Annotated in this window: 56 protein-coding genes and 1 tRNA gene (1 of these 57 running past the window's edge); 32 read left to right on the top strand and 25 right to left on the bottom strand. The window is 71.2% G+C overall.

Going from position 1 to position 55,928, the window contains the following annotated elements; genetic code table 11:
* The 12 genes from QRO03_RS02395 to QRO03_RS02340 all read left to right on the top strand — a co-directional run.
* On the top strand, nt 1–510 hold the 3' portion of the coding sequence (locus QRO03_RS02395) for an enoyl-CoA hydratase/isomerase family protein (RefSeq protein ID WP_285135930.1). It extends 273 nt beyond the left edge of the window; only the last 510 of its 783 coding nucleotides appear in the window; the start codon falls outside the window, past its left edge; it ends in the stop codon at nt 508–510.
* Nucleotides 507–1,406: a 3-hydroxyacyl-CoA dehydrogenase family protein gene (locus QRO03_RS02390; RefSeq protein WP_285135929.1), complete on the top strand. Its 900-nt coding sequence runs from the start codon at nt 507–509 to the stop codon at nt 1,404–1,406. The genes QRO03_RS02395 and QRO03_RS02390 overlap by 4 nt, the downstream gene beginning before the upstream one ends.
* Complete coding sequence (gene paaZ, locus QRO03_RS02385; RefSeq protein WP_285135928.1) at nt 1,403–3,448, top strand: phenylacetic acid degradation bifunctional protein PaaZ; 2,046 nt, start codon at nt 1,403–1,405, stop codon at nt 3,446–3,448. The genes QRO03_RS02390 and paaZ overlap by 4 nt, the downstream gene beginning before the upstream one ends.
* Nucleotides 3,449–3,459: 11 nt before the next feature.
* Nucleotides 3,460–3,999: a hydroxyphenylacetyl-CoA thioesterase PaaI gene (gene paaI / locus QRO03_RS02380; RefSeq protein WP_350224114.1), complete on the top strand. Its 540-nt coding sequence runs from the start codon at nt 3,460–3,462 to the stop codon at nt 3,997–3,999.
* Entirely contained in the window at nt 3,996–5,306 is a 1,311-nt protein-coding gene (locus tag QRO03_RS02375) for an AMP-binding protein (RefSeq protein ID WP_285135927.1), read from the top strand. Before paaI ends, QRO03_RS02375 begins: the two co-directional genes overlap by 4 nt.
* A gap of 288 nt (nt 5,307–5,594) precedes the next feature.
* Complete coding sequence (gene paaA / locus QRO03_RS02370; RefSeq protein ID WP_285135926.1) at nt 5,595–6,563, top strand: 1,2-phenylacetyl-CoA epoxidase subunit PaaA; 969 nt, start codon at nt 5,595–5,597, stop codon at nt 6,561–6,563.
* A complete protein-coding gene (paaB, locus tag QRO03_RS02365; RefSeq protein ID WP_285135925.1) occupies nt 6,563–6,868 on the top strand; it encodes a 1,2-phenylacetyl-CoA epoxidase subunit PaaB in 306 nt (101 codons plus the stop codon). The genes paaA and paaB overlap by 1 nt, the downstream gene beginning before the upstream one ends.
* Entirely contained in the window at nt 6,865–7,764 is a 900-nt protein-coding gene (paaC, locus tag QRO03_RS02360; RefSeq protein WP_285135924.1) for a 1,2-phenylacetyl-CoA epoxidase subunit PaaC, read from the top strand. The genes paaB and paaC overlap by 4 nt, the downstream gene beginning before the upstream one ends.
* Nucleotides 7,761–8,243, top strand: a complete 483-nt coding sequence (gene paaD, locus QRO03_RS02355; protein WP_502882996.1) for a 1,2-phenylacetyl-CoA epoxidase subunit PaaD — start codon at nt 7,761–7,763, stop codon at nt 8,241–8,243. The genes paaC and paaD overlap by 4 nt, the downstream gene beginning before the upstream one ends.
* Nucleotides 8,244–8,251: 8 nt before the next feature.
* Nucleotides 8,252–9,397, top strand: a complete 1,146-nt coding sequence (gene paaE, locus QRO03_RS02350; protein ID WP_285136436.1) for a 1,2-phenylacetyl-CoA epoxidase subunit PaaE — start codon at nt 8,252–8,254, stop codon at nt 9,395–9,397.
* Between the two features lie 10 nt (nt 9,398–9,407).
* Nucleotides 9,408–10,178: an enoyl-CoA hydratase/isomerase family protein gene (locus tag QRO03_RS02345; protein WP_285135923.1), complete on the top strand. Its 771-nt coding sequence runs from the start codon at nt 9,408–9,410 to the stop codon at nt 10,176–10,178.
* A 223-nt stretch (nt 10,179–10,401) separates the two neighbouring features.
* On the top strand, nt 10,402–11,127 hold the full coding sequence (locus tag QRO03_RS02340; RefSeq protein WP_285135922.1) for a hypothetical protein: 726 nt from the start codon (nt 10,402–10,404) through the stop codon (nt 11,125–11,127).
* A gap of 213 nt (nt 11,128–11,340) precedes the next feature.
* Here the strand turns inward: QRO03_RS02340 and QRO03_RS02335 are convergent, their stop codons facing one another.
* Together QRO03_RS02335 and QRO03_RS02330 are read right to left on the bottom strand one after the other, a co-directional pair.
* Nucleotides 11,341–11,625, bottom strand: a complete 285-nt coding sequence (locus QRO03_RS02335; RefSeq protein WP_285135921.1) for a Fe-S cluster assembly protein HesB — start codon at nt 11,623–11,625, stop codon at nt 11,341–11,343.
* A gap of 113 nt (nt 11,626–11,738) precedes the next feature.
* Nucleotides 11,739–12,590: a helix-turn-helix transcriptional regulator gene (locus QRO03_RS02330; protein WP_285135920.1), complete on the bottom strand. Its 852-nt coding sequence runs from the start codon at nt 12,588–12,590 to the stop codon at nt 11,739–11,741.
* Between the two features lie 139 nt (nt 12,591–12,729).
* Between QRO03_RS02330 and QRO03_RS02325 the strand changes: the two genes are divergently transcribed.
* Both QRO03_RS02325 and QRO03_RS02320 read left to right on the top strand, forming a co-directional pair.
* Nucleotides 12,730–13,083, top strand: coding sequence for a DUF485 domain-containing protein (locus QRO03_RS02325; protein ID WP_285135919.1), 354 nt, complete (start codon nt 12,730–12,732; stop codon nt 13,081–13,083).
* Nucleotides 13,080–14,696, top strand: coding sequence for a monocarboxylic acid transporter (locus tag QRO03_RS02320; protein WP_285135918.1), 1,617 nt, complete (start codon nt 13,080–13,082; stop codon nt 14,694–14,696). The genes QRO03_RS02325 and QRO03_RS02320 overlap by 4 nt, the downstream gene beginning before the upstream one ends.
* A 49-nt stretch (nt 14,697–14,745) precedes the next feature.
* Here the strand turns inward: QRO03_RS02320 and QRO03_RS02315 are convergent, their stop codons facing one another.
* Complete coding sequence (locus QRO03_RS02315) at nt 14,746–15,279, bottom strand: methylated-DNA--[protein]-cysteine S-methyltransferase (protein ID WP_285135917.1); 534 nt, start codon at nt 15,277–15,279, stop codon at nt 14,746–14,748.
* Between the two features lie 200 nt (nt 15,280–15,479).
* Here QRO03_RS02315 and QRO03_RS02310 point away from each other — a divergent pair, with 200 nt between their 5' ends.
* Nucleotides 15,480–19,184 (top strand): AAA family ATPase, encoded by a 3,705-nt coding sequence (locus tag QRO03_RS02310; protein ID WP_285135916.1) that lies wholly within the window; start codon nt 15,480–15,482, stop codon nt 19,182–19,184.
* Between the two features lie 184 nt (nt 19,185–19,368).
* Entirely contained in the window at nt 19,369–19,533 is a 165-nt protein-coding gene (locus QRO03_RS02305) for a hypothetical protein (protein WP_285135915.1), read from the top strand.
* 60 nt (nt 19,534–19,593) lie between these two features.
* On the opposite strand, the gene mscL is transcribed toward QRO03_RS02305, so the two are convergent.
* Genes mscL through QRO03_RS02290 form a run of 3 tightly spaced genes read right to left on the bottom strand, consistent with a single transcriptional unit; the run spans nt 19,594 to nt 20,943 of the window.
* The gene (mscL, locus tag QRO03_RS02300; RefSeq protein ID WP_285135914.1) at nt 19,594–20,013 is read right to left on the bottom strand and encodes a large conductance mechanosensitive channel protein MscL; all 420 of its coding nucleotides are present in this window, start codon (nt 20,011–20,013) and stop codon (nt 19,594–19,596) included.
* Between the two features lie 34 nt (nt 20,014–20,047).
* The gene (locus QRO03_RS02295; RefSeq protein ID WP_285135913.1) at nt 20,048–20,329 is read right to left on the bottom strand and encodes an FmdB family zinc ribbon protein; all 282 of its coding nucleotides are present in this window, start codon (nt 20,327–20,329) and stop codon (nt 20,048–20,050) included.
* A 17-nt stretch (nt 20,330–20,346) separates the two neighbouring features.
* Nucleotides 20,347–20,943: a 5-formyltetrahydrofolate cyclo-ligase gene (locus tag QRO03_RS02290; RefSeq protein WP_285135912.1), complete on the bottom strand. Its 597-nt coding sequence runs from the start codon at nt 20,941–20,943 to the stop codon at nt 20,347–20,349.
* Between the two features lie 62 nt (nt 20,944–21,005).
* Here QRO03_RS02290 and galU point away from each other — a divergent pair, with 62 nt between their 5' ends.
* The 7 genes from galU (at nt 21,006) to QRO03_RS02255 (ending at nt 25,988) form a co-directional block, all read left to right on the top strand.
* The gene (galU, locus tag QRO03_RS02285) at nt 21,006–21,896 is read left to right on the top strand and encodes a UTP--glucose-1-phosphate uridylyltransferase GalU (RefSeq protein WP_285135911.1); all 891 of its coding nucleotides are present in this window, start codon (nt 21,006–21,008) and stop codon (nt 21,894–21,896) included.
* 14 nt (nt 21,897–21,910) lie between these two features.
* The gene (locus tag QRO03_RS02280; RefSeq protein ID WP_285135910.1) at nt 21,911–22,534 is read left to right on the top strand and encodes a GNAT family N-acetyltransferase; all 624 of its coding nucleotides are present in this window, start codon (nt 21,911–21,913) and stop codon (nt 22,532–22,534) included.
* Between the two features lie 87 nt (nt 22,535–22,621).
* A complete protein-coding gene (locus QRO03_RS02275) occupies nt 22,622–23,707 on the top strand; it encodes a large exoprotein (protein ID WP_285135909.1) in 1,086 nt (361 codons plus the stop codon).
* A gap of 191 nt (nt 23,708–23,898) precedes the next feature.
* A tRNA-Ala gene (locus QRO03_RS02270) sits at nt 23,899–23,974 on the top strand.
* A gap of 199 nt (nt 23,975–24,173) precedes the next feature.
* Nucleotides 24,174–24,614 (top strand): VOC family protein, encoded by a 441-nt coding sequence (locus QRO03_RS02265; RefSeq protein WP_285135908.1) that lies wholly within the window; start codon nt 24,174–24,176, stop codon nt 24,612–24,614.
* A complete protein-coding gene (locus QRO03_RS02260; RefSeq protein ID WP_285135907.1) occupies nt 24,614–25,336 on the top strand; it encodes a winged helix-turn-helix transcriptional regulator in 723 nt (240 codons plus the stop codon). Before QRO03_RS02265 ends, QRO03_RS02260 begins: the two co-directional genes overlap by 1 nt.
* A gap of 16 nt (nt 25,337–25,352) precedes the next feature.
* Nucleotides 25,353–25,988 (top strand): dihydrofolate reductase family protein, encoded by a 636-nt coding sequence (locus QRO03_RS02255; RefSeq protein ID WP_285135906.1) that lies wholly within the window; start codon nt 25,353–25,355, stop codon nt 25,986–25,988.
* A gap of 43 nt (nt 25,989–26,031) precedes the next feature.
* Here the strand turns inward: QRO03_RS02255 and QRO03_RS02250 are convergent, their stop codons facing one another.
* From QRO03_RS02250 to QRO03_RS02230, 5 genes are all read right to left on the bottom strand, one after another.
* Entirely contained in the window at nt 26,032–26,460 is a 429-nt protein-coding gene (locus QRO03_RS02250) for a VOC family protein (protein ID WP_285135905.1), read from the bottom strand.
* A gap of 67 nt (nt 26,461–26,527) precedes the next feature.
* The gene (locus tag QRO03_RS02245) at nt 26,528–27,823 is read right to left on the bottom strand and encodes an ABC transporter permease (RefSeq protein ID WP_285135904.1); all 1,296 of its coding nucleotides are present in this window, start codon (nt 27,821–27,823) and stop codon (nt 26,528–26,530) included.
* Nucleotides 27,823–28,713 carry an ABC transporter ATP-binding protein gene (locus QRO03_RS02240; RefSeq protein ID WP_285135903.1) on the bottom strand — a complete coding sequence of 297 codons (891 nt, stop codon included), beginning with the start codon at nt 28,711–28,713 and terminating at the stop codon, nt 27,823–27,825. Before QRO03_RS02240 ends, QRO03_RS02245 begins: the two co-directional genes overlap by 1 nt.
* The gene (locus QRO03_RS02235) at nt 28,710–29,804 is read right to left on the bottom strand and encodes a permuted SH3 domain-containing protein (RefSeq protein WP_285135902.1); all 1,095 of its coding nucleotides are present in this window, start codon (nt 29,802–29,804) and stop codon (nt 28,710–28,712) included. Before QRO03_RS02235 ends, QRO03_RS02240 begins: the two co-directional genes overlap by 4 nt.
* 144 nt (nt 29,805–29,948) lie before the next feature.
* Nucleotides 29,949–31,439, bottom strand: coding sequence for an amino acid permease (locus QRO03_RS02230; protein WP_285135901.1), 1,491 nt, complete (start codon nt 31,437–31,439; stop codon nt 29,949–29,951).
* Between the two features lie 172 nt (nt 31,440–31,611).
* Here QRO03_RS02230 and QRO03_RS02225 point away from each other — a divergent pair, with 172 nt between their 5' ends.
* The 3 genes from QRO03_RS02225 to QRO03_RS02215 all read left to right on the top strand — a co-directional run bounded on the left by QRO03_RS02225 (nt 31,612) and on the right by QRO03_RS02215 (nt 33,156).
* Complete coding sequence (locus tag QRO03_RS02225; RefSeq protein WP_350224113.1) at nt 31,612–31,953, top strand: histone-like nucleoid-structuring protein Lsr2; 342 nt, start codon at nt 31,612–31,614, stop codon at nt 31,951–31,953.
* Nucleotides 31,954–31,981: 28 nt separating this feature from the next.
* Nucleotides 31,982–32,722: an acetolactate decarboxylase gene (locus QRO03_RS02220; protein ID WP_285135899.1), complete on the top strand. Its 741-nt coding sequence runs from the start codon at nt 31,982–31,984 to the stop codon at nt 32,720–32,722.
* 95 nt (nt 32,723–32,817) lie between these two features.
* A complete protein-coding gene (locus tag QRO03_RS02215) occupies nt 32,818–33,156 on the top strand; it encodes a histone-like nucleoid-structuring protein Lsr2 (protein ID WP_285135898.1) in 339 nt (112 codons plus the stop codon).
* 114 nt (nt 33,157–33,270) lie between these two features.
* Here QRO03_RS02215 and QRO03_RS02210 read toward each other — a convergent pair whose 3' ends face one another.
* Complete coding sequence (locus QRO03_RS02210; RefSeq protein ID WP_285135897.1) at nt 33,271–34,344, bottom strand: Glu/Leu/Phe/Val dehydrogenase family protein; 1,074 nt, start codon at nt 34,342–34,344, stop codon at nt 33,271–33,273.
* Nucleotides 34,345–34,572: 228 nt separating this feature from the next.
* On the opposite strand from QRO03_RS02210, the gene QRO03_RS02205 reads away from it, so the two are divergent.
* Nucleotides 34,573–35,049 carry a YbaK/EbsC family protein gene (locus QRO03_RS02205; protein ID WP_285135896.1) on the top strand — a complete coding sequence of 159 codons (477 nt, stop codon included), beginning with the start codon at nt 34,573–34,575 and terminating at the stop codon, nt 35,047–35,049.
* A 277-nt stretch (nt 35,050–35,326) separates the two neighbouring features.
* On the opposite strand, the gene QRO03_RS02200 is transcribed toward QRO03_RS02205, so the two are convergent.
* From QRO03_RS02200 to QRO03_RS02185, 4 genes are all read right to left on the bottom strand, one after another.
* The gene (locus QRO03_RS02200; protein WP_285135895.1) at nt 35,327–37,282 is read right to left on the bottom strand and encodes a glycogen debranching N-terminal domain-containing protein; all 1,956 of its coding nucleotides are present in this window, start codon (nt 37,280–37,282) and stop codon (nt 35,327–35,329) included.
* The gene (locus QRO03_RS02195) at nt 37,279–38,112 is read right to left on the bottom strand and encodes a carbohydrate ABC transporter permease (protein WP_502883004.1); all 834 of its coding nucleotides are present in this window, start codon (nt 38,110–38,112) and stop codon (nt 37,279–37,281) included. Before QRO03_RS02195 ends, QRO03_RS02200 begins: the two co-directional genes overlap by 4 nt.
* A gap of 80 nt (nt 38,113–38,192) precedes the next feature.
* Nucleotides 38,193–39,308 (bottom strand): carbohydrate ABC transporter permease, encoded by a 1,116-nt coding sequence (locus tag QRO03_RS02190; RefSeq protein ID WP_285135893.1) that lies wholly within the window; start codon nt 39,306–39,308, stop codon nt 38,193–38,195.
* 2 nt (nt 39,309–39,310) lie between these two features.
* On the bottom strand, nt 39,311–40,561 hold the full coding sequence (locus tag QRO03_RS02185) for a sugar ABC transporter substrate-binding protein (protein ID WP_285135892.1): 1,251 nt from the start codon (nt 40,559–40,561) through the stop codon (nt 39,311–39,313).
* Nucleotides 40,562–40,791: 230 nt separating this feature from the next.
* Here QRO03_RS02185 and QRO03_RS02180 point away from each other — a divergent pair, with 230 nt between their 5' ends.
* Nucleotides 40,792–41,787 carry a LacI family DNA-binding transcriptional regulator gene (locus QRO03_RS02180; protein ID WP_285135891.1) on the top strand — a complete coding sequence of 332 codons (996 nt, stop codon included), beginning with the start codon at nt 40,792–40,794 and terminating at the stop codon, nt 41,785–41,787.
* A gap of 783 nt (nt 41,788–42,570) precedes the next feature.
* Here QRO03_RS02180 and QRO03_RS02175 read toward each other — a convergent pair.
* Nucleotides 42,571–43,344, bottom strand: coding sequence for an IclR family transcriptional regulator (locus QRO03_RS02175; protein WP_285135890.1), 774 nt, complete (start codon nt 43,342–43,344; stop codon nt 42,571–42,573).
* 61 nt (nt 43,345–43,405) lie between these two features.
* Here QRO03_RS02175 and hutH point away from each other — a divergent pair, with 61 nt between their 5' ends.
* From hutH to hutI, 3 genes are all read left to right on the top strand, one after another.
* The gene (gene hutH / locus QRO03_RS02170) at nt 43,406–44,959 is read left to right on the top strand and encodes a histidine ammonia-lyase (protein ID WP_285135889.1); all 1,554 of its coding nucleotides are present in this window, start codon (nt 43,406–43,408) and stop codon (nt 44,957–44,959) included.
* A gap of 86 nt (nt 44,960–45,045) precedes the next feature.
* Nucleotides 45,046–46,755 carry a urocanate hydratase gene (hutU, locus tag QRO03_RS02165; protein WP_502882995.1) on the top strand — a complete coding sequence of 570 codons (1,710 nt, stop codon included), beginning with the start codon at nt 45,046–45,048 and terminating at the stop codon, nt 46,753–46,755.
* A 29-nt stretch (nt 46,756–46,784) separates the two neighbouring features.
* Nucleotides 46,785–48,011, top strand: coding sequence for an imidazolonepropionase (hutI, locus tag QRO03_RS02160; protein ID WP_285135888.1), 1,227 nt, complete (start codon nt 46,785–46,787; stop codon nt 48,009–48,011).
* Here hutI and QRO03_RS02155 read toward each other — a convergent pair.
* The 8 genes from QRO03_RS02155 to QRO03_RS02120 form a co-directional block, all read right to left on the bottom strand.
* Nucleotides 48,008–48,574, bottom strand: coding sequence for a YdcF family protein (locus QRO03_RS02155; protein ID WP_285135887.1), 567 nt, complete (start codon nt 48,572–48,574; stop codon nt 48,008–48,010). The two genes, hutI and QRO03_RS02155, sit on opposite strands and share 4 nt — an antisense overlap.
* Nucleotides 48,564–49,616 (bottom strand): acyltransferase family protein, encoded by a 1,053-nt coding sequence (locus tag QRO03_RS02150; protein WP_285135886.1) that lies wholly within the window; start codon nt 49,614–49,616, stop codon nt 48,564–48,566. The genes QRO03_RS02155 and QRO03_RS02150 overlap by 11 nt, the downstream gene beginning before the upstream one ends.
* A 254-nt stretch (nt 49,617–49,870) precedes the next feature.
* Nucleotides 49,871–50,335, bottom strand: a complete 465-nt coding sequence (locus QRO03_RS02145; protein WP_285135885.1) for a SixA phosphatase family protein — start codon at nt 50,333–50,335, stop codon at nt 49,871–49,873.
* The gene (locus QRO03_RS02140; protein WP_285135884.1) at nt 50,332–51,369 is read right to left on the bottom strand and encodes an arginase family protein; all 1,038 of its coding nucleotides are present in this window, start codon (nt 51,367–51,369) and stop codon (nt 50,332–50,334) included. The genes QRO03_RS02145 and QRO03_RS02140 overlap by 4 nt, the downstream gene beginning before the upstream one ends.
* Nucleotides 51,366–51,719, bottom strand: coding sequence for a gamma-glutamylcyclotransferase family protein (locus QRO03_RS02135; RefSeq protein WP_285135883.1), 354 nt, complete (start codon nt 51,717–51,719; stop codon nt 51,366–51,368). Before QRO03_RS02135 ends, QRO03_RS02140 begins: the two co-directional genes overlap by 4 nt.
* A 77-nt stretch (nt 51,720–51,796) precedes the next feature.
* A complete protein-coding gene (locus QRO03_RS02130; protein ID WP_285136433.1) occupies nt 51,797–53,071 on the bottom strand; it encodes a DUF445 domain-containing protein in 1,275 nt (424 codons plus the stop codon).
* A complete protein-coding gene (locus QRO03_RS02125) occupies nt 53,071–54,231 on the bottom strand; it encodes an acyl-CoA dehydrogenase family protein (RefSeq protein ID WP_285135882.1) in 1,161 nt (386 codons plus the stop codon). Before QRO03_RS02125 ends, QRO03_RS02130 begins: the two co-directional genes overlap by 1 nt.
* Before the next feature lie 254 nt (nt 54,232–54,485).
* Nucleotides 54,486–55,238 carry an alpha/beta fold hydrolase gene (locus QRO03_RS02120; protein ID WP_285135881.1) on the bottom strand — a complete coding sequence of 251 codons (753 nt, stop codon included), beginning with the start codon at nt 55,236–55,238 and terminating at the stop codon, nt 54,486–54,488.
* A 71-nt stretch (nt 55,239–55,309) separates the two neighbouring features.
* Here QRO03_RS02120 and QRO03_RS02115 point away from each other — a divergent pair, with 71 nt between their 5' ends.
* A complete protein-coding gene (locus QRO03_RS02115; protein ID WP_285135880.1) occupies nt 55,310–55,714 on the top strand; it encodes a pilus assembly protein CpaE in 405 nt (134 codons plus the stop codon).
* Nucleotides 55,715–55,928: the final 214 nt, after the last annotated feature.

The raw sequence follows: 55,928 nt of genomic DNA, 5'->3' as shown, positions 1-55,928 counted from the left end.
CGCCGCGGCATCAACGCCACCGTCTTCGACCGCGTCCGCCACCTGCCGATGCCCGTCATCGCCGCGGTCGACGGCTTCGCACTCGGCGGCGGCGCCGAGCTCGCGTACGCGGCCGACATCCGCATCGCGACCTCGCGCGCGCGCTTCGGCAACCCCGAGCCGGGGCTCGGCATCATCGCCGCGGCGGGAGCATCGTGGCGCCTGCCCGAGATCGTGGGGCACGCGCGAGCGAGTGAGTTGCTGCTCACCGGCCGCACGATCGACGCCGACGAGGCCCTCGCCTGGGGTCTGGTGTCGAGTGTGCACGAGCCCGACGGCCTGCTCGACGGCGCGCACGCGATCGCCGACCGGATCGCGGCGAACTCCGCCCGCGCCACGGTGCTCACCAAGCGTGCTCTCCTGGCGCCACGCGCCGCGCACCCCGCGATCGACGGCGAGTTGCAGGCCGAATTGTTCGACGGTGACGACAAGCACCGGCGCATGACCGCGTTCCTGGAGAGGAAGAAGTGACCGTCCACTCCGCCGCCCCGAGCGTCGGCGCGTCGGCGGCTGATCGCCCCCCGGCATCCCTTCCCCTCACCGTCGGCGTCCTCGGCGGAGGTCGGATGGGAGCGGGTATCGCGCACGCTTTCCTGCTCGCCGGCTGCCGGGTGCACATCGTCGAACGCGACGCCGACGCCGCCCGCCAGGCCCGCGCCCGGGTCGAGGCCGACCTGGAGCGCTCCGCCGCGCGGGGGAGGACGGTCCCGGATGCCGACGCCCTCACCGCCGGCACCGACCCCGCCGCCTTCGCCGGCGCGGGGCTCGTCGTCGAGGCCGTCCCGGAAGACCGCGCACTCAAGCTCGACGCCCTCTCGCGGATCGAGGGGGTGATCGACGACGCCGCGGTGGTGGCATCCAACACCTCCTCGATCTCGATCGACGCGCTCGCCGCATCTCTGCGCCGGCCCGCGCGCTTCCTCGGCCTGCACTTCTTCAACCCGGTGCCCGCCTCCGCCCTCGTCGAGGTGGTCGCCGGGGCACATACCGCACCGGGGGTGATCGAGTGGGCCACGCAGTGGGTCGACGCCATCGGAAAGACCGCCGTCGTCGTGCGCGATGCGCCGGGCTTCGCATCGAGCCGCCTCGGGGTGGCCCTGGGACTCGAGGCCATCCGCATGCTCGAAGACGGGGTCGCCTCGGCCCACGACATCGACACGGCGATGGAGCTGGGGTACCGGCATCCGATGGGTCCCCTCCGCACGACCGACATCGTCGGACTCGACGTGCGCCTCGGGATCGCCGAGGAACTCGAGCGCGCGTACGGCGCTCGCTTCGCCCCGCCCGCGCTGCTCCGGCGGCTCGTGGCCGAGGGGCATCTGGGCCGCAAGACCGGCCGCGGTTTCTACGAATGGAGCGATCGATGACGTTTCTGCCGAGCTATGCAAAGGGCGCCTGGTGGACGCCCGAGGGCGATCCGGATGCCGCGATCGTGCGCGACGCGTCGACCGGCGAAGAGATCGTGCGGGTCAGCACCCGCGGCCTCGACCTCGCCGGCGCCGTCGCCCACGCGCGCACCGCGGGGCAGAAGAGCCTCGGCGCGCTCACGTTCCCCCAGCGCGCGATGGTGCTGAAGAACCTCGCGATCGCCCTGAACGACCGCCGCGAAGAGCTCTACGCCCTGTCGGAGCGCTCCGGCTCGACCCGCCGTGACTCGCTCAGCGACATCGACGGCGGCATCGGCGTGCTGTTCACCTTCTCTTCCAAGGCGCGTCGCGAACTGCCCGCGGGCAGGGTCGTGCTCGACGGTCCGATCGAGCCCCTGTCGAAGGACGGTTCGTTCCTCGGCCGGCACGTCTACACGCGCCTCCCCGGTGTCGCGGTGCAGATCAACGCCTTCAACTTCCCGATGTGGGGCGCGCTCGAGAAGTTCGCGCCGGCCTTCCTCGCCGGCCTCCCCACGATCGTCAAGCCCGCGACGCCCACGGCGTACATCGCCGAGGCGTGGGTGCGGATCGCGGTGGAGTCGGGGCTGCTTCCCGAGGGCTCGCTGCAGCTGGTCAGCGGGAGCGTTCCGGGTCTGTTCGACCTGCTCGATCTCGGCGACACCGTCGGTTTCACCGGTAGCGCCACCACCGCCGAACGGCTGCGTTCCCAGGCGAGACCGGGCGTCCGGTTCACGAGCGAGACCGACTCGATCAACGCCTCGATCCTCGGCCCCGACGCCGCACCCGGCACCCCCGAGTTCGACGCGTACGTCAAGCAGCTGCTCGCCGAGCTCACCACCAAGGCGGGTCAGAAGTGCACCGCGATCCGCCGCGCGATCGTGCCGACGGGGATGACGGATGCCGTGGCCGAGGCGCTGCGGCAGAAGATCACGGAGCGCGTCGTCATCGGCGACCCGCGCGACGAGGGCGTGACGATGGGGCCGGTCGTCTCCCTCGCGCAGCGCGACGAGGTGCTGCGGCAGGTGCGGGTGCTCACCGACGCCGGCGGACGCTTCGTCGTCGGGTCGGCCGAGCCGCCTCAGGGGATGTCCGCCGATGGTGCTTTCCTGCAGCCGATGCTGCTGGCCTTCGCGGACGCCGCGACCCCGGCCGTCAACGACATCGAGGCTTTCGGTCCCGTCGCCAGCATCGTCGAATACACCGACGTCGCCGATGCCGCGACCATCGTCAGCCGGGGCGGCGGCTCGCTCGTCACGAGCGTCGCCACCCACGATCCCGACGTCGCGACCGAGCTGCTCACGCGCACGGGCGCCATGAACGGGCGCGTGCTGTTCCTCGACCGGGACGACGCCCGCACCTCCACGGGCCACGGGGCGCCCGTTCCGCACCTCGTGCACGGCGGCCCCGGCCGCGCCGGCGGGGGCGAGGAACTCGGCGGCATCCGCTCGGTGCTCCACTACATGCAGCGGACGGCCGTCCAGGGCTCGCCCCGCATGCTGACCGCGCTCACCGGGGTGTGGCATCCGGGCGCCGACACCGACACCGGCGGCATCCACCCCTTCCGCAAACCCCTCTCGGAGTTGAGGATCGGGGATGCCGTGGAGTCGGCCGAACGCGAGGTCACCCTCGACGACATCGAGGTCTTCGCGAGATTCACGGGCGACACCTTCTACGCCCACATGGACGAGGAGTCGGCCGCGGCGAACCCCTTCTTCCCGGGGCGCGTCGCGCACGGGTACCTGCTCGTGTCGTGGGCGGCGGGGCTGTTCGTCGACCCGGCACCGGGTCCGGTGCTGGCGAACTCGGGCCTGGAGAACCTCCGCTTCGTCACCCCGGTCTCGCCCGGTGACCGCATCCGCGTCGCCCTCACCGCCAAGCAGATCACCCCGCGCGAGACGGACGAGTACGGCGAGGTGCGGTGGGATGCCGTCATCCGCAACCAGGATGCCGAGATCGTCGCGCAGTACGACGTGTTGACGCTCGTGGCGAAGACGTGGCGGCCCGCGCCGGTGCCGGCATGAGCCTTCGGCCGATGATGCAGCGCGATCGCGCGTCGCAGATGCTCGGCATGGTCGTCGAGCGCGACGCGCCGGGGGAGGCCCGCGTGTCGATGATCGTGCGCGACGACATGCTCAACGGCTTCGCCATCACCCACGGCGGCCTCGTGTTCGCCCTCGCCGACACCGCGTTCGCGATCGCGTGCAACGAGGACGAACGGGTGACCGTCGCCGGCGGCGCCGACGTCACCTTCCTGAAGTCCACGACCGCGGGGCAGACGCTCACTGCGACCGCGATTCGCCGCGCGCGCAGCGGCCGCACGGGCCTGTACGACATCCGGGTGACGGATGAGACGGGCGACCTCGTCGCCGAGGTGCGCGGCCGCAGCATCACGACCGACCGGCGTCCGACGGCAGTGCCCCTGGTCCCTTCGACAGGCTCAGGGACCTCGGTTTTGCCGGCGGCTGAGGTCGAGCCGGTGGCTGAGCCTGTCGAAGCCTCCGGCCCCCGCCCACCCCACGACCCCGCCCCCGAGCGCGAGGGAGCGCTCACGTCCACGGAGGTGTCCCGATGACTCTGACCACCGCGTCGCGCCCGGACTTCCTGGCATCCGTCGATCCCGCCGGCATCCCGCTCGAGCGTCTGCGGGCGCTGCAGCTCGAGCGCCTGCGGTGGACCGTGCGGCACGCGTACGAGCACGTCGCCCTCTACCGGCAGAAGTTCGATCGGGCCGGCGTCCACCCCGACGACGTCCGGAGCCTCGACGACATCCGGCGGCTGCCCTTCACGACCAAAGCCGACCTGCGCGAGACCTACCCCTTCGGCATGTTCGCCGTGCCGATGGGGGACGTGCGTCGTATCCACGCGTCGTCCGGGACGACCGGGCGCCCGACGGTCGTCGGTTACACCGCCGGCGACCTCGACCGCTGGGCCGACCTCGTGGCGCGCTCGCTGAGCGCGGCGGGCATCCGCGCGGGGGACCGCGTGCACAACGCCTACGGCTACGGGCTGTTCACGGGCGGCCTCGGCGCACACGCCGGCATCGAGCGACTCGGTGCGACCGTCATCCCGATGTCGGGCGGGCAGACCGCACGGCAGGCGCAGCTCATCCAGGACTTCGCGCCCGACGCCATCCTCTGCACGCCCAGCTACCTGCTCACCATCGCCGACGCGCTCGAGGCGGCCGGCGTCGATCCCCGCTCGACATCGCTCAGGGTCGCGGTGCTCGGCGCCGAACCGTGGACGAACGAGATGCGCCGCGAGATCGAGCGTCGCCTCGACGTCGTCGCCGTCGACATCTACGGCCTGAGCGAGGTGATGGGCCCGGGCGTGGCATCCGAGAGCGCCCTCGCCAAAGACGGTCCGCACGTGTGGGAGGACCACTTCCTCCCCGAGGTGGTCGACGGCGTCAGCGGCGATCCCGTGGCCGACGGCGAGCTCGGCGAACTGGTCTTCACCTCCCTCACCAAGGAGGCCTTCCCCGTCATCCGCTACCGAACCCGCGATCTCACCCGGCTGCAGCCGGGTACGGCCTTTCCGGCGATGCGACGGATCGAGAAGATCACCGGCCGCAACGACGACATGATCATCCTGCGGGGCGTGAACCTCTTCCCGACGCAGATCGAGGAGATCGTCCTCGGCATCGAGACGCTCACCCCGCACTTCGTCCTCGAGCTGCGCCGCGAGGGACGAATGGATGCCATGACCGTGCGCATCGAACGCCACCCCGCCCTCGCGCGGGACGTGTGCGAGGCGGCCGGCGTCGTGCTGCGGCAGCGCATCAAGGTGCTCGTCGGCACCACCGTCGACGTGCGCGTCGAGGAGCCCGGCGTTCTGCCCCGCAGCGAGGGCAAGTACAAGCGCGTGTACGACCTGCGCTGACGCGTCGCCACGACCGGCGGGCGCCCGGGCGGGTGGCGTCGGGGCCGACCGGCGGGCGCCCGGGCCGGGTGGCGTCGGGGCCGCCCGGCGTCGCCGAGACCGCACGGCGTCGCCGAAACCGCACGGGGTCGTCGAAACCGCACGGCGTCGCCGAAACCGCACGCGTTCGGCGCCGATCGGATGCGGTCTCGGCAACGGGGTGCGGTCTCGCCGTGGGGTGTCCCGTTGCGGGTCGTCACCGCCGCGGATACACTTTACTGAACGATCGGTCTGTAAAAGGAGTCGACGATGACGATGACCGCACCCGCCCCCGAGGTCCACGACGGCGAGGCCTTGTTCGACGCCCTCATCGAGGCCGACGGCCGCATCGAACCGCGCGACTGGATGCCGGAGGGGTACCGCCGCACCCTGATCCGGCAGATCTCCCAGCACGCGCACTCCGAGATCATCGGCATGCAGCCCGAGGGGGCGTGGATCACCCGTGCCCCGAGCCTCAAGCGCAAGTCGATCCTGCTCGCCAAGGTGCAGGACGAAGCCGGGCACGGCCTGTACCTCTACTCCGCCGCGCAGACCCTCGGGATCACACGCGACGAGATGACGCAGCAGCTCGTCGACGGGAAGGCACGCTACTCGTCGATCTTCAACTACCCCGCCCCCACCTGGGCCGACATGGGTGCGATCGGGTGGCTCGTCGACGGCGCCGCGATCTGCAACCAGGTGCCGCTGTGCCGGGCGTCGTACGGACCCTACGGCCGCGCGATGGTGCGCATCTGCAAGGAGGAGTCGTTCCACCAGCGGCAGGGGTTCGAGATCCTGCTCACCCTGATGCGGGGCACCGAGGCGCAGCGCGAGATGGCTCAGGATGCCGTGGACCGCTGGTACTGGCCGAGCCTCATGATGTTCGGGCCCCCCGACGACGACTCGCCCAACTCGGCGCAGTCGATGGCGTGGAACATCAAACGCTTCGGCAACGACGAACTGCGCCAGCGCTTCGTGTCGATGCTCGTTCCGCAGGCAGCCGTGCTCGGTGTCACCCTCCCCGACCCGGAGCTGCGCTTCGACGAGGAGACCGGGCGGTACGAGATGGGCGAGATCGACTGGGCCGAGTTCCACGAGGTGCTCGCCGGGCGCGGACCGCTCAACACCTCGCGCCGTCGCCACCGCCGCGACGCCCACGAAGAGGGTGCGTGGGTGCGCGAGGCGGCCGCGGCGTACGCCGCGAAGAAGCAGCGCCGCACCGAGGAAGAGGTCGCCTGATGGCCACGCCCGGCGGCAGCCCCGCCGAGACCTGGCCCCTGTGGGAGGTGTTCGTGCGCGCGAGCCGCGGCCTCAGCCACGTCCACGTCGGCTCGCTCCACGCGCCCGACGCCGAGCTCGCCGTGCGCAACGCCCGCGACCTGTACACGCGCCGCGGAGAGGGAGTGTCGGTGTGGGTCGTGCCCTCGGATGCCGTGACCACCAGCGATCCGGGAGCGAAGGGCGCGTTCTTCGAGTCGCCGGCCGGGAAGAATTACCGCCACGCGGTGTACTACACCGCGTCCGAGGGGGTGCCGCACCTGTGAGCTCCGCGATCGATCCCGGGCACCGGTCCCGTCGACAGGCTCAGGGACCAGGGCCGAGGGGAGCCCCCGACCCGCACGGTGACGATCCGCACGGCGACGTCTCGCTCGACGCGCGAGAGCTCTCCGCCGAGTTCGCCGGGGGAGAGGAACGCGCCGTCGATCCCGACGTCGCCGCCTACGCGATGCGCCTCGGCGACGACGCGCTCATCCTGGCGCAGAACCTCTGCGGATGGGTCGCCCGCGCGCCCGAACTCGAAGAGGACGTGGCCCTCGGCAACATCGCCCTCGATCTGCTCGGCCACGCCCGTTCCCTCTTGCGCTACGCCGGCAGCCACGACGGCCGCGGGGAGGACGACCTCGCGTACTGGCGCGACGAACGCGAATTCCGCAGCGCCTGGCTGTTCGAACTCCCGAACGGCGACTTCGCGCACACCATCGCGCGTCAGCTCCTCGCCTCGGCCTTCCTTCTCGAGCTGTACCGCGAGCTCACGGCATCCACCGATCCCGTCCTCGCGGCCGTCGCGGCCAAGGCGGAGAAAGAGGTCGACTACCACCGAGACCACGCCGTGCAATGGACCCTGCGGCTGGCCGGCGGGACCGACGAATCGCGCCGACGCCTGCTCATCGCGCTCGACGACACCTGGCCGTTCCTCGACGAGCTCTTCCGCGACGAGCCGCTGCACGACCGTCTGGGCGATGCGGCGGTGCGCCCCTCGTCGCTGCGCGGGCGTGTCGACGACGTACTGGCCGCGGTCCTCGCGGAAGAGGATGTGCCGGTCCCCGCGATCCCGGGATCGTCCGCCGGTGGACGCCGCGGCATCCACCATCCCGCCTTCGGGCCGCTCCTCGCCGAGATGCAGGTGCTCGCCCGCCGCCACCCCGGGGCGACCTGGTGACCGCCGTGCTCGAGCGCGCGCGCGACCTCGCTGCGGCGGTCGTCGACCCCGAGGTTCCGGTGCTCACGATCGCCGATCTCGGGGTGCTCCGCGACGTGCGCCTCGACGGCGACACCGTCACGGTCACGATCACCCCGACGTACTCGGGGTGCCCCGCGGTCGACGCCATCCGCGACGACATCGTTCTCGCGCTCACCTCGGCCGGCTTCGAGCGCGTCGTCGTGAAGACCACCCTCGCCCCCGCGTGGACGACCGACTGGATGAGCGAGGCCGGCAAGCGCAAGCTCACGGCCTACGGCATCGCCCCGCCCACCGGCCGCGCGCCGGCGGGTCCCATCCGCGTGAAGCTCAGCGTCGCCTGCCCGCGCTGCGGTTCCCTCGACACGCGCGAGGTCTCCCGGTTCGGCTCCACCTCGTGCAAGTCGCACTGGGAGTGCCGTGCGTGCCTCGAGCCCTTCGACCACTTCAAGGCGCTCTGATGACGACGATGGATGCCACGCCCCCGAGCCCCACGGGAGTCGCCGCCGAGCGCGCCGACACCCCGCGCGCCCGCGCCCGCTTCCACACCCTGCGGGTCGCCGACGTGCGCCCGCTCACGCCGACGGCGATGGAGGTGACCTTCGCCGTCCCCGACGATCTCGCCGACGCGTTCGACTACGCCCCCGGCCAGTACGTCGCACTGCGTGCCCGCGTCGACGGGGAGGAACTGCGCCGTTCGTACTCGCTGTGCCGCCCGCCCGCGCGCGGCTCGCTCAGCGTCGGCATCAAACGCGACCCCGAGGGCCGCTTCTCGTCGTGGGCGCACGAGGGCCTGCGTCCCGGCGACGAGATCGACGTCATGAGCCCGCAGGGCACCTTCGTCTCGAGGGCCTCGACGGCCACCGGCCACGTGGTCGCGATCGCCGCGGGGTCGGGGATCACGCCGATCATGGCGCTCGCCGCGGGCGTGCTCGAGCGATCCGCCGAGACGCGCATGACGATCGTGTACGCCAATCGCTCGTCGACCGACGTGATGTTCGTCGACGAACTCGCCGACCTGAAGGACCGCTACCCGGCTCGACTGACGCTTCACCACGTCCTGTCGCGCGAGCAGCGCACCGCACCGGTGTTCTCCGGTCGCATCGACGAGGAACGTCTGCGCCTCATCCTGTCGCGGCTCATCGACGCGGCATCCGTCGACGAGTGGTTCCTCTGCGGACCGTACGCGCTGGTCGAGCTGTGCCGCGCGGTGCTCGACGAGGTGGGCGTGCCGCGAGAGCGTGTCCGCTTCGAGCTGTTCACCGCCGGCGACGGCGACGCCCCCGCGCAGACCGGCGGTGCGCGCCCCCTGCGCGTCCGCGCCGACGAGGCGGTGCGCCGCATCGCGTTCACCCTCGACGGGCAGTCCGCCGCGGTGGAGAGCCCGGTCGCCGCGAACGAGACGATCCTGGCCGCCGCCCTCCGCGTGCGCCCCGACGTGCCGTTCGCCTGCGCGGGAGGGGTGTGCGGCACCTGCCGCGCCCGCGTCATCGAGGGCGCCGTGTCGATGACCGAGAACTACGCGCTCGAGCCCGACGAGATCGAGCGCGGCTACGTCCTCACCTGCCAGTCGCACCCGCGTACCGACGTCGTCCGCGTCGACTACGACGGATGAGAGGGATGCCGTGATCGACTACGCCTTCGCCGACGGTCTCGCCGAGATCACCCTGAACGCGCCGTCGCGCCGCAACGCGCTCGGAGTCGATGACCTGCGCGCACTCGCCGAGGCCTTCGACCGCGCCGAAGCCGACGCTGCGCGCGCCGTGCTGCTCCACGGTGAGGGACCCTCGTTCTGCGCCGGGCGCGACATCTCGGGCGTCGACCCGGCCACGGATGACGTCGCGGGATACCTCGACGACACGCTCGCGCCCCTGCTCCGCCGCATGTCGGCGTTCCCCGCGCCGACCTTCGCCGCCGCCCACGGCGCGTGCCTCGGCGTGGGCCTCGGCCTGCTCGTCGCCACCGACGTGGTCTTCGTCGCCGACGACGCCAGGATCGGCTCGCCGTTCGCCGCCTTGGGGGCGGCGCTCGACTCCGGCGGCCACGCCCTGTTCGTCGAGCGCCTCGGCACCCACGCCACGCTCGATCTCATCTACACCGGCCGCATGCTCACCGGCGAGGAGGCCGTCCGCGCCGGGCTCTTCTCGCGGGTGGTCCCGGCATCCGAGATCCAGGATGCCACCGCGCTCGCCGCCCGTCGCGCGGCGGCCGGTCCCACCGAGGCGTTCCGCGCGAGCAAGCGCATCGTGACGGCCATCCGGGATGAGCGGCTGGGCCTGTGGGAGGCGATGGCGCTCGAGAACCGCGCACAGGCGGCCCTCGCCCGCAGCGACGACTACCGCGAGGGCTTCGCGGCGTTCCAGGAGAAGCGCGCGCCGGAGTTCGCGGGTCGCTGAGGGCGGCGGCACGCGTGTCCCGCTTGGTGCACGTCTGAGGGGTCGGGGCTGCACGACGTGGGACACGACGGGGATGCGGCAGGCGCCTCCGTCGGAGCGTGCCCCGATCGGTGCGGAAGAACCGGATCGGGGCTGCACGACGTGGGACACGATCGCCGGTCGATCCGGGCGCGGATCGGTCTGACGCGAGACATAGGGCCGTCCGGGGTGATGAGATCGCCTCATGTCGATCGACGAGGAAGCAGAACTCGCCCAGCTGCGTCGACGGGCGTACTCGCCGGCGGCGGACATCGCCTCCGACCCCCACGCCCTGCGACGACTGGTCGAGCTGGAGGCGCGGGTGGACGCGGAGGAGACGTCACCTGCCCCCGTCGAGCATGAGCCTGTCGTTCCCGGCGACGAGCCGGCACCGGATGCCGCTCCCGACCCGCCGCGGTTCTCCCTCCCGCGCCCGCGTCGCTCGACCGTGATCCTGCTGGGGGCGGCGGCGCTCGTGATCGCCACCCTGGCCACGGCCCTGACCCTCGTGCAACGCGTGCAGACGGACCCCCTGCAGACCGGTGCGACGCAGATCGCTCGACTGTCGCCCGATCCGGACTTCGACGTCCCGAGCTCCCTCGCGCGGGGCGTCACCGGCGAGGTCACCGCCTATGCCGAGTTCGAGGGGTTCCGCGCGCTGACCCTGCCCTCCTACCGGGATTCGGAGAGCACCGCCCGCTGCATGACGGTCTGGCAGCCCGCGCTTCTCGAGGCCGACGGATCCGGCTTCTCCTACGACGGCGAGAACCTCGTCATGGGCGTCTGCGGCGCCGGCGTCTTCCCCCCGGCCACGGCGATCCTGCTGAGTGAGGGCTCGCCCGAGCTCGCGCAGACCAGTCTCCCCGTCGGCACCGCCCTGCAGTTCGTCTACGACGCGGCAAACGACGAGGTCGTCGTCTTCTCGGGTTGATCAGTCCCCCACGCGCACCGTCGGGCAGGGTCGCGGTCGGAACCGCCGCCCGCTGACATCCCGGCTGCAGCCCGCGGCAAGAAGTCTTCGCACGGCCCGAACGGCACGCGACGGATGACGCGAGGCCATCGCACCGCGGGGATGCTCCCGCGCAGCACGGACACGACGATGCCCCGGCACGCGGCCGGGGCATCGTTTCGCACAGCGAGGGCGTCAGGCGGCGTTCGTCACCGCGAACTGCACCGAACCCTGGGGGTCGATCTGCGCGTCCAACACGCGGTCGTCGAGGACGACCGCGGCATCGGTGTCGAGGAAGACCCGCGCGCCGGCGTTCTCCACGACGGTGTCGGCGGGCTCGGGGGCGCCGACGACCGAGAGCGCGAACTGCGACTCGGGCGATCCGGCTCCGGCGATGCGCACGCCGCCCTGGGCGGCATCCGGGAACTGCGCGGTGATGGTCTTGACGGCGGTCGTGGCCTCTTCGGTGAGCGTCAGCATGGGTGACTCTCCTTTTCTGATCGACGACAGGAGCCAGCCACGATGCCGAGAATCGCGGCGGCTCTCAACTCCTCGCGGCCATTTCCAGGGGTTTCCCACCGGCCGTTCAGACGTCAGGGAAGTAGACCGGCGCGCCGCGCGCGGGTCACCGCGGCGTGGCGGGTGGAGGCGTCGAGCTTCGACATCGCCGAGGCAAGGTACGACTTCACGGTGGTCTCGCGAAGACCCAGGGATGCCGCGATCTCACCGTTCGTCGACCCGACCGCGGCGCATGCCAGTACGTCGACCTCCCTTCGCGAGAGGTGCAGATCGGAGTCCACCGCGGCGGCCGGGGCGTCGCCGGTGAGTGCGGCGAGACGCGCCTCGATGTCTTCGAGGCGGCGGCGGACGTCCGCGTCCCCGACGGTCGCGGCGATGCTGCGCAGCTGCGCGTAGCTCTCGCGGATCTCCTCGCGCGCTCCGGCCCCGAGGCCACCCTCGACGGGGGGAGCCGCCGAAAGGCGTCGCTCCACCTCCGCGCGCACGCGCAGTTCGGTGCCGAGCTCGCCGGCGACGTCGAACGCCGGGCGCGCCTGGGCGTCGCCGATCGGCGTCTGCGCCCACGACCCGCAGTAGAGCACGCCGCGCGCCGCCCCCGCGACGAGCACGGGGACGGCGAAGAGCGTCGCGATGCCCTCGCCGAGGATGGCGCGGTCGTAGTCGTGCGTGATCGTGCGCGAGGTGCGGTAGTCCAACGTCATCCGCGGACGACGTTCGAGCAGGGCGCGGCCGCCCAGGCCGCGGGACTCGTGCACCACGAGACCTTCGATGCTCCGCGTTCGCGCGCCCACGATGGTCGTGACATGAACGGCGCCGTCGTGCTCGAGGCCGCCGAAGGCGACCGGGAAGTGGGTGCGGCGAGCGAGCTCGGCCACGGCGTGCGAGATCAGGCTCGTGTCGTCTCGAAGTGCGGACGGTGCTCCCACGCACTACCTACTTCCGGGGGTGACGGCCTCATCGCCGCGTTTCGTAGCGTCGACCCTACCACCGGGAGCGTTTTCACAGCCCGGTCACACCCCCCTTTCGGCGCAGTGCAGCGCCGGACTCATGAGGCAAGGAGGCCACATGACGGATCGTCGCATCGACGACGCCCCCACGGGCGGCGTCGATTACATCGCGGTCGAGGAGTCCGCCCCGTTCCAGGAGTTGAAGCGTCGGCAGCGCAGCTTCGTCTTCCCGCTGGCGGTGGCATTCCTCGTCTGGTACTTCGTCTACGTTCTACTGTCGTCGTTCGCTCCGGAGTTCATGGCGCAGCCGGTGTCGGGTGCGATCACCGTCGGGCTGCTGTTCGGGCTCGGACAGTTCGTCACCACCTTCGCCATCACGATGGGCTACGTCGCCTACGCGAACCGCCGCCTCGACCCGGGAGCCGAGCAGCTGCGCGAGGAGCTCGAGCGGACTGAGGGGGGTCGGTCGTGAACGACGTGCTCGCCCAGATCGATGCGGCCGCACAGACGGTCGAGAACAACCCGGTGCTGAACATCTCGATCTTCGGCGCGTTCGTCGCCGTGACTCTGTTCATCGTCATCCGGGCCAGTCGCAACAGCAAGACCGCCGCCGACTACTACGCCGCCGGTCGGTCGTTCACGGGTCCGCAGAACGGTTTCGCGATCGCCGGAGATTACCTGTCGGCAGCGTCGTTCCTCGGCATCGTCGGTGCGATCGCCATCAACGGCTACGACGGCTTCCTCTACTCCATCGGCTTCCTCGTGGCGTGGCTGGTCGCGCTGCTGCTGGTGGCCGAACTCATGCGCAACACCGGCAAGTTCACGATGGCCGACGTGCTGTCGTTCCGCCTGAAGGAGCGGCCGGTCCGCATGGCCGCCGCCATCACGACGTTGGCGGTGTGCTTCTTCTACCTCCTCGCGCAGATGGCCGGGGCCGGCGGCCTCGTGTCGCTGCTCCTGGGGATCACCGAACGCGTGGGTCAGTCGATCGTCGTCGGGGTCGTCGGCATCCTGATGATCGTGTACGTGCTGATCGGCGGCATGAAGGGGACGACCTGGGTGCAGATCGTCAAGGCGTTCCTGCTCATCGGCGGCGCGCTGGTCATGACGGTCTGGGTGCTGGCGATCAACGGCTTCAACCTCAACACGCTCCTCGAGAGCGCTGTGGCGGCCTCGCCGAAGGGGGATGCCGTCCTGGCTCCGGGCCTCCAGTACGGGAAGAACCCGTGGGACTTCATCTCGCTCGCCCTCGCCCTCGTGCTCGGCACCGCGGGACTGCCGCACGTGCTGATGCGCTTCTACACCGTGCCGACCGCCAAGGAGGCGCGTCGCTCGGTCGTGTGGGCGATCTGGCTCATCGGGCTCTTCTACATCCTCACGCTGGTGCTGGGCTACGGCGCCGGTGCTCTCGTGGGGTCGGAGGCGATCCTCGCCGCTCCCGGCGGCGTCAACGCGGCGGCGCCCCTACTGGCCCTCGCCCTCGGTGGTCCGCTGCTGCTGGGCTTCATCTCGGCGGTGGCGTTCGCGACGATCCTCGCGGTGGTGGCGGGTCTCACGATCACGGCGGCGGCCTCCTTCGCGCACGACATCTACGCCAACGTGGTGAAGAAGGGCGACGTCCCGCCCGACGGCGAGGTCAAGGTGGCCCGCCGCACCGTGATCGTCATCGGTGTTCTGGCGATCCTCGGCGGCATCGGCGTGCAGGGACAGAACGTGGCGTTCCTCGTCGCGCTGGCTTTTGCGGTCGCGGCTTCGGCGAACCTGCCGACCATCCTGTTCTCGCTCTTCTGGCGCAAGTTCACCACTCGTGGAGCGGTCTGGAGCATGTACGGCGGCCTCGGCTCGGCCCTCGTGCTCATCTTCCTCTCGCCCGTGTTCTGGGGCACGCCCACAAGCGTGTTCGCCGACACGGGAGTGGCCATCTGGCCGCTGAACAACCCCGGGATCGTGTCGATCCCGCTCGGGTTCTTCCTCGGCTGGCTCGGCTCGGTCACCTCGCGCACCGCGGAGGATCCGCGTAAGGCCGCCGAGATGGAGGTGCGCTCGCTCACCGGGTTCGGTGCGGAGAAGGCGTCGAACCACTGACGACACCCGGTGCCCGGCTCCGCCTCCGCGGGGCCGGGCACCGGCACGTCTACGCGCTGACCCGCAGTCCTTCGCCCAGCACGGTGTCGTTCTCGAGCGAGAGCAGGAACTCCTTCACCTCGGGGTGGCCCCCGTACTCGCCGATCGACCCGTCGGCGCGAACGACCCGGTGCACGGGAACGACGATCGAGAACGGACTCGACGCGCACGCGGTGCCCACGGCTCGTGCTGCGCGAGGCGCCCCGGCCATCGCGGCGACCTCGCCGTACGAGGCGACCTCCCCGTAGGGGATCTGTTGCGACGCCTCGAGCGCGTCACGGGTGAAACCGCGCACCAGACGCCAATCGAGCGGCACCTCGAACGAACGACGCGCGCCGTCGAAGTACTCGTCGAGCTGACGGGCGAGGTGGTCGCCGGGGGAGGGGTCGGGGTCGGGCAGCACCCCCAGCCGCTGGGCGATCTCCGCACGGGCGATGTCGATCCCGTCGTGGGCGACGTGGAGGCGCACGAGGGCGTCGTCGACGAAGGTGAGGAGGACCGGCCCGACGGGGCTGTCGTATTCGGTGCTGGTGACTCTGTTCATGGGCCCATCTTCACGAGGCGCGAGCTCCGACGTCCGGGGCGTTCGGGCGATCGGTGGAGGATGCCGGTGACCCGCTCGCTGGGGAGGAACCGCCGGTGGGGCGGCGTGTCGCCAATTAGGGCGAAACTCGCCCCCGCTGCAAGCGATCCTCAGGTGCCCGGCTTAGTCTGGCAGGTGTGTGGCGAGCTGAGGACGGTGCCGTGAGCGGTACCGACGGAGACGAGACGGGTTCGTCCGTCGATCCGGGCGAGCTGCGATTGTCGGAGCCCGGCATCGTGGTCCGCCACGTCGCCGACCCCGAGCGCGACCGTATCCGCGCGGAGGCGGCCGCCCTGGGCGGACGATCGACCCTGCTGCGCTTCGACGACGCCCGCGACGCCGGGATCGACATCACCAAGGCGCACCCGGGCTCGCTCCCGCAGTTCATCACCGGACGCGCCACCATGCTGTCCAACCTCTTCCGCGACGAGGTGGCGTTGCGCACGGCACGTCTGGCCGCCGAACGCATCACCGCGAAGAACGTCGAGCTGCGCACCGCGCGCGGTCTCGAGCCGGTCCACCTGGCCGTGGGCCTGTCGGCGTGGAAGATCGGGGGAGTGGAGTGGTCGGCCCCCGTGCTGCTGCGCCCGCTCGCCATCCGCCGCCACCACGGCGACTTCGAGTTGAAGCTGCACGGTGCGTTCGTGATGAACCCCGAGCTCGCTCGCGCGTTCCGCACGCACCTCGGCATCCAGATCGACAGCGCGGCCCTGGCCGGCCTCGCCTACGACCAGGGCGTGTTCAAGCCGCAACCGGTCATCGACCACATCCGCCGTCTGACCACGCACGTGCCGACCTTCGTCGTGCACCCGCGCCTGGTGATCTCGTCGTTCGCCGATGTCGCGTCGGGCATGGCCCGTGACACCCAGCACCTCGACGACCCGCTGCTGAACGCGCTCGCCGGGCACCACGACGACCGGGCGCGGGTCACGGTGCGCCGCGACGACCCCGTGATCGTGAGCCCCGACGAGCGGACCCCCGCGGCCGACACGCTGCTGCTCGACGCCGACGCCGAGCAGGAACGCGTGCTCGCCCGCATCGGCGCCGGACACTCCCTCGCCGTACACACCCTGCCCGGCACGGGCGGCACCCAGACCGTCATCAACGCCGTCGGCCAGCTCGTCCGCGACAACAAGCGCGTGCTCGTCGTGAGCGCGCGCCGGTCGACGCTCGACGGCATCCGCCACCGCCTCGCCGGGGTCGGCCTCACCGGCCTCGCCGTCTCGCCCAACCACGTGCGCCGCGATCTCATCCGCGCCATCAGTCGCAACGAGAAGGCCGAGCAGCCCAAGGTCGCCGAGATCGACGACGCGCTGGTGCGACTGCGCACGGTCCTCCGCGATTACCGCTCGGCGGTGACCGAGCCGCACCTGGCCCTGGGCGTCTCCGCCCTCGAGGTCCTGCGTGCGCTGACGTCGTTGGCATCCGTTTCGCCCGCTCCCTCGACCGAGGCGCGATTCGATCTCGCGACGCTCGAGAAGCTCGCCGGGCGGCGCGACGCCGCGGCGCGAGCCCTCGCGATGGCCGCTCGTCTGGGGGAGTTCCGCTTCGGACCCGACGACTCGCCCTGGTACGGCGTGAGCTTCACGCGCACGGAAGACGCGCGCGCGGCGCACGACCTCGCGGGCAAGCTCCACGCCCACGAGGTGCCGCGGCTCCTCGAGCGCGGATACGAGCTGATCGCCAAGACGCGCATGCGTCCCTTTCAGACCGTCTCGGAGCTCGGCGCCTACCTCAAGCTCCTGCAGGGCATCCGCGAGTCGCTCGACCGCTTCAGCCCCACGGTGTTCGAGCGCCCGCTCGGCGAGCTGATCGACGCGCACTCGCCGCGCCGAGACGCGTCGCCGATGAGCGGACCCAACCGCCGTCGCCTCAAGCGCCTGTCGAAGGAGTATGTGCGCCCGGGCGTACACGTGCCCGACATGTACGAGGCGCTCGTTCGCATCCAGCAGCAGCGCACCGAGTGGCAGCGCGTGGTCGAAGCCGGAGTCGCGCCCGAGGTGCCCCTGGGACTGGCCGACGTGCACGTCGCCTGGCAGCGCACCGACGCCCTGCTCGGCGAGCTCGATCAGATCCTCGGCCGTCAGGGCTCCGAGCGCCTCACGACGCTGCCGGTGCAGCGCCTCGTGCGGACGCTCGCGGGACTCGCCGCCGAGTCGACGTTCTTCGACAACCTCGTCGAGCGCGCGCAGTTGCGCTCGGAACTCGCCCGCCTCGGTCTGGAGCAGTTGCTCGTCGAGCTCTCGGTGCGCCACGTGCCCGAGGAGCGCGTCGGCGCCGAGCTCGAATTCGCGTGGTGGCAGTCGGCACTCGAGCATCTGCTGCGCACCGATCGCGCGCTGTTGGGCGCCAACACGAGCGTCGTCGACCGGCTCGAGCGCGACTTCCGTCTCGTCGACGAGGCGCACGCCGCGGCCGCGGGACCGCTGTTGGCCGCGCAGCTGGCGACGCAGTGGCGCATCGGCATCGTCGACCACGCCGATGAGGCCGCCGCCCTCAAGCGCGCGCTCAAGGACGGCCTGCACACCGCGCAGGAGATCTCGGATGCCGCGCCGATCCTGCTGCGCACGCTCGCGCCCGTGTGGCTCGCCTCCCCCTACGAGGTCCCCGACGTGCCGCAGGATCTGGCCTTCGACGTCGTGATCATCGCGGATGCCGCGGCCCTCTGCCTCGCGGAGGCGGCGCCGGCGCTTCGCCGTGCACGCCAGGTCGTGCTGTTCGGCGACCCGGTCGTGCAGAAGCCCACGCCTTTTCACGTGAGCGCGTCGATCGCCACGGCACCCGACGACGCCGACGAGGTGCCGTTCGACGAGACCTCCGTCTTCGAGCGCATCGCCGAACTGCTGCCCGTCGAGACGCTCACCCGCAGCTACCGCGCCGGTGGGGAAGACCTCTCGCAGCTGGTGAACGACGCGTTCTACGGCGGCGAGATCGTCTCGCTGCCGTGGGCCGGGTCGTATCTCGGCCGCGGCAGCCTCAGCGTCGACTACGTCGAGGGCGGCGTGGGAGCCCCCGACCCCGTGAGCGGTGCGGTCGAGAGCCCCGACGCCGAAGTCGCCCGCGTCGTCACGCTCGTCGTCGAGCACGCGGTCAACCGCGCGTCCGAGTCGCTCATGGTCGTCACCGCCAGCCGTCGGCACGCCGAGCGCGTGCGGGCCTCGGTCGTGGCCGCTCTGGCGGGCCGGTCCGACGTGGCGGACTTCGTCTCGCGGGATGCCGCGGAGCCCTTCGCCGTGCTCACCCTCGAGGAGTCGGTGGCCGAGAGTCGCGACCGGGTGGTGTTCTCGCTCGGCTTCGGCCTCACCCGCCACGGACGCGTGCTCAGCGACTTCGGCGACCTGTCGACCCCCGACGGGGAGCGTCTGCTCACGGTCGGCATGACCCGCGCGCGCCGCTCGATGGTGATCGTGTCGTCCATCCGTCCGTCGGCGTTCGACGACGGCCGCCTCGAGCACGGTGCGGCCACCCTCATGGGCATCCTCGGCAACGTCGCGTCGCGAAGCCGCGAGAGTCGTCTCGAAGACCTCGCCGATCCGCTCACCCGCGCCCTGGCACGCGAACTCCGCCGCCTCGGCGTCGAGGTCGACGTCGACTACCGCGGCCTGCTGCCGCTCGTCGCCCGCTACAAGGGCAAGGCCGTCGTCGCCGAGAGCGATCCCGAGACGATCGGGGAGTCGCTGCGCGAGACGCTGCGACTGCGCCCGCAGATCCTCCGACGCCTCGGCTGGCACTACGTCCGCGTGCACGCGTTCGACCTCTACAGCGACCCCGCGGGGGTTGCGTCGCGGATCGCCGAACTGCTGGGAGCGGCGCCCGACGCCGGCGCACCCGAGTCGACGACCGAGCCCCTCGACCTGCCCGGTTGAGCACCCGATGACCGATTCTCCGGATGCCGCCGGGGCCAACGCGGCGCGCGCGGTCCCGGTCCCTTCGACGGGCTCAGGGGCCTCCGCGCTCGAGAGGGCTGAGCCTGTCGAAGCCTCCGGGACTCACGGGGAGGCTGAGCCTGCCGAAGCCACACGGAGCCTCGGCGACGCCGCACGCCAACCCGTGGTCCGTGTGCGCGGCGCGCGGCGCGCGCGACTGCTCCCGGCGCCCGGCACGACGGCCGAGCCCGCCCCCGCCGACGACCGCGAACGGGGTCGGGGGGCGAAGCCCGTGGCATCCGGTCCGAACGACGACCGCATGCTCGGCGACGTCCCACCTCACTACTGAGGGGTCATGACAGACGGCGCCCGGGCCGGAGGACACTCCGGCCGCGGACGCCGTCGGACATCACAGCTTGTTCTGGCGCTCCAGCAGATCGCGGATCTGCACGAGCAGCTCCTGCTCGGTCGGCAGCTTGGGCTCGTCGGACGCCGCGGCGGCCACGCCGGCGCGCGCCGCGGCGCGGGCCTTCCAGTGGTTCATCGGGTAGACGAAGACGAAGTAGACCACCACCGCGACGGCGAGGAAGCTGATGACGGCGGTGAGCAGACCCCCGAGCGGAAAGACCACCTCTTGGCCGTAAATGCCGGTGAAAGTCGGCCCGAACTCGCCGTTCTCGTTCGGCACGTAAAAGATCTCGATCAACGGGTTGATGAGTGCCGTCACGATGGCGTTGACCACCGCAGTGAATGCCGCCCCGATGACGACCGCGACCGCGAGGTCGATGACGTTTCCGCGGAGAATGAACTCCTTGAATCCTTTGATCATGCGCTGGCTCCCCTTCTGCCGCGCCGACCGGGGCTCAGGAGGCCGAGGACGGGGCGGACGCCTTCGTTTCCGACTTCGATGATGTCGTGGATGACGACGACTCGCCACCGCTTGCGCCCGACGAGCTCGACGACGACGATCCGCGCGAGTCGGTGCGGTAGAAGCCCGACCCGTTGAAGGTGACGCCGATCGACCCGTACTGCTTGCGTACTTCGCCGCCGCATTCCGGGCACTCGGTGAGGGCGGCGTCCGAGAAGGACTGCACGGTGTCGAAACGGTGACCGCACTGTTTGCAGGCGTAGGAGTAGGTGGGCATCGGGTTCCTTCGGGTGTTCAGGAGGTGGGGGCGGTGATCGCGAGCGTCCGCGTGGGGGTGACCACGCCCGTCACGGGCTGGTCGTGCACGTCGCGAGGCACGTCGTCGAGGTACTCGGAATCGAAGATGACGGCGTACACCGGCGGGCACTTCTCCATCGAGCCGAGTGTCTTGTCGAAGTAGCCGCGTCCCCAGCCCAGTCGCATCCCGCGCTGGTCGACGGCGGCGGCGGGGATGACCAGGAGGTCGACGTCGTTGACCGCGATGGGGCCGAGCACGTCGCCGACGGGTTCGGGAAGGCCGAACAGGCCCTCGGCGATCTCGGTGTCGGGCGTCGCCACGCTCCAATCGAGCAGGCCGTCTTCGCGCGTGATGGGAAGGAGGACCCGGATGCCACGGGCGACGGCGCCGGCGACGAAGGCGTGGGTGCCGGGCTCGGTCGGCGTCGACAGGAAGCACGAGATGCTCCGGGCGCCGAGACGGTCGACGAGGGCGTCGAGCTGAGCTTTCACTCCGGCCTCGGCGGCCTCACGAGCGTGGGCGGAGACCGTCTGCCGACGTTCGCGCAGGTCGGCGCGAAGCGCGCGTTTGGCCTGCTCGATGCGGTCCGCCATGCCGCCCAGTCTACGTGCGCGCGTGTTACAGCAGCGTCATCGGTCACCGCTAAGGTATGGCCATGCCTCATAAGCCCTTCAAGGCCGTCATCCCGGCCGCCGGTCTCGGTACCCGCTTCCTTCCCGCCACGAAGGCGATGCCCAAAGAGATGCTCCCGGTCGTCGACAAGCCGGCGATCCAGTACGTCGTCGAAGAGGCCACCGGCGCCGGCATCGATGACGTCTTGATCATCATCGGCCGCAACAAGAACAACATCGCCAACCACTTCGACTCCATGCCGGAGCTCGAGGCGAAGCTGCGCGAGAAGGGCGACGACGACAAGCTCGCCAAGGTCGAGCACTCCTCCGACCTCGCCGACATCCACCTGGTGCGCCAGGGTGAGCCGCGCGGCCTCGGTCACGCCGTGCTCCGTGCGCGCAGCCACGTCGGCGACCACCCCTTCGCGGTGCTCCTCGGCGACGACCTGATCGACGAGCGCGACCCCCTCCTCACCAAGATGATGGAGGAGTACGACAAGCGCGGCGCCACCGTCATCGCGCTGATGGAGGTCGACCCCGAGCACATCCACCTCTACGGTGTCGCCGCGGTCGAGCCCACCGAAGAAGACGGCGTGGTCAAGGTCACCAAGCTCGTCGAGAAGCCCAAGGCGGAGGAAGCTCCCTCCAACCTCGCGATCATCGGTCGCTACGTGCTCGGACCCGACGTGTTCGGCATCCTGGAGCACACCGAGCCCGGCAAGGGTGGCGAGATCCAGCTGACCGACGCGCTCGAAGAGCTCGCGACCGGTGGCGGCGACGGTGGCGGCGTCTACGGCGTCGTGTTCCGCGGCCGTCGCTACGACACGGGCGACCGCGTCGACTACATCAAGGCGATCGTCCAGCTCGCGGCCGACCGCGACGACCTGGGTCCGGCCCTGCGTCCGTGGTTCAAGGAGTTCGCGCAGGGTCTGTGACCCCGCCGGCTTCCATGGATCTCTCCGTCCCACGGCGGCATGGCGAGGTGTCGATACGCCTCATCCGCAACCGCGACGCGCGCGTCCTTCAGCAGCAGCTGATCGACAACCGGTCGTGGTTGCGTCGTTGGGAGGCGACGAGCCCCGACGGCCCGGTGTCTTTCGACATGCGCCTGGGGATCCGGCGACTCCTGCAGCAGTACCGTGACGGCCTCGGCGTCCCCTTCGTCATGGAGTGGGACGACGAGGTCGCCGGTCAGCTGAACGTCTGGGGCGTCTCGCGCGGCTCGCTCGCTTCGGCCACGATCGGCTACTGGGTGGCCGAGGCCTACGCCGGTCGCGGCATCACCACCGTCTCGGTCGCGATGGCGACGGACGTCTGCTTCACCGCCCTCAATCTCCATCGGGTGGAGATCTGCATCCGTCCCGAGAACCACGCCAGTCTGCGCGTGGTCGAGAAGCTCGGCTTCCGGTACGAGGGCCTGCGTCGTCGGTACATCCACATCGACGGGGACTGGCGCGACCATTACTCCTTCGCGCTCGTGCGCGAGGAGGTGCCGTACGGCGTGCTCGATCGGTGGAGTCGCGGTCAGGTGCCCCCCGACGCCGCGCGCGTGCCTCCGTCCGACCGCATCTGAGCGTCTCTGCGCCATTGCGGCCGAATGGTCGCGACGACACGCGGAGGGATGCCGCAGTGTGATCTCTCGGTGACCTACCTTTGTCCCATGGGTGGGCAGGTTCTGAGCGGCGGCGTGATCGTCTTCGTCGCGGTCGCGCTGTGGTTGGTGTACCTGCTGCCGTCCTGGCAGAGCCGTCATCGTTTCACCTCCGCCGAGCGCAACGCCGTCCGCCTGAACCAGGCTCTGCGCGTGCTCGCCGAAACGGCGGAGACGCCCCGCGAGGTGCAGCTCGAGCTGACCGCGCGCACCGCCCACCAGCAGCAGAAGCTGGCCCGTCAGGTGCAGGCCGACAAAGCGCGCACCGAACTCGCGGCGGCGAAGGCTCGCCTCGAGGTCGCCCGTCTCGAGGGAGCGCGTGAGCGCGATCTCGTGAAGGAGCAACGCGCCGCGGCGGTCGAGGTGGCTCGCGCCGAGCGTGCCGCCGCGGTCGAGGTCGCTCGCGCCGAGCGTGCCGCCGCCCTCGAGGTGGCTCGTGCCGAGCAGGCCGCCGCCCTCGAGAAGACGCGGGCCCAGAAGATCGCCGCGCTCGAACGCGCTCACGCGGAGCGTCAGGCGGTCGAGGTCCGGCCGGAGGCCGGCCGCGCGCGCGCTCGTCGCCGTTTCCGCCTGGCGACGGCTTCCGTCGGTCTCATTGGACTGGTCGCCGCTGTGGTCGGCATCGCGCAGGTCGTCGGGGGAGGGGCGCCTGTGCTGCTCGTGACGGGTGCCGCGGTCGTCGTGGCATCCCTCGTGGTCCTCCGCCGGGTCACGGTCATCGCGGCGCGCGCCACGGCACAGCCCGTCGAAGCCTCTGTCACGCGCGCCGTCACCCCCGAACTGCAGGACGTCCCGCTCGTGCCCACACCGCGGCCCACCTGGACTCCGCGCGAACTGCCCCGGCCGCTTGTCGCGTCGGCCGGCTCACGTGCCGCGGCCGTCGTCGACGAGCAACTCGCTCGCGAGGCGCTTCGTGCGGCCGCCCGGGAGGAAGCGGCTCGGGAGATCGCCGCCGAGCAGGCGCCGACCCCGATCGAGACGGTGCGTCCCGCCGCCGCGGCTCCCTCGCCCTACGCGGCGATGGGCTACGTCGACGACACCGAGATCGAGGACCACGTGCGCCACCTTCTCCAGCGTCGCGCATCGGGTCAGTGACCCCACCCTCGGCGCCGGTCGCCGAGCTGTCCTTCGGGGTGGCGACTCGTCGCATTCTCCGCTCACGGCGACACCTCACCGAGGGCGAGTAGGCCTCGACGCACGCTGCTCCGGGAGTGCGGCGCGACGCGCCCGACGTGCGCGCGCGTCCGGTGACGCACGGGCGCCGTGATAGTGTTTACGAGGTTTCCGGGCCTGTGGCGCAGTTGGTAGCGCGCCTCGTTCGCATCGAGGAGGTCAGGGGTTCGAATCCCCTCAGGTCCACCACAATCGGTTTCCGGCTAACGGCGTCTCCCTTCGGGGAGGCGCCGTTTCGCGTTTCTCCGCGCCGTGCGCGCGGAGTCACCCCGATCCTGCCGACTCGGACGGGGCGCCGCGCTGGTGCGCCGACTGCCGGGTGCTCCACTCGTGGGGTCTTCCATACTTGCTATTGACAAGCATGCTTGTCTTTCGCAAGTATCAACCCATGGAAACCAGCATCTTCGTCAACATCCCCACCACCGACCTCGAGCGCGCCAAGGCCTTCTACACGGCCCTGGGATGCGACATCAATCCGAACTTCACCGACGACAACGCCGCGTGCGTGGTGTGGAGCGACAGCGTCTACTTCATGGTGCTCACGCGCGAGTACCTGGCCACGTTCACCGACAAGCCGATCGCCGACCCCCGCGAGACGCTGCAGGTCTCGCTCTCGTTCAGCCGCGAGTCCCGCCAGGCCGTCGACGCGATCCTCGCCCTCGGTCTGGCCGCCGGCGGCACCGAGCCGCGGGAAGCCCAGGACTACGGCTTCATGTACTCCCGCGACCTGGACGACCCCGACGGCAACTCGCTCGGCTTCCTCTACATGGATCCGATCGCTGCCGCGCAGGGTCCCGGGGCGTCGCAGGCGGAGGGGGCGCAGGCCTAGTGGCGGCGCGGAATTACGGGCAGTACTGCGGCGTCACGACGGCCGTCGAGCTGATCGGGGAACGGTGGGCGCTGCTCATCGTCCGCGACCTGCTCGTCGGCGCCCGTCGCTACACCGACCTCAAGCGCGGTCTGCCCCGGATTCCGACCAACATCCTCGCGGCGCGGCTCAAAGAGATGCAGGAGTCGGGGATCGTCCGTCGAGCCCCGTTCAAGGGACGCGGTCCGATCTACGAGCTGACCCCGTACGGGCAGGCGCTCGAACCCATCGTGCTGGCGCTCGGACGGTGGGGCTTCGCGGCGATGGGGCAACCCGACGAGGGCGACGTCATCACGCCCGACTCCCTCACGATGGCGCTCCGCACGGCCTTCCAACCGGATGCCGCGGCCGGCCTGCCCCCTTCTGATTACGAGGTCCACGTCGCCGACGTATCCCTGAGGGTCCGGGTGGCGCAGGGGGGACTCGACGTCGTGCCTCTCGCGCCGGCCCTGCCGCCGGTCGGCGGTGACCTCCCCGACGGGGAGCCCGACCTGGTGTTCGCCGCCGGCCCCGGCATCCGTGACGTGATCGCGGGATCGCTCACACCCGCCGAGGCGGTGGACTCCGGAGCCGTCCACGTGCTGGCGGGTGACGAGTCGCTCCTCGAGCGCTTCGCCCGCACGTTCCACATCGACACCGTCGCGTCGCCCTCGACCGACGACTCCGCGGCGGACGCCGCTTGATCGAAGGAGATCCCTCATGCCCGGTACCCTCACCATCGACCTCTTCACCACCCTCGACGGCGTCGCCCAGGCGCCCGGCGGTCCCGACGAGGATCCGTCCGACGGGTTCCGATTCGGTGGATGGCAGGCGCCCTTCCTCGACGAGATCGTCGGTCGGGAAGTCGTCGGCGGCATCGCCCGAATGGATGCCCTCGTGCTCGGCCGCCGCACCTACGACATCTTCGCCGAGTACTGGCCGCACCACACGACCGGTATCGACGGAGAGATCGGCACCCGCCTCAACGCGATCCCGAAATACGTCGCCTCGCGTACCTCCCCGTCCCTCGACTGGAACGCGAGCTCGCTCCTCGGGGCCGACCTCGGCGCAGAGATCTCGGCGCTGCGCGAGCGCCACGAGAACGTCCACGTGATCGGAAGCGTCGACCTCGTGCAGACGCTGCTCGCCGAGCAGCTCTACGACGTGCTCGCGCTCTGGCAGTACCCGCTGGTGCTCGGGGGAGGCAAGAAGGTCTTCCCCGAGGGTGCGATCCCGACGACGCTGTCCCTGCTCGACCCCCCGATCGTCGGGTCGAGCGGGGCCGTCCTCCTCCGGTACGCGCCGGGTGGGCCCGTGCGGACGGGGCTCATGGAGGAGCGCGACAGCGGGGTGTGAGGTCTGCGACAACCGGACGGGCCAGGGGAGTCGCGGTCGAGCCTCAGCTCCCCTCGGCCCACCCGCCGGGGACGGCGATGTTGAACATCCACGCCACACCCCAGGGGTCCATGACCTCGCCGTAGAGGTCGCCCCACAGCTGCTTCTCCAACGGCATCACGACGTCGGCGCCACGCTCGACGAACCGGTCGTAGAAACCCCGCACGCGGTCGATGTCATCGCTCATGAACGCCGCATGGACGCGGCCCCTGCCCCATCCCTCGGCGGGCTCGCCGAACGCGTCCGCTCCCATGAGGGTGAAACCCTCGGCGCGCAGCTCGGAATGCATGACGCCGTCGGCCGGGGCGTCCGTCATCCCGAAGTCCGCGAAGGTGTGGATGGCGAGCTCACCCCCGAACACCGACTGGTAGAAGGTCATCGCTTCACGGGCCGCGCCCGCGAACGAGACGTACACGACGAGCGATGTGGCCATGGGAACATCCTTCGAACGGGGCGATCGGCCCTCACCTTAGACCCGGTGGGTCCACCGCGGAAGCCGCTCAGTAGCGGATCGCGTCGATGACCTTCACCCGCACCGCGACGAGCGCGGGGAGGAGTCCCGCCAGAGCACCGACGGCGGTCGCGGCGGTGAGGCCGGTGAGAGCGGCATCCGCGGGGAAGGGCGGGAAGTCGCTGATCATCCCCTGGCCGACGAGATCGCGCACCGCGGGGGACTGCACGACCAGGATCGAGACGATCACGCCCACCCCGCCCGCCACGACCGTGGCGACGACGCTCTCCATCATCACCGCGAAGAACACCCGGCTCGCCGTCGCACCGAAGCTCCGACGGATGCCGATCTCGCGCACGCGCTGCTTCACCGTGACGAGGGCGATGTTCACCAGCCCCAGGGCGCCGAGCAGCAGCACGAGCACCGCGATGCCCACGACGACCGTGCGGGTGACGGCGAACGGGTCGTCTCCGTAGGTCGCCCAGTCCTGCCGGTTGATGCTCACCTCGACGCCGTCGCCGAGGGCCCCGGCGAGGTCGCGCTTGACGAGCGTGGTCAGCTGGTCGGAGAGCTCCGGCGGAACCCACATCTCGTACTGCGTCTGGGGGGCGCCGCCGCCGTACGGATCGACCGGGGCCGCTGCGCTCGCGCCGCGCTCGCCGGCGGCCGCGTCCTGCATGGCGGTCATGTGGTCGACGAGCATGAACATGGACGGGGCGGTGTCCCACGTCGACGAGGGGGTGACGCCGACGACGACCGCGCGCACGCCGCCGGACGGGATTCCGGATGCCGAGTTCGGCACGCCCTGCCCGCCCAGTGCGACGACGGGGTGGCTCGACAGCGGCGGCCGGCCCATCCGGTCCCAGAAGACCTCGTTGACGATGACCTGCGGCGAGAGCTGCTGCGCGTCGAGAGCGGTGAACCACTCGCCCTCGAGCATCTGGACGCGATGCATCTCACCGTACGGCTGATCCACCGCCTGGGTGCCCACGTCCGCGTTCCCATCGGCGAACGGCACGCCGTTCGTCGTGCTCTGCAGACGGCTCGCGTAGGTCACGTCGTAGCGCTCCACCACCTCGGCCCACGCGGCATCCATCCGCTCCGGGTCCAGCGGTTCACCGTCGCTCGGGAACGCCGAGACGAACAGCGTGGCGGGGCGGCCCGAGGTGCGCTCGCTGAGCTCCTGGTTCGCCTGTTGCACGATCGCGCCGAGGGCCACGACGGTGGTGAGGGAGCAGACGGCGACGGCGACGCCGACGAGCGAGAGGAGCACACGGGTGCGGTGGACCCGCACCTCTTGCCAGGCCTCGAGCAGGGCGCCGACGAGGGCGGTGAGGGCGCGCATCAGGACTCCGTGCGCTCGGTGCCGATGGGCGGCGCGCCGTGGGGCGCGGTCGACGGCTCGCGCAGACCGAGGCTCTCGAGGGCGGCGTCGGCGCGGGCGTCTACGTCTGAGTCGGCGTCGGTGTCGCGTGAGCCGGTGGTCGCGGGCGGCTCGGCATCCGGGGCCATCTCACGCCGGTCGCGGCGGGTGAGCGGCTCGAGACTCGGGTCGTCGACGGGCGTCAGCACGCCGCGGTCGAGGCGGAAGTGGCGGCGCGCGCGCCGGGCGATCGTGGGGTCGTGCGTGATCGTCACCTGCGCGGCCCCCGTGCGCACGGCCACCTCGTCGATGAGCTCCATGACGCTCTGACCGGTGTCGAGGTCGAGGGCACCCGTGGGCTCGTCGGCGAGGATCAGGCGCGGACCGCGCACGAGCGAGCGTGCGATGGCGACCCGTTGCTGCTCGCCGCCCGACAGGCGGTCGGGCATGCTGCTCAGGCGGTGGCCGAGACCGACCAGTTCGAGCATCTCGGCGGCGATCCTCTTGCGGCGCCAGAAGGTGCGTCCCGTCGAGTACAGCAGCGGCATGGTGACGTTCTCGAGGGCCGTGCGCCCGGGCAGCAGGTTGAACTGCTGGAAGACGAAGCCGATCGCGGCGCCGCGCAGACGGTCGCGCTTGGCAGCGGAGTACGCCTTCACCGGGCGATCGTCGAAGGTGATCTCCCCGCTGGTGGGCAGGTCGAGCAGCCCGAGCATGTTCAGCAGCGTGGACTTGCCCGAGCCCGAGCGGCCCACGATCGACACGTGGTCACCGGGTTCGATCGCCAGGTCGACCCCCGAGAGGATCGTCAGCGCGGGCTGGTCCGGCGGGATCACCGTGCGGGTGACCTCGCTCAGGGTGAGCAGGCTCACGACGCGGGGGCCTGTTCGCAGTACATCGAGCCGTCGGGATAGACGGTGCATCCGTCGTCGGGCACCGACATCGCACCTGGGGCGAACTCGAGGATCTCCTCGCCCTCGGTGAGGCCCTCGGTGACCTGTACCTGCGTGCCGTCGGTGAGGCCGAGGGCGACGGCACGTTCCTCGGTGGAACCGTCGGCGGCGGTGACCCACACGGTGCCGCTCTGCGCCGCCCCGCGCACGGCGGTCGTCGGGACGACGAGCACGTTCTCGGCGCGTCCGCCGGCGATCGTCATCTCGGCCGCGAGACCGGCGAAGACGGTGACGTCACCCGGGACCGCGCAGGTGGCCGTGGTGCCCGACCCGCCTGCCCCCGCGGCCGTGCCGCCCCCACCCGCGCCGCCGTCGACGGCGCCCGTGCCGGCGGTGTCGCCACCGGTGCTGCCGGCGAGCGGCGTGGTGATGCGCAGATCGCCGCACGTGAAGGCCGCAGGCCCCCCGGTGATCGTCACGGTCGCCTCGGTGGGGCGATCGAGCAGACGGTACTGCTGCGACGGCTCGAGCGTCCCCGCCACAGAGAAGGTGGGCGGTGCCACGGTGCCGGTGGTCGCGCCGATCGCGACCTCCTGGTCCGCGATCACCGAGAGCGAACTGAGCGTGCCCGCCGCGGGCGCGGTGACCTCCACGTAGCGGAAGATGGCCGGCTTGGGCTTGCCCTCGGCATCCACGCTGTCGGCGGAATCCCGCTCGATCGGCTCCTTCACGTCGAAGACCACGTCGCCCTGCGCGACGGTGGCGCCCTGGGCCACGAAGATCTTGTTCACCGTGCCCGCGGCCGTCGACTTCATCGGCACGGCGGCGTCGGCCGACACGGTGGCCTTCAGCACGACGTCGTTGGTGATGGTGCCGAGCGTCGCCACCGTGCGCGGCTCGACGATCGCCCCCGTGGGCACGGCCGGCGAGGCGTCGACCGGACGGTCGGGGAAGAACGCCAGCTTGATGAGCGCGGCCGCCACGAGGGCGACCAGAAGAATACGCAGAATCGGAAAGACCCACGTGCGTGCGATCCCCATGAAACCCCCCGGAACGGAAATCGTCGTCATCGAACGATTCCCACCCTAGGGGGGGTCCGATGGCGCTTCCCGCATCGCCGCGTCGGGTGAGGCGGGGTGTCCCGGCCCCGCAGACGACGGATGCCACGGCCCCGGCCGCGCGGGGCGGCGGGGTCGTGGCATCCGGGATCGCGACTACTCCTTCGGAGGGGCGACCACCGTCGGTGCGATGAAATCACCCGTACCGACCCGCGAATGACGGCGCGAGTAGGCGAAGTAGATGGCGAAGCCGAGGGCCAGCCAGATGAGGAAGCGCAGCCACGTCTCGACCGAGAGGTTGAGCATCAGGTAGGTGCAGATGAGCGCCGAGAGGATGGGCAGCACCGGGCTCCACGGCACGCGGAAGCCGCGCTTGAGGTCGGGGCGCTTGCGCCGGAGAACGAGCACGCCCACGGACACGAGTACGAACGCCGAGAGGGTGCCGATGTTGACCATCTCCTCGAGCACGCCGATGGGGGTGAACCCCGCGACGACCGCGACGATCGCGGTGACGAGGATCGAGATGACCCAGGGCGTGCGAAGCCGCGGGTGCACCTTGGCGAGGGCACCCGGCAGCAGCCGGTCGCGCGACATCGCGAAGATGATGCGGGTCGCGCCGATCATGAGGGTCAACACGACCGTCGTCAGACCGGCGACGGCGCCGGCGGCGATGACCGTGGCCATCCAGGTCTGGCCGTGGAAGGCGAACGCGTTCGCGAGCGCCGCCGAGGGGTTCAGCTCGCCGTACGGCACCATGCCGGTCACGACGATGGCGACGGCGCAGTAGAGGATCGTGCAGATGACGAGCGAGGCGATGATCCCGATCGGCAGGTCGCGCTGCGGGTTCTTCGTCTCCTCGGCGGTGGTGGCGACGACGTCGAAGCCGATGTAGGCGAAGAACACCAGAGCCGCTCCCGCGAGGATGCCGCCCACCCCGAACGTGGCGGGTTCGAGGCCCGAGAGGAACTGCAGCAGCGGCTGCGTGAGGCCGGACGCCGACTCGGTGGGGACCGATTCGGGCACGAACGGGGAGTAGTTGGCCGGGTTGATGAACAGGATGCCGGCGATGATGACGAACAGGACGATGAACAGCTTCACCGCCACGAGCACGAGGTTGACGCGCAGCGACTCCTTGATGCCGAGGGTCATGAGACCACCGAGGACGAGCACGAGCAGGATCGCGGGCAGGTCGACCACGCCGCCGTACGAGACCGCCTCCGGCAGCACGATGCCGATCTGCTGCAGGAAGGTGCCGAGATAGGCGCTCCACCCCTGCGCGACGACGCTGGCGCCGAGGAACATCTCGAGGATGAGGTCCCATCCGATGATCCACGCGAACAACTCGCCGAGGGAGGCGTACGAGAACGTGTAGGCCGAGCCCGACACGGGCACGGTCGAGGCGAACTCGGCGTAGCACATGGCGGCGAGTCCGCACGCGATGGCGGCGATGATGAAGCTGATGACGACGGCGGGTCCGGCGACGTCGTGGGCGGCGCGACCGGTCAACGTGAAGATGCCTGCGCCGATGACGACGCCGACGCCGAAGACGGTCAAGTCGACCGCGGTCAAGGACTTCTTGAGTCGGAACTCCGGTTCATCGGTGTCTGCGATGGACTGCTCCACCGACTTGGTTCGGAAAAGGCTCACGCTGTGCTTCCTCTGTCTCAGGCGATGCCCAGGGAGCGGACACCACCCACGGAGGATAGTCCCATCCGCGCCCGCTGACTATCCGCCCGCGGGCGAGGGACGCGCATGATGACACGAAATAGCGATGTATCTAAATCAATTGTCGCGGGTGTAATCTTTACGCATTATGGCTATGAAGCACATCACGCACCTCGTCGATGACCTCGACGGTACCGTCCTCGAAGACGGACAGGGAAAGCAGATCACTTTCTCGGTGGAGGGTCGAGCGTATGAGATCGACCTTTCCGACCGCAATGCCGACAAATTCTATTCGGCGATCGCCCCCTTCGTGGATGCCGCCCGTTCGGTCTCGCGGGGGAACGCCCCCGCACGTCGCGGGCGCCCGGCGCGCCGGTCTAACGACGTGGATCTCGGCGCCGTGCGCGAATGGGCACGCGCCAACGGGCACACCGTGAGCGACCGCGGTCGCGTGCCCGCGACGATCCTCGACGCCTACACCGAAGCGACGTCCTGATCGCTCGCCGCGGCGGCGGAGCGCCGTCGTGAGTGCGCTGCTGGCATCCGGTGCGGTGACGCAGTTCGCCGTCCTCGACGCTCTGCTCGCGGGCGTGTATTCGCAGGGTGCGTCGGTCGACGCGGTGCGGGCGGCCGGCGACACCGGAGTGGGGTGCTGCGAGGGGCTGGGCGGGGAGGTCGTCATCCTCGACGGCGAGCTCTACGAGTGCACCTCCGACGGACCCCCGCGGGTGATGACGGACGATGAGTTCCTGCCGTTCGTCGATGTCTGCACGCCGGGGGAATCCCTCGCGACCGCCGTGGCCGACCTCGATCTGCCGGGCCTGCAGTCGGCGGTGGAGGATCGACTGCTGAGCAGGAACCTCTTCCACGTCGTCCGTGTGGACGGCGTTCTCGCGCACGTCCTCACCCGCGTCACGCGTCGCCAGGAGCCGCCATTCCGCCCCCTCGCCGAGGTCGCGGCGGAACAGATCGAGACCACCACGCGTGAATGCACGGGCACGCTCGTGGGTTTCTGGATGCCCCGGATTTATCAGGGCATCACCGTGGCCGGCCTCCACCTGCATTTCCTCAGCGACGATCGGTCGGTCGGAGGTCATGTCCTGGACGCGAGAGTGCGCGAGGGTCGACTGCGTTTGTCGGCATTCGCCGACTTCCGCCTCCGGCTTCCCCGCGACGGACAATTCCTCTCCACAGAGCTCACCCATGACGACGACCATCGAATCGTCGCTGTGGAGAGTCGCGGCATGTCCTCTTCGCCGTCGTGAAAGACGCGGCCATTGGTCGTAATTGGGGCGAACATGCGGGTGAATTCGTATTGCATTCGCCGAAGCCGCGGAGGTCGGCGGTTTAGGGTCGGCGCATGGCGAAAAAGCACATCACACAGGTGATCGATGATCTCGACGGCTCGGTGATCGACGACGGTACGACCGTGCAGTTCTCCTTCGAAGGACGCGCGTACGAGATCGATCTGTCGGTACACAATGCCGAGAAGATGCGCGATGCGCTCCGGCCCTACATCTCCGCCGGTCGCGCGGCGCACTCCCCTCTCTCCGCGCCGCGGCGGACTCCCCGCGGTCGGGCGATCCCCACGAGAGACCTCGCCGACGTCCGCTCCTGGGCCGTGAAGAACGGTCACGCGATCAACACGCGCGGACGCATCTCCTCCTCGGTCCTCGACGCCTACGACGCCGCTCACTGATCACCCGACGACAGAACCGGATGCCACGAACCCGTGGCATCCGGTTCTTCCTTCACCGCGCGTTCGGACGGACCCGTCGACTGACTCGCGGTTCGGCGTCCGCGACGGGGCGGGTCAGACGAGGGCGGTGCTGCGCGCGCCGACCGCGAGCCGCTCGGCGGCCAGGCCCTCGGCTGCGGCGAGAGGGGTGACGCCCCGCGCGGCCGCCTCGTCGAAGACACGGCGGATCGTGTCGCCGATCCCGGCGACACGACCCATGATCTGGTCCATGGTCCCGCGCTGCTTGGCGACGAGGTCGAGGTAGATCACCCCGCCGGCGTTGACGACGAAGTCGGGCGCGTACAAGATGCCGCGCTGCGCCAGCCGCTCGGCGCCGCTCCGCTCGGCGAGCGGATTGTTGGCCGGCCCGCACACGGCACGGGCATCGAGAGCGTCGATGACCTCGTCGGTGAGGACACCGCCGATACCGGCGGGGACGAACACGTCGGCGGGGATGAGGTGCTCCTCGCTCGGCTCGACCCATGCGGCGCCGAGTTCTTCGGCCATCGCCCGCTTCGCCGGGTTGACGTCGGTGACGGTCAGGACGGCGTGCTCGGAGGCGAGACGCTCGGCGAGACGACCGCCGACCTGACCGAGGCCGGCCACGGTGATGCGGCGGCCGGCGACGTCACCGGTGCCGACGGCGCGCTCGAGGGTCGCCACGAGCGAGGCGTACACACCGAGGCTCGTGGGCCCCGCGGGTTCGCCGGAGCCGCCGACCGAATCGGGGAGACCGACCACGTGCGCGGTGCGTTCGCTCACGACGAGCATGTCTTCGGTCGTGGAGCCGACGTCTTCGGCCGTGCGGTACAGCCCGCCGAGGCTCTCGACGGCGTCGCCGAGGTCGAGGAAGGCCGCGCGGCGACGGTCGGCGTCGAGGACCGTGCCCTCGGGCAGTCCGATGACGCTCTTGCCACCGCCCGCGTCGAGCCCGGCCGCGGCGTTCTTCAGCGTCATGGCGGCGGACAGCCGCAGGGCGTCGCCGAGGGCGTCGGTCCACGACGGGTAGGTCCACAGGCGGGCGCCGCCGAGGGCGGAGCCGAGCACGGAGGAGTGAAGCGCCACGGCGACGAGCAGACCGCTGCGCCGCCCCGTGATCACCTCCACGCGTTCGTGCGCGAAATCGGGCAGGGGCAGGGCGTTGGTCATCGCGTTCCTTGTCGTCGGTCGCCTTGTGGGCGGCACTTCCCGGATGCCGCGGCGTCGCGGCATCCGTCTCCATTGTGACGCGCGGGACGGCCCGGCGCGAGCGGTCCCGGCCGCGGAGCCCCGGGAAGCTGTCGGGCTCGCGGGTTCGGCGCGGGACCGGGGGAGCAGTGCGCGATCGCGCGCACACCACGCGATCTCGAGGTGGACGTCGACCCTAAGCTGTCGGGCATGACCGACGCCCTCCCCGCCCGTAGTCGTCTCGTCGCCGCAGCCCTGCGGGAGGCCGGTATCGAGGGCGAGATCGTCGTGCTTCCGGATGCCGCGTCGACCGCCGCACTGGCGGCGGCGGCGCTGGGCATCGAGGTCGGTGCCATCGCCAACAGCCTCGTGTTCTGGAGCGACGACGAGCCGCTGCTGGTGATGACGAGCGGCGCGCATCGTGTGGACACCGCGGCTCTGGCCGAGCGGCTCGGGCGCGGCGGCATCCGTCGGGCGACGCCGGACCAGGTGCTGGCCGCGACCGGACAACCCATCGGGGGAGTGGCGCCGACGGGCCACCCGGCGCCGCTGACGACGGTCGTCGACGAAGACCTGGCGGCCTTCCCGCAGATCTGGGCGGCCGGTGGGACGCCGCACACCGTGTTCCCGCTGACGTTCGACGAGCTGGTTCGGCTGACCGGCGGGGCGGTCCTGCGCGTCGCCTGAGCGTCGGTTCGGCCTGCGGTGCGGGGTTCGGGGCGCAGTTCTGCGTTCGGGGCGGGTATCTCGCGCCCCGAACGGCGGGATCCGCCCCGAACCGTGAGGGAAGACCCTCGCGCCGGTCGTTCTGCGCGGCGGCCTCACCGCGAGGACACCGGGGTTCGGGGCGCATTTCTGCGCTCGGGGCGGGTGTCTCGCGCCCCGAACGGCCGGATCCGCCCCGAACCGTGCAGGAGGGGAGGGCCGGGCGGTCGACGCTCGTGAGCGCCGCCGCCCGGCGGGCTCACGCCCCGGGGGGTGGCGTGAGCGCGGTCAGGCACACCACCGCGGCGGCGGCCGACCAGGCCTGGGGACGACAGGCGGCGGGGTACGGCGTCGGCACCGACGAGTGGGTGCGCGGGTCGCCCGCGTGGAGTTCCGGCACGCGGTAGGCGAAGCCCTCGGCGGCATCCAGGAGTCCGGCGACGACCGTGCGCGCCTGCGCGTTCAGGCCCGCGCGCAGCATGCCGTGCACCGCGATCGCGGTGTCGTGCACCCAGACACTTCCGCCGTGGTACGACAGGGGCCAATATCCCGCGGCCCCGGTCGACATCGTACGGATGCCGTATCCGCTCGACATGCTCTCGCCGAGCAGCAGCGACGCGATGTGCGCCTCGTCATCGCCGTTCAGGAGGCCGGTGCCGAGCAGATGACCGATGTTGCTCGTGAGCGAGTCGATGGGACGCTTGGCGTTGTCGAGGGCGACCGCGGGGTACCGGCCCTCCGGCGTCTCGACCCAGTAGGTCTCGGCGAAGCGCTCGCGGAGGTCGCCGGCCCAGGCGCGCCAGAAGGCGATGTCGTCGGCATCGCTCCCGGTGCCGAACTCCTCGAGCAGGGCGGCGCCGGCGAGGGCTGCTTCGTACGCATACGCCTGCACTTCGCACAGGGCGATCGGGCCCTCGGCGAGGCGGCCGTCGCGCCACTGGATCGAGTCGCCGGAATCCTTCCAGCCCTGGTTCGACAACCCCGTTCCCAGGCGGTCGATGTAGTCGAGGAACCCGTCGCCGTCGCTGTCGCCGCTGTCGCGGATCCATCCGAGGGCGGCGCGCAGTGTCGGCAGCAACTCGCGCACCTCGGCCTCGGGCATGCCGGCGCGCCACGTGTCGGCGAGCAGGCAGATCCACAGCGGCGTCGAGTCGACGCTGCCGTAGTACTTCGGCGGCAGCACGATGCCCTCGCCGGGGATCTCGAGCGCCGAGGCCCGCAGCTCGTGCAGGATCTTGCCCGGCTCTTGCGCGGTCTGCGCATCATCGTCGACACCCTGCAGCCGCGCGAGCACGCGGAGGGTGGATGCCGCGATCTCGCGGTCCAGCGGAAGGGCGAGACGCGCGGCCCAGATCGAGTCGCGGCCGAACAGCGTGAAGAACCAGGGAGCGCCGGCGGCGAAGAATTCGTCGTCGGGGTTCTCGGGCAGCACGAGGCGGAGGGCGTCAAGATCATCGAGGGCCGTGCGCAGCCAGCGCGCGAGGCGAGGATCGGGTGCCTGGGCGGCGACCGCCGCGGCATCCCACCGCGGTGCCGCCGCGGCCGACCCGACGACGAGGGTGTCGTCGCGCAGCGTCAGCGTCCAGGCGACCTCGACACTGCCGTTGGCGGGGACCTCGACGCTCCAGCTCGCCTCGAGTCCGTCTGCTCCGGATGCCACGCGCGCGCCGGGAGCGACGAGTTCGAGACCCTGAGCCCCGGCATCCACGATCGCGCGGTCGCCGTCGATGTCGGTCGCCGCCTCGCGGGGGTGTGCGTGACCGGACTTCACCTCGTGCAGCTGCGCGAACTCGGGCGACAGCACCAGCCGCAGGGTCGTCGAGATCGGCCGGTCCACGCGCGAGTGCACCGTCCAGGTCTCGCTGACGACCCCGTCGGCGACGCGCCGGTCGCGCAGCACCCGCACCTTGGGGTCGGGCGTGGTGTCGTCGAGTCCGCGCAGCAGGCCCCCGAGCACGAGTCGCGAGGCGCCGTCGGGGGCGCTCGAGATCCATTCGACGGTCGAGCCGTCGCAGACCAGCGCGAGGGAGCGCACGTGACGGACGTCACCGTGGTACACACCGTGCACCGCCGTCGCGCCCATGTCGCCCGTGGCATCGGACCACACCTGCGTGGGGGCGCGCAGCACGATGACCGCGTCGTTCAAGAGGGGTTGGAGCGGGGTGGTCACGGCATCCGTCTCGGCCGCAGGCGATGCGGTGGGGGCGGTGGTCATTCTTTGACTGCTCCTTCGCTGGCGTTCATGATGCGGCGCTGGAAGATGAAGAACACCACGGCGACCGGAATCGTCATGATGGCCGCGGCCGCGAGTTTGAGGGGGAATTGGCTGCCCTGGCTGAGCTGTCCGCTCGCGAGGGCGGCGACGCCCTTGGTCAGGGTGGTGAGTTCGGGCGACTGGGTGGAGACGACGAAATGACTCAGCTCGTTCCACGATCCCTGGAACGACAGGATGACGATCGTGATGAGAGCGGGCCGCGCCATCGGCAGGACGACCGACCAGAAGATGCGGAATGTGCCGGCGCCGTCGATGCGCGCCTGCTCCTCGACCGACGGGGGAATCGACTCGAAGAAGTTCTTCATGATGAACACGCCCGCGGCGTCCACGAGCAGCGGCAGGATCATGCCCGCGTAGGAGTCGTAGATGCCGAGCTGGTTGATCACGAGGAACTTCGGGATCAGCAGCACGACGGTCGGCACGGCCATCACCGCGATGAGTCCCGCGAAGACGAGACCGCGTCCGCGGAACTGCAGGCGGGCGAGGGCGTAGCCGGCCAGGGAGTTGAAGAACACCCGGCCCGCCGTCACGAACACCGTCACCACCGCGGAGTTGGCGAACCACACCGGGAAGTCGGAGTTGAGGAAGAGCCGCTCGTACGCCGCCCACGTGAATGTCTGCGGCAGGAGCGAGATGGGATTCGCCGCCGCCGCGGCATCCGTCTTGAAAGACGTCGCCACCTGCACGAGGAACGGATAGATGTAGATCAGCGCGAGCACGATCAGCAGGGCGTACAGGCCGATCTGCCATCCGAGCGCCTTGCGCGACATGCGGTGCTTCGCCGGGCGGCGGCCGGGCCCGTCGAGACGCTGCTCGGCGAGGACGGTGGTCTGCGGGGATGCCGTGGCGGTCATCGCGTGCCTCCCTTCGTGGCCGTGCCGCGGACTTCGTACTCGCGGATGCGTCGGCGCGAGACCGGGCGGTCGCGCAGCACGAAGCGCTGGAGGATCGTCAGCGCGACGATGATGACGAAGAGCACGAAGGCGATCGCGGCGCCCTGACCCCACTGCTGCGACAAGAACGCCGAGGAGTAGCTGAGGTACGCGGGGGTGAGCGTGGTCTTGCCGGGGCCACCCTGCGTGCCGGTGTAGATCTGGTCGAACACCTGCCACGTGCCGATGAGGCCCAGGGTCAGCACGGTGAACAGCACGGGCTTGAGCTGCGGCAGGGTGACCCGCCAGAAGCGCTGCCACCCGCTGGCGCCGTCCATCATGGCGGCCTCCTGCACATCGCCGCCGATGTTCTGCAGGCCCGCGATGAAGAGCAGCATGAAGGTGCCGGAAGTGGTGAACACGGCCATGAGGATGAACGCCGACATGGCGACCGAGGGGCCGGCCAGCCAGTCCCACCACGAGACGCCGAGCAGGGTGTTGCCGGTGAGGAACGCCGGACCGGTGGTCACGCCGATCGCTGCCAGCAGATTGTGCACGACGCCGGAGGGGTCGCTGAACCAGTTCGGTCCGTTGATGCCGAGCCACGACAACACCTCGTTGACGGCACCGGATGCCGAGAAGAGGAAGAGCCACAGCACGGTGATCGCCACGGAACTGGTGACCGAGGGGAAGTAGAAGGCGGTGCGGAAGAACCCGCGGCCGCGCAGGATCGCGCGATTGACCAGCACCGCGAGGAAGAGGGAGAGCGCCGTCTGGAGAGGCACCACCAGCAGCACGTACCAGGCGTTGTTGCGCAGCGCCGTACCGAAGTCGCGTTCGGCGAGTCCGCCGCCCGTCGTGACCGCGGCGTAGTTGTCGACGCCGACGAAGTTCACGTTCGACGAGAAGGGGCTGCCGCGCCCCGTCCAGTCCGAGAAGCTCACCCACAGCGCCATGAGCACGGGGACGAGCAGGAACACACCCAGGATGACGAGGACAGGTGCGGTGAAGAGCCAGCCGGCGGCGGCCTCGCCGCGCCGGATCCCCGAGGAGGGGGACCCGGCGCGACGCGGCGCGGTGGTGAGGGCGCTCACGATTACTGAACGATCGCCTCGAGGTTGGACTGCGCCGTCTGCAGCAGCGCCTGCGGGTCGCCGGTCTTCAGCGACTCGAGCTGCGCGTTGAAGTCGGTGATGACATCGGCGGCGCCGGCCATGTTCGGCGGGAACTGCGCGTACTCCGCTCCGGCGAGGAACGCCGTGAGGTCGGGGTTCGCGCTCGTCCATGCGTCGGCCGCGGACTGGATCGAGGGCATCGGGCCGAAGGCGGTCGAGAACGCCAGCTGCTGGTCGGTGCCGGTCAGGTACTCCACGAGGGCGCGCGCCTGCTCCTGGTTCCCGCTGTCTGCGGCGAGGCCCCAGCAGTTGGTGAACTGCAGCGTGCCCTTGCCGCCGGGGCCGGCGGGGAGCTCGGCGACGGTGTAGTTCACGTCGGGGTAGTCGGCCGACATCGCGCCGGTAATCCAGTTGCCCTCGATGACCATGGCGGCCTTCTGCGTGCCGAGCGCCTCTCCGCCCCAGCCCGCGCCGACATCGGACGCGAAGGCGAACGAGCCGTCGTTCAGGTGCGTCTTGACGTAGGTCAACGCCTCGACGTTCTCGGCGCCGTCGGCCGTGGCCTGCCCGTCGGTGACGAGGCCGCCGCCCGCTTGCGCCATGAAGGCGCCGACGCGCTGGTACTCGGCGCCGAAGGCGAGGCCGACGCGCCCGTCGGTGGTCAGACGCTGGGCGACGGATGCCAGCTGGTCCCACGTCGTGGGGATGTCGGCATCCGTGAGTCCGGCGGCCGTCCACAGGTCGGAGTTGATGATCAGCGCCAGCGTGGAGAAGTCCTTGGGGGCGCAGTAGAAGGATCCGTCGACCGTGAAGTTGTCGACCAGGGAGGGGTAGAAGTCGTCCTTGTTGGCGAGGTCGTCGCCGTAGGCGGCGATCGAACCGTTCGCCGCGTAGCCCGCGAGGGCCTCGGGGGCCAGGTAGAACAGGTCGGGCGGGGAGCCGGCGGCGAAGCCCTGCGAGAGCTGCTGGGGCAGGTCGTTGGCGGTCTGCACCTCGGCCGCGACGCCCGACTGCTCGCTCCACGCGGCGACGGCGTCGGTGACGGCCTTGGTCTCGGCGTCGCCCGAGGAACCGATGAGGATGCTCAGGCTGCCGCTGCCGGAGGCCTGGCCCTCGCCGGGGGTGTCGTTGAAGCCCGAGCCGCAGGCGGTGAGCGTCAGGGCTCCGGTGGCCAGCAGCGCGCCGGCGGCGAGCGCCGTGCGTGTGCGGGGGGCGGGCGTGTGCCGTGTCATGTGTCTCTCTCCTTCGATGAGGCATGCGACCCCTCCGCATGTGGTCGGAGGGCCGCCAGTTTGAACGTTCAAATGGCGGTCCCACAAAGGTACGAACACGTCGCGGCAGATGTCAAGAGCTTGTCGCCCGGCCTAGGCTGACGGTCTGTGGTCGGGCGCCGGACCCGTCGCAGCCGCCGATCACTCGGGAGCGACATCGTCCCGCACGGACCGGGATGGGAGGGGATGACATGGCGAAGGCGCCCACCGTCGACGACGTCGCCCGTGTCGCCGGCGTCTCGCGGCAGACCGTGTCGAACGTCGTGAACACCCCCGACATCGTGCGCGAGACCACGCGGCACCGGGTGGAGGCCGCGATCGCCGAGCTCGGATACCGCCCCCACGCCGCCGCGCGTCGGCTGCGGATCCGCCGCAGCTCCACCATCGGCATCCATCTCGATCCGTACGCCGGCGGCATCTCGGGCGTCGTGCTCGACCGCTTCGTGCACGCCCTCACCGAACGCGCGGGCGAGCGGGACATGCGCGTGCTGCTGTACGCCGCCCGTTCGCCCGAGGAGGAGATCGCCCGGCTCGGCGATCTGCTGGAGGGGGGAGAAGTGGATGCCGTGGTCGTCACCGGCACCTTCCACGGCGACCCCCGCACCGGGTGGCTGACGGCACGGAACCTCCCGTTCGTGTCGTTCGGCCGACCGTGGGGCGAGGACGACGTCGAAGCACCGGCGCACCTCTGGGTCGACGTCGACGGTGCGGCGGGAACGCGGGCCGCGACCGCGCACGCACTCGCCCGCGGCGGCGGGCACGTCGCCTTCCTCGGCTGGCCCGCCGGGTCGGGCACGGGGGACGAACGCGAGCGCGGCTGGCGCGAGACCGCGGGCGCGGGGCCGCGGTGGATTGTCGAGGAGAACGTGTCGGCGGCGCGCGACGTCGTGGCGGCCGGTCTCGTCGCCGACCCGGGGGTCACCGGAATCGTCTGCGCGAGCGACTCCCTCGCCATCGGCGCGCACCTCGCGACCTCGCTGGCCGGGCGCCCCGACATCACCGTCGTCGGCTTCGACAACACCCCCGCGGCCGAGGCCCTCGGACTCTCGAGCGTCGAGCAGTTGCCCGAGCGGGTGGCATCCGGAGCCCTCGACCTGCTGATGGGCGACGGCACGGTCGTCGCGCCCCGCGCGGCGGCGGCGGGCACGGCGCACGTGCTGGTGGAGCCGCGACTCGTCGTGCGGTGAGTTCGCGGGCGCCGGTGCGCCGCGGGGTGGGGCTGCGGCGTTCGGCCTGCGGAGGGGCGAGATCCCGCGGCACGCCGAGTGGGTCATTGGGGCAGGGGTTGTGCAGTGGGGCGGTCGCTGCGCGCCCCTGTGCACATTCGGTGCCCCGGACCGGCAACTCCGGCGTGTTTCGCGGCGTTTGGGGCGGGATCGGCGGGTTGGGGCGCGGGTATCTCGCCCCGAGTGGCGGTATCCGCCCCGAACCGGTGAGACCGGAAGCCGCGACGCGTGGGTGAGTGGGGCAGGGGTTGTGCAGTGGGGCGGTCGCTGCGCGCCCCTGTGCACAGTCGTTGCCCCGGAGTGGCGTAGCGGGGGTGTTTCGCGGTGTTTGGGGCGGGATCGGCGGGTTGGGGCGCGGGTATCTCGCCCCGAGCGGCGGTATCCGCCCCGAACCGGTGAGACCGGAAGCCGCGGCGCGTGGGTCAGTGGGGCACGGGTTGTGCAGTGGGGCGGTCGCTGCGCGCCCCGGTGCACATTCGGTGCCCCGGAGTGGCGTGGCGGGGGTGTTTCGCGGCGTTTGGGGCGGGATCGGCGGGTTGGGGCGCGGGTGTCTCGCCCCGAGCGGCGGAATCCGCCCCGAACCAGTGAGACCGGATGCAGCGGCGCCTGGGGTGGAGCCGTCGCGCGGGTGTCCCGCCCCGAGCGGCGGACCCCGCCCCGAACCAGTGAGACGCGGAACTCGCCCGAACCGGGTGAACGCGCGGACCGAGCGCCGCGCGGGTGCGGCGAGCCGGCGGGAGCGCGTCAGACGTGGCGGCCGATGCGACGCGCGAGCTCGGCGGCGGTGGTGGTCGCGGCGTCCGCGAGGGACGTGGCATCCCGTTCCGGACCGTCCGAGGGCCACGTGATCGCCACCGCGGCGGCGGGCCAACCGGCGTGGTCGAGCACGGCGGCGGCGACGGAGCGGAAACCGGGCGTGACCTCGCCGTCTTCGCGGGCGAAGCCCGCGGCGCGCACCTCGCGCAGCACCTCGCGCAGCGCGCGCGGGGTGGCGGGACCGGAACCGTGCCGCTGGGTCAGCGCCGTGGCATCCGGGAACGATGCCCGAACCTGCTCGCGGGGGAGGGCGGCCAGCATCGCGCGACCCGTCGCGGTGAGGTGCGCGGGCAGGCGCACGCCGACATCGGTGACGAGGGCGGGGCGCCGCGGAGCGCGCTCCTCGACGATGTACAGCACGTCGCGTCCCGCCAGCACGGCGAGGTGGGCCGACTCGCCGACCCGGTCCGACAACGCCGCCAGCAGCGGTCGACCCAGCCGGGCGAGGGGCTGCTGCCGGGCGTATCCGCCGCCCAGTTCGAACGCGGCCGTGCCCAGCCCCCAGCGGCGGTCGCCGGGCAGGTGCACGACGTATCCGTGCTCCTCGAGCGTGGCGAGCAGGTGGTACGTGCTCGACCGCGGGATGCCGAGGCTCGACGCGATCGATTGCGCCGCCATCGGCCCGGGTTGGCGCGCGAGCAGCGAGAGGATCCGCAGCGTCTGATCGGCGGCGGGGACCTGCGGGCGCGGATTGTCTGACATGACAGACACAGGATGCCAGAACCCTCTCGCCGCAGGCCATCCCTCGCGATGGAATCGGCGTATGGACGTCAGCATCACCGTCGGAGCAGCCCCCCTCACCCCCCGCGAGGTTGTCGATGTCGCGCGCCACGGCGCACGGGTCGTCATCGACGGTGACGCGCTCGGACGGGTGGAGGACACCCGTACCCTCATCGAGGGCCTCGCCGACGACCCGCAGCCGCACTACGGCATCTCGACCGGCTTCGGGGCCCTCGCCACGACCTTCATCGCCGAAGACCGCCGCGCACAGCTGCAGGCGAGCCTGATCCGCTCCCACGCCGCCGGCACGGGCGGCGAGGTCGAGCGCGAGGTGGTGCGCGCGCTGATGCTGCTGCGCCTGCAGACGCTCTCCACCGGTCGCACGGGCGTGCGCCCCGTCGTGGTCGAGACGTACGCGGCGCTGCTCAACGCCGGGATCACCCCGGTCGTCCACGAGTACGGTTCGCTGGGCTGCTCCGGTGATCTCGCACCGCTGTCGCACGTGGCGCTCGCCGTCATGGGTGAAGGCGACGTGCGCGACGCCGAGGGACGGTCGGTGACGGCCGCCGACGCCCTCGCCGCCGCGGGTATCGCCCCCGTCGCCCTGCGCGAGAAGGAGGGCCTCGCCCTCATCAACGGCACCGACGGCATGCTCGGCATGCTGCTGCTCGCCCTCCACGACCTCGAGACGCTGCTGCTGACCGCCGACGTGTCGGCGGCACTGTCGATCGAATCGCAGCTCGGGACGGATGCCGTGTTCGCGGCCGACCTCATGGCGCTCCGCCCGCAGCTCGGCCAGGCCGAATCCGCCGCGAACCTCCGCGCGTTCCTCGCGGGGTCGCCCATCGTCGCGAGCCACCGCGGCCCGGAGTGCACGCGCGTGCAGGACGCGTACTCGCTGCGCTGCGCCCCGCAGGTGCACGGCGCCGCGCGCGACACGGTGGAGCACGCCACCGTCGTGGCCGAGCGCGAGTTGGCGTCCGCGGTCGACAACCCCGTCGTCACCGTCGACGGCCGCGTCGAGTCGAACGGCAACTTCCATGGCGCGCCGGTGGCGTACGTGCTCGATTTCCTCGCCATCGCGGTGGCCGACGTGGCATCCATGTCGGAGCGCCGCACCGACCGTGCGCTCGATGCCGCGCGCAGCAACGGACTGCCGCCGTTCCTCGCGCACGAGGTGGGCGTGGACTCGGGCCTGATGATCGCCCAGTACGCCGCGGCGGGGATCGTGTCGGAGCTGAAACGTCTGGCCGTGCCCGCGTCGGTCGACTCGATCCCCTCGAGCGCGATGCAGGAGGATCACGTCTCGATGGGATGGGCGGGAGCCCGGAAACTCCGTCGCGCGATCGACGGGCTCGCGCGCGTGCTCGCCATCGAGGTGATGACCGGATGCCGTGCCCTCGACCTGCGTGCCCCGCTCCGGCCGGCGGCGGCTACCGGAGCCGTGCTCGACCTCGTCCGCACGCGTGTCGCCGGCCCCGGCCCCGATCGCTTCGTCTCGCCCGAGATCGAGGCCGTCACCGACCTCGTCGTCTCCGGATCCGTCGCGCGCGCCGCCGTCGCCCGGACGTCCCTCGCTCAGACCGCCCTCGCCTAGACCGCCCTCGCCCACACCGCCCGCCCACACCGCCCGCCCAGACCGCCCGCCCACGCCGCTTCCGCCCGGATCGAAGGAGATCACGCATGACCGACACGATGAACCCCTCGCCCGCGACCGCCGCCGATGGCGGAGGCGCCGACGCCCCGGCATCCCGTGGGCCCGTCCGCGCCGCGCGCGGCGACGTCCGCACCGCGAAGAGCTGGGGTGCCGAGGCCGCGAAGCGCATGCTGATGAACAACCTCGACCCCGACGTCGCCGAGCGTCCCGACGACCTCGTCGTCTACGGCGGCACCGGCCGGGCCGCCCGGTCGTGGGCCGCGTACGACGCGATCGTGCGCACCCTCGACGAGCTGGAGCCCGATGAGACGCTGCTCGTGCAGTCGGGCAAGCCGGTGGGGGTGTTCCGCACGCACGAGTGGGCACCGCGCGTGCTCATCGCCAACTCGAACCTCGTGGGCGACTGGGCGACATGGCCCGAGTTCCGCCGCCTCGAAGAGCTCGGTCTGACGATGTACGGGCAGATGACCGCCGGATCGTGGATCTACATCGGCACGCAGGGAATCCTGCAGGGCACCTACGAGACGTTCGCCGCGGTCGCGGCGTCTCTGGGTCGGGAATCGCTTGCGGGCACGCTGACCCTCACCGCCGGCTGCGGCGGCATGGGCGGCGCACAGCCGCTCGCCGTCACGATGAACGGGGGAGCGGTGCTCATCGTCGACGTCGATCGCACGCGCCTCGATCGCCGCGTCGCCCACGGCTACCTCGACGAGGTCGCCGACGACCTCGATGCGGCCGTCGAGCGGGTGAGCGCCGCGCGCGACGCGGGTGAGGCACTGTCGGTCGGGATCGCGGGCAACGCGGCCGAGGTGTTCCCGGAACTGCGGGCGCGCGGCATCCGGATCGACATCGTCACCGACCAGACGAGCGCCCACGACCCCCTGTCGTACCTGCCCGTCGGGGTGTCGGTCGACGAATGGCAGGCCGAGGCCGCGCGCGACCCCGAGGACTTCACCCGGCGTTCGCGAGAGAGCATGGCCGCGCACGTGCGGGCGATGGTGGAGTTCCAGGATGCCGGTGCCGCGGTGTTCGATTACGGCAACTCGATCCGCCGCGAGGCCGAGCTCGGCGGCTACGACCGCGCGTTCGCGTTCCCCGGCTTCGTGCCGGCGTACATCCGCCCCCTCTTCGCGGAGGGGAAGGGACCGTTCCGCTGGGTGGCGCTGTCGGGCGACCCGGACGACATCGCCAAGACCGACCGCGCCGTCGCGGAGCTGTTCCCGGAGGATGCCGCCCTTCACCGCTGGCTCGACAAGGCCGGAAAGCAGGTGAACTTCGAAGGACTCCCGGCGCGCATCTGCTGGCTCGGCTACAAGGAACGTCACCTGGCGGGCCTGAAGTTCAACGAGATGGTCGCCTCCGGCGAGCTGGCAGGTCCCATCGTCATCGGTCGCGATCACCTCGACGCCGGTTCCGTCGCCTCGCCCTACCGCGAGACCGAGGCGATGGCCGACGGATCGGATGCCATCGCGGACTGGCCCCTGCTGAACGCCCTGCTCAACACCGCCAGCGGGGCGTCGTGGGTGTCGATCCACCACGGCGGCGGCGTCGGCATCGGCCGCAGCATCCACGCCGGTCAGGTCTGCGTCGCCGACGGCACGGAGCTCGCCGCCGAGAAGCTCGCGCGCGTGCTCGTCAACGACCCCGGCACCGGGGTCATGCGGCACGTGGATGCCGGCTACGACCGCGCCCGCGAGGTCGCCGTCGAACGCGGTCTCACGGTGCCGATGTGGTGAGCGGTCCTGCCCCGACCGGAGCCGATGCCGTGAGCGGTTCCGTCGGCGCCGCGGACACGTTCCTGCTGACCGGTATCGGCGAGCTGACGACCAACGTCGCCGCCGACGGCGACCCGTGCGGCACGATCCACGACGCCGCGGTGCTCGTGCGGGACGGCCGCATCGCGTGGACGGGCAGGGCGACCGATGCCCCGGATGCCGCGGCATCCGGCACCGATGCCCGCGTCCGCGTCGTGGACGCAGGCGGCCGCGCCGTGATTCCTGGCTTCGTCGACAGCCACACCCACCTCGTCTTCGGGGGCGACCGGGCGGAGGAGTTCGCCGCGCGGATGGCGGGGGAGCGGTACGCGGCGGGAGGGATCCGCACGACGGTGGCGGCCACGCGGGCGGCGACCGACGACGAGCTGCGGACGCGTCTGGCGGCGCTCGTCGCGGAATGCCGGGCGCAGGGCACCACGACCCTGGAGGTGAAGACCGGATACGGTCTCGACGTCGAGACCGAGGCGCGTCTAGCGCGGCTCGCCGCCGAGGTGACCGACGAGGTGACCTTCCTCGGGGCGCACGTCGTCGCCCCCGACCACACGGGCGGCGCGGAGGCGTACGTCGACCTCGTGGTGGGTGACATGCTCCGCGCGGTCGCGTCGCGTGTGCGGTGGATCGATGCCTTCTGCGAAGAGGGCGCCTTCACCGCCGATCAGTGCCGGAGGGTGCTCGAGGCGGGTCGGGCGGCGGGTCTCGGCATCCGGGTGCACGGCAATCAACTCGGTTTCGGACCCGGGGTGCGGCTCGCGGTCGACCTCGGAGCCGCCGCGGTCGATCACTGCACCTTCCTCTCCGACGACGACGTCGCGGCGCTCGCCGGATCGGACACGGTGGCCACCCTGCTCCCGGGTGTGGAGTTCTCGACGCGTCAGCCCTACCCCGATGCGCGCCGACTGTTGGACGCCGGTGTCACGATCGCCCTCGCCAGCGACTGCAATCCGGGCTCGAGCTTCACCAGCTCCCTGCCGCTGATGATCGCGCTCGCGGTGCGCGAGATGGGGATGACGCCGGCCGAGGCGGTCTGGGCGTCGACCGCGGGCGGCGCGAGGGCGCTTCGCCGCACGGACGTCGGGGTGATCGCGCCCGGGACGCGGGCCGATCTCGTCCTGCTCGACGCGCCGTCGCGCGTGCACCTCGCCTACCGACCCGGTGTGCCGCTCGTGCGTCGCGTGTGGAAGGACGGCGAGGAGTGGCGAGGGGCGGGTAGGCCCTAGGAGCAGGGGGCGGCGACCGCCTTGGCGAACCCGCCCGTCTGGTAGGCGAACTGGTAGATCCACTGTCCGAGATCGAGCGAGGTCGGCACGTCGACCACGGTCACCTGCGCCTCGGCGCACTGCGCCGCGATGAAGCGCGTCCGGCTCACGTGGGGGGTGAAGGTGATGACGACGGCGCTCGCCTCGGGACCGTACCGTGTGTTCAGCAGCGCCATCTCTCCCGCGGTCGTGAAGGGGTCGGGGTGCCCGCAGGTCACGTACCGCTCCTGGCAGACGCTCAGCTTCGCCGCCGACTGCTCACCTTCCGACGGGACCGAGATGAGGAGGTCGTCGGCCACCCCCTCACTGCGGAGCCGCTCGGCGAGGGCGATCCGCCCCTCGGTGGGAGGGCCGATCACGTAGATGACGTCGGCACGCGCGGGCGGCGCGGCGGCGGCGGGGTAGACGTAAGCCGGAATCATGATCGCGAGTCCCGCGACGGCCATCGCCAGAACGAGCGAGACGGCGATCACCCAGCCGCGGCGGCGGCGGGTGCGCGGCAGGGTCAGCGAATCAGTGGCCACGCCCGGCTCCGAGGCGGTCGACCTGCAGGCGCCGTTTCGCGAAGCGGTCGATCGGGGACGGCAGGGTGAAGACCCCCGAGATCGAGCCGACCGCGCGGCGGATGAGCAGGGCCGTCGTGACGACGAGTGCCGTGAGCAACACGGCGGCGAGAGACCCCGGCACCAGCTCGACGGGGAGGACCGCGACCGCGAGGGCCAGCAGCAGCGAGTTGAGGACGTAGATCGGCAGGGTGCGCGACCCGAGTGCACCGACGGCCCTCCGAGCGATCGGCGAACGCGCCAGCATGACCGCGATCGAGACTCCGAAGGATGCGCCCACGACGCACAGCGCCACGCGGAACACGCCCTGCAGCGGCAGGAAGGGCAGCACGGCCGTTCCCGCGGCGAGGGCAGCGCCCGTTCCCAGCAGCCACCACACGTTGACGCGGCGGGCGAACGCCTCGATGATCTGTCGGCAGAGGACCCCGGTCATGAACAGGGCGAAGTACGTGCCGACCGACCGCCACGTGTACGACGAACTGACGGTGACGATGCCGGTGGCGAAGAGACAGGCGACGCCGAAGGCGATGCCGAGCTGGGCGACCCGCGGGAGGCGGCGGAGCACCCAGGCGGCGACGGTGTAGAGGATCAGCGCGTAGAGGAACCACAGGCCCGACCACGGGAGGTACAGCGCCGTCGCCAGATCCCCGACCGGTGAGGTCAGCGGGTCGAACGGGCGGGGCACGAAGAGGAACCATGCCCACCAGATGATGCACCACAGCGCGTAGAGGTAGACGAGGAGCGCCAGGCGTTTCCAGAAGAGGGAGGCGAAGCTCAGACGCGCGATCGCGGAGGACGCGAGCAGACCCGACACGAGGAAGAACAGCGGCATCCGGAACGTCGACAACGCGGCGGTCACCTGCACGAGCGCGTCGACCTGCCACCCGGTGGCATCGAGGAACTGGATGGAGTGATGGAAGACGACGAGGGTGATCGCGATGCCGCGTGCGACGTCGATCCACGCGATCCTCTGCGCGGGCGCAAGAGTGCTTTCGGGAGTCATGACCGTTCCTCAGGTTCCGCCGCATGCGCCCGTCGGGGTCACCGCGCGGCACAGACGACCGCGTCGGGTGTCAGACAGTTCTACCAGACGAATGTTCGCCGCGATGACCCGGCAGATGTCGGCCGGATGACGAAACGCTGATTCCGCACGCGCATTCCCCGCGGCGACCGGGGGATCCGAAGGTGGTGTCAGCGTCGACGGTGCGTCCCGGGCGGCGGCCTGTCCGGGACGCACCGTGGCGGCGGTGCGGGCGCCTAGGGCGTGTAGAGGTCGAACTCGTCGGGCGGTGTCGCGTCGACGTCGTCCCAGGTGCCGTCGTGCCAGGTGAAGACGGCCACGGCGCAGGTCACCATGCGTTCGTCGCGACCGGCCAGTCGCGAGACGAGCGAGGTCATGCCGGGATCGTGTGCGACCACCATCACCTCGTCGACACCGCCGGCCCGGGCGGCGTCGAGCAGACCGTCGGGTGCGGCGAGATAGAGCTCGGGCTTCTCGATGACCTCGACCTCGAACGTCTCCGCGAACGCCTCGGCCGTCTGCCGCGCGCGGAGGGCCGTGCTCGACAGGATCACGGCGGGGCGCACCCCCGCGCGTTGGACGGTTCGCGCGATCGTGGGCGCATCGCGCCGCCCGCGGTCGTTGAGGGGACGGTCGTGATCGTCGAGGCCTTCGTCGGCCCAGTCGGACTTCGCGTGGCGCGCGAGGATGAGTTGGATCATGGTCTTTCCGCCAATCCAGCGAGGAGTTCGAGAACGCAGAGCGCGGCGAGTCGTACGGTGCGGGCGTCGGCGGTGTCGGCCGTGGCATCCACCTCGACGATGTCGGCGCTGGCGACGAGCGGGTCGCGGGCGATGCCGCGCACCAGTGCCCGCAGCTCCCACGCGGCGAGCCCGCCCGGAACGCTGGCCGGGCAGCCGGGCGCCACGGAGCGATCGCACACGTCGACGTCGATGTCGAGATGGATGCCGCCGGGCGCACCCGGTCGGCCGGGTGCGGGGGGCGGGGCGGTGTCGCCGTGGACCGTGAGGGGCGCTGCGGCGCGGCGGGGATCCGGTGCATCGCCGTCTCCCTCGCTGCGGACGTCGGCGCCGTGGCCCCCCGCGCCGCGGAGACCGTCCGCGCCGCCTCCCGCGATTCGCAGGGCGGCGGTGACGACTTCGTCGACGCCGCGGCGACGGACCTCGTCGAGTGTGATGACCGTAATGCCGGCGTCGAGCGCGCGTCGGGCGTACGCCGCCGAGTTGGCGAAGTCGGCGATGCCGATCTGCACGACGCGCCGGGGATCGAGTCCTTCCGCGAGCAGTCGCCGAACGGGCGAGCCGTTGGATTCTCCGTCGCGCAGGTCGAAGTGGGCGTCGAGGGTGATCAGCCCCTCTGCCCGGCGACCCTGTGCCACGGCATAGGTCGCGGAGTTGTCGCCGCCGAGGGCGATCAGCAGCCGGGCCGAAGCGAGCTCGTCCACGGCGGCCCGAACGCGCGCCTCGCCCTCGCGCCCGTCGGGCTCCTCCACGTCGCCGGCGTCGGCGATGCGGAGCGCGGCGTTCAGGTCGAGCGGCGGTGGGCCCATGATCGTGGGGGAGTACCGGCGAAGGGCCTCCCGCACCGCGGCGGGGGTTTCGCCCGCGCCGGTCGGCGACAGCGAGGTGCGCCACGCGGGGACGCCGAGCAGGACGGCATCCGGTGCCTCTTCGCCGGTCGGCGTGGGCCAGGCCCCCGCACGCGGCCAGAGCGGATCCACCGAGAGCGCGCTCATGCGCCCACGTAGACCCAGGCGCTCAGACCGCTCGTCAGGACGACCGAGATGCGGCGCGATCCCGACATCAGGTATTCATCGGCCGCGTCGAGTTCGTCGGGGCTCAGGCGCACGACCTGGCCGAAGACACGGTCTCGCGGGTCGCCGGTGTGGCGCAGGACGCGGCGTCGGTGGGCGGGCGCGGGCGGTGCGGCCCGCTCGTCGCCGCTCTCTCCGTCGTCGAGGCGGAAGGCGGGCAGGGTGTCGTCTTCACCGTGGAGGAGGCGGCCGAATGTGTCGAGTTGCACGTCGGGCGTCTGAAGGACCCCGTAGGTGAAAAGGGACTCCACGGTCCCCGAACCGTCGCTCACGACGCTCAGAGTACTCACCCGCCCGCGGCGCACGGGGTTGCGACGCGGGGCCCTTCGTTTACCGGCCACGACGACGCTCATGAGCCCCATACGAGGTGGGCGACGGTGAAGATCACCAGGCCGGCGAGGGCTCCGACGATCGTGCCGTTCAAGCGGATGTACTGCAGGTCGCGGCCGACCATGAGTTCGATCTTCTCGGTGGTCTCTTCGGCATCCCACCGCTCGACGGTGTCGGTGATGATCGACGCGATGTCGTGGCGGTAGCGTCCGACGACGAAGACGGCCGCGTCGGTCACCCACCCGTCCACGCGCTTCTGCAGCGTCTCGTCGCGCTGCAGGCGTGCGCCGACCTCGGCGAGGGCGGCCGAGGCACGTCGCCGCAGCCCGCTCTCGGGGTCGGCGAGCGAGCGCAGGAGCCCCGTCTTCGCGGTGTTCCAGGCGTCGGCGGCGAGCTGGCGCACCCGTGGGCTGTCGAAGACGGCCGCTTTCGCCTCTTCGAGGCGCACCATGGTGGCCGGGTCGTTCTGGAGGTTGTCGGCGAGTCGCGAGAGGTAGCCGTCGATGGCGCCGCGCGCCTGGTGTCGCGGATCGGCGCGGACGGCGTCGACGAACTGGACGGCCTCGCGGTACACGGTGTCGTCGACGAGGCGGGTGGCGACTCCCGGCACCCACGCCGGAAGACGCCGCGACACGAGACCCTGGAAGGTGTCGCGGTTGTTGCCGAGCCACACCGCGATGTTGTCGAGGGCGAGATCGACCGCGCCGTGATGGGCGCCGGAGTCGACGACCCGCTGGAGCCATCCGCCGATCGACGGGCCCCAATCGGGCGACAGCAGGTGCTCGCGCGCGAGGTCTTCGATGAGGCCCTGCACGTCGTCGTCGTCGAGGGCGGTGAGGATGCTCGATGCCAGCGTGGCGGCCTCGGCGGCGACGCGATCGGCGTGCGAGGGCTCGGCGAGCCAGGCACCCGCGCGCGCCGAGAGGGGCGTGGACTCGAGCTTGGCCCGCACGACGTCACCCTCGAGGAAGTTCGTCTCGACGAACTCGCCCAGCTGGCGACCGATCTCGTCCTTGCGTCGGGGGATGATCGCCGTGTGCGGAATCGGCAGCCCGAGGGGGTGCCGGAAGAGTGCGGTGACCGCGAACCAGTCGGCGAGGGCACCGACCATGCCGCCCTCGGCGGCCGCGCGGACGTACTGCAACCACTCGACCTCGCGCTGCAGCGAGAACGAGATCGCGAACACGATCGCCATGCCGAGCAGGGCGCCCAACGCGACGCCCTTCATCACGCGGAGAGCGCGACGGCGCTCCTGGTCGGCGGGGCTCAGTGCCGCCGTCGCCGTGCGGGCCATCAGGCCGTCACCGGTCCGAGCCACGCGGACGCGGCGGTCGAGTGGGCCGATTCGGCGTCGGACGGGTGGAACATGCCGGCGAGCACGTCTCGGTAGAGACGACTGAGCTCGTTGCGGGTGAAGTAGGCGGCGCCGCCTCCGACGAGGATCGCGTCGTCGACGACGTCCTTCGCCGTGATGACCGCGCGGTGCTTCACACCCGACAGCAGCGAGAACCACCGCGGACCGTGGTCGGCGAGGTCGTCGACGTCGCGCGCGAGCGACGCGAGCTGCGGGGGGAGGGCCTCGTAGGCCAGAGCCATGTCGGCGACCCTCCAGCGGATGTCGGGATCGTTCGCGTAGGTCGTGCCCGTCTTCTTCGACCGCCGCGAGGTCGCCGCCTCGACGGCGAGGTCGAGCGCGCGCCGCGCCACACCCGTGTAGACCGAGGCCAGGAGGATCTCGAAGACGGCGAAGATGCCGAACACGAGCGGATCGGGTTGCGGGCCGGGGTCGATCCGTCTGACGACACGTTCGGCGGGGGCGTGTGCCCCGCGGAGCTCGGTCGTGCGGCTCTGCGTGCCGCGCATGCCGAGCGTGTCCCAGTCGTCGCGCGTGACGACCGCGTCGCTGCGGTCGAGGAAGGCGAAGACCATCTTCGGTCCGTCGGGCGAGCTGGAGTCGAGCCCGTGCACGCCGAGGTGCTGCCACACGGGGGACAGCGAGGTGAAGATCTTGGTGCCCGTGAAGGTGTACCCGCCCTCCGCATCGGGCTCGGCGACCGTGTCGCTGCCGAACAGCACGAGGTCGTTGCCCGCTTCGCTGATGCCGAAGGCGAACACGTCGCCGGCCGCTGCGGCCTCCTCGACGAAGGCGAGGTCGTCGATGCCGCGGTCGCGCAGCACCTTGGCGACGCCCGTCCACACGAGGTGCATGTTGACCGCGAGCGCCGTCGCCGGGGCCGCGCCCGCCAGCCGCTGCTGGAGCAACGACGCCTCGGCGAGGCTCAGACCCGCGCCCCCGGCGGCCTCCGGAACGAGGATGCCGAGATACCCCGCCGCGCGCAGCTCGTCGAGGTCGTCGTGAGGGAAGGTGTTCTCGCGGTCGTGCACCGCCGCCCGCTCGTGGATGCGCGCGAGGAGATCGTCGGGCAGATACCGAGCCGGATCGAACGAGGTCATGGCATCCATTCTGCTCGGGACCGCCGACATCGGGCCCGGGGGTGACAGCGGCCTCGCAGGAGGTCGACTTGCTCGCAGGATGGGGGCGCCTCGCTGCGGGATCCGGACGTTTCTGCGACATCCGGGTGCTCGTGCGAGACGCGACGCGTCGGGCCGGGGGCTGATCGCCGGCCGCGCACCCGCTTCGCGTGCCCTACAAGCGCGCCGCGCGCTCAACCCACGGCGCTCAGCCCAGCGCGCTCAGCCCGGGGCGCTCAGCCCAGCGCGTCGAGCAGAGCCGCGACCGCCGCCTCGGGCCGATCCCGGTGCGGGGAGTGCCCGGCGCCCGCGATGACACGCATCGTGACCATCGTGTTGCGCAGCACCTCGGCGGCGAGGTCGCCCGTGAAGATCGAATGCACCGCCGGGTCGGCGCCGATCACGTGGGTGGGGACCTCCAGCGCGGCCGCCGCGTCCCGCACATCCCACTCGGCGTTCTGCAGGCTCGTCTGCTCGACCGCCCAGCGGCTCGCGCGCCGCGTGGCGCGGGCCTTCAACTCCACATCGATCGGATGCCACTCGGGGTGCGCCGCCCGTACCGCCTCGATGCTCGGTTCGGCGAACGCCTGCTCCTGGCTCACCCGCACGATCTCGCGGTCGTCGTCCGACAGGGCGATGGCCGGGTCGATCAGGATGAGTCGCCGCGTCCACCCGGCCCCGCCCGCCGCCGCGATCGTCGCCGCGGCGCCGCCCAGCGAGTGTCCGACCACGGCGTCCCACGGGCCGTTGCCCTCCGGGGTCGTCGCGACGAGGTCGGCGGCGTACGCGGCGAGGGTGTAGTCCAGGGCGCGTGGTGCGACGCCGTGACCGCGAAGGTCGACCGCCACCGCGTGCCAGCCCGCATCGGCCAGGGCGGTGCCGTACCGCCACATGAGGGCGCCGTCCGAACCGAGGCCATGGGCGAGCAGCACGCGAGGGGCGCCGGGGGAGCCCCACGACAGGCGGGGGAGGGTCACGGGTGCGGGCATGGCATCCATTCTTCCGTCGCGAGACGGGGTGCGCGGACCCGCGGCGGCGGATCGCCCCCAGAATGGATGCCATGATCTCGACCGAGATGGCTCAGGCGCTCCGCGCGGCGGGACTCGTGTGGCATCCGCGATCCGGCGACCGCTTCCAGCTGGATGAGCCGGAGTTCGAGGCCGACGTCTTCACGGTGAGCGACATGACCATCGAGCCTCGCGACTATCCGACCGGACGCATCCTCGCCTTCAACGGCACGACCGAGTGGGCTCTGGATTCCGTCGCGACCGAGGACGCGCTCTGGCTGCCGTCCGAGTCGCAGTTGCGCGAGCTGCTGCGGGCGACGTTCCGCTCGCTCCGCCGGCTGTCCGACACCTACGAGGTCGAGATCTCGATCGGCGGGGCGACGCTGGTGTTCGATCACCCGGCGCCGGCCGACGCTTATGCGCTCGCCGTGCTCGAACTGCTGCGCCGTACGCACTGACACCCGCGCGCGACGGCGTCCGAGGCGACGCGGGGTGTGCCCGGGGTGCGTGGTCCGGGGCGGATCCGAGTGTTCGGGGCGGATCCGAGTGTTCGGGGCGGATCTGGGCGGTTGGGGCGGGATTCGCGCGCCCCGAGGTGCCGATTCCGCCCCGGGAATACGACGGCGGCGACGAGAACGGCTCCCTCGAGATGGCCCGCGCCGGGGGGGGGGG

Source organism: Microbacterium sp. lyk4-40-TSB-66 (genome assembly GCF_030209475.1).
Lineage (GTDB): Bacteria > Actinomycetota > Actinomycetes > Actinomycetales > Microbacteriaceae > Microbacterium.
The sequence above is the reverse complement of the archived record's forward strand: the minus strand, read 5'-3'. Positions and strand labels throughout refer to the sequence as shown.

Excerpts from the sequence above, each read along its gene's own strand:
- paaZ (WP_285135928.1), top strand. The coding sequence starts at position 1,403 with ATGACGTTTCTGCCGAGCTATGCAAAGGGCGCCTGGTGGACGCCCGAG.
- QRO03_RS02210 (WP_285135897.1), bottom strand. The coding sequence starts at position 34,344 with ATGACCAACGCCCTGCCCCTGCCCGATTTCGCGCACGAACGCGTGGAG.
- QRO03_RS02115 (WP_285135880.1), top strand. The coding sequence starts at position 55,310 with ATGATCTCGACCGAGATGGCTCAGGCGCTCCGCGCGGCGGGACTCGTG.
- QRO03_RS02245 (WP_285135904.1), bottom strand. The coding sequence starts at position 27,823 with ATGCGCGCCCTCACCGCCCTCGTCGGCGCCCTGCTCGAGGCCTGGCAA.
- QRO03_RS02275 (WP_285135909.1), top strand. The coding sequence starts at position 22,622 with ATGGGTGGGCAGGTTCTGAGCGGCGGCGTGATCGTCTTCGTCGCGGTC.
- hutU (WP_502882995.1), top strand. The coding sequence starts at position 45,046 with ATGACCGACACGATGAACCCCTCGCCCGCGACCGCCGCCGATGGCGGA.
- QRO03_RS02280 (WP_285135910.1), top strand. The coding sequence starts at position 21,911 with ATGGATCTCTCCGTCCCACGGCGGCATGGCGAGGTGTCGATACGCCTC.
- QRO03_RS02145 (WP_285135885.1), bottom strand. The coding sequence starts at position 50,335 with ATGATCCAACTCATCCTCGCGCGCCACGCGAAGTCCGACTGGGCCGAC.
- QRO03_RS02325 (WP_285135919.1), top strand. The coding sequence starts at position 12,730 with ATGACGGATCGTCGCATCGACGACGCCCCCACGGGCGGCGTCGATTAC.
- QRO03_RS02205 (WP_285135896.1), top strand. The coding sequence starts at position 34,573 with ATGACCGACGCCCTCCCCGCCCGTAGTCGTCTCGTCGCCGCAGCCCTG.
- QRO03_RS02375 (WP_285135927.1), top strand. The coding sequence starts at position 3,996 with ATGACTCTGACCACCGCGTCGCGCCCGGACTTCCTGGCATCCGTCGAT.
- QRO03_RS02130 (WP_285136433.1), bottom strand. The coding sequence starts at position 53,071 with ATGGCCCGCACGGCGACGGCGGCACTGAGCCCCGCCGACCAGGAGCGC.
- QRO03_RS02290 (WP_285135912.1), bottom strand. The coding sequence starts at position 20,943 with ATGGCGGACCGCATCGAGCAGGCCAAACGCGCGCTTCGCGCCGACCTG.
- QRO03_RS02195 (WP_502883004.1), bottom strand. The coding sequence starts at position 38,112 with ATGTCGCGCAAGGCGCTCGGATGGCAGATCGGCCTGTACGCCCTGCTG.
- mscL (WP_285135914.1), bottom strand. The coding sequence starts at position 20,013 with ATGATCAAAGGATTCAAGGAGTTCATTCTCCGCGGAAACGTCATCGAC.
- hutH (WP_285135889.1), top strand. The coding sequence starts at position 43,406 with ATGGACGTCAGCATCACCGTCGGAGCAGCCCCCCTCACCCCCCGCGAG.
- QRO03_RS02150 (WP_285135886.1), bottom strand. The coding sequence starts at position 49,616 with ATGACTCCCGAAAGCACTCTTGCGCCCGCGCAGAGGATCGCGTGGATC.
- galU (WP_285135911.1), top strand. The coding sequence starts at position 21,006 with ATGCCTCATAAGCCCTTCAAGGCCGTCATCCCGGCCGCCGGTCTCGGT.
- QRO03_RS02225 (WP_350224113.1), top strand. The coding sequence starts at position 31,612 with ATGAAGCACATCACGCACCTCGTCGATGACCTCGACGGTACCGTCCTC.
- QRO03_RS02140 (WP_285135884.1), bottom strand. The coding sequence starts at position 51,369 with ATGAGCGCGCTCTCGGTGGATCCGCTCTGGCCGCGTGCGGGGGCCTGG.
- QRO03_RS02340 (WP_285135922.1), top strand. The coding sequence starts at position 10,402 with ATGTCGATCGACGAGGAAGCAGAACTCGCCCAGCTGCGTCGACGGGCG.
- paaI (WP_350224114.1), top strand. The coding sequence starts at position 3,460 with ATGATGCAGCGCGATCGCGCGTCGCAGATGCTCGGCATGGTCGTCGAG.
- QRO03_RS02235 (WP_285135902.1), bottom strand. The coding sequence starts at position 29,804 with ATGACGACGATTTCCGTTCCGGGGGGTTTCATGGGGATCGCACGCACG.
- QRO03_RS02180 (WP_285135891.1), top strand. The coding sequence starts at position 40,792 with ATGGCGAAGGCGCCCACCGTCGACGACGTCGCCCGTGTCGCCGGCGTC.
- QRO03_RS02120 (WP_285135881.1), bottom strand. The coding sequence starts at position 55,238 with ATGCCCGCACCCGTGACCCTCCCCCGCCTGTCGTGGGGCTCCCCCGGC.
- QRO03_RS02185 (WP_285135892.1), bottom strand. The coding sequence starts at position 40,561 with ATGACACGGCACACGCCCGCCCCCCGCACACGCACGGCGCTCGCCGCC.
- QRO03_RS02200 (WP_285135895.1), bottom strand. The coding sequence starts at position 37,282 with ATGACCACCGCCCCCACCGCATCGCCTGCGGCCGAGACGGATGCCGTG.
- paaE (WP_285136436.1), top strand. The coding sequence starts at position 8,252 with ATGGATGCCACGCCCCCGAGCCCCACGGGAGTCGCCGCCGAGCGCGCC.
- QRO03_RS02265 (WP_285135908.1), top strand. The coding sequence starts at position 24,174 with ATGGAAACCAGCATCTTCGTCAACATCCCCACCACCGACCTCGAGCGC.
- QRO03_RS02295 (WP_285135913.1), bottom strand. The coding sequence starts at position 20,329 with ATGCCCACCTACTCCTACGCCTGCAAACAGTGCGGTCACCGTTTCGAC.
- QRO03_RS02255 (WP_285135906.1), top strand. The coding sequence starts at position 25,353 with ATGCCCGGTACCCTCACCATCGACCTCTTCACCACCCTCGACGGCGTC.
- paaA (WP_285135926.1), top strand. The coding sequence starts at position 5,595 with ATGACGATGACCGCACCCGCCCCCGAGGTCCACGACGGCGAGGCCTTG.
- paaB (WP_285135925.1), top strand. The coding sequence starts at position 6,563 with ATGGCCACGCCCGGCGGCAGCCCCGCCGAGACCTGGCCCCTGTGGGAG.
- QRO03_RS02335 (WP_285135921.1), bottom strand. The coding sequence starts at position 11,625 with ATGCTGACGCTCACCGAAGAGGCCACGACCGCCGTCAAGACCATCACC.
- QRO03_RS02215 (WP_285135898.1), top strand. The coding sequence starts at position 32,818 with ATGGCGAAAAAGCACATCACACAGGTGATCGATGATCTCGACGGCTCG.
- QRO03_RS02250 (WP_285135905.1), bottom strand. The coding sequence starts at position 26,460 with ATGGCCACATCGCTCGTCGTGTACGTCTCGTTCGCGGGCGCGGCCCGT.
- QRO03_RS02175 (WP_285135890.1), bottom strand. The coding sequence starts at position 43,344 with ATGTCAGACAATCCGCGCCCGCAGGTCCCCGCCGCCGATCAGACGCTG.
- QRO03_RS02125 (WP_285135882.1), bottom strand. The coding sequence starts at position 54,231 with ATGACCTCGTTCGATCCGGCTCGGTATCTGCCCGACGATCTCCTCGCG.
- QRO03_RS02315 (WP_285135917.1), bottom strand. The coding sequence starts at position 15,279 with ATGAACAGAGTCACCAGCACCGAATACGACAGCCCCGTCGGGCCGGTC.